This window comes from Arthrobacter sp. Soil_C_60, assembly GCF_057656375.1.
Genome location: NZ_JBDGKM010000013.1, coordinates 1 through 55,436 on the forward strand (window position 1 = coordinate 1; position 55,436 = coordinate 55,436).

Sequence of the window (55,436 nt, forward strand, 5' to 3'; positions counted from 1 at the left end):
AGCGGTTGGTCCAAACCATGACGGGCGGTAAAGTCCGCCCGCATCTGGTCCGTGGCATTCAGCGGCAAATACAGGTTCGCCGGATTACCGGTCAGTCGGGCAAGCGCGAACACTCCCACGATCACTGCGACCAACGGCAACGCGCTGGAGAGAATTCGCTTTCTCAGATAGGCCAGCATGGTTTCGTTCCTCGTTTCCCTGCTGTCGTTTTCAGCTGGCCGGGGTCATCTCGGTCAGGCGCAACTCGTCGCCCGAGGATGAGTTTGGCGTGTAGTTGATAGCTGCAGACTTGCCCAAGATGCCCGTCTGGTGTGCGATGGTCGCGAACTGCACGACGTTCTCGTTCTGATAGTTGAAGATGTCTTCGTAGGCCTGCTGCCGGTCCGCGCCGGAAGTCTTGCCCGCTTCAAGCAGCCGCTTGTCGAATTCTTCCGTTCCGAAGGAGCTTTGGGCGCCGTCGCTGAGCATGTACTGCTCAACGGTAAAGGCGGCGTCCCCAGCCTGGTTGCCATGCTGGATCAGGAGCGCGATGGGACCTTGGTCCTCAACGAACGGCCGGATCTGGTACTGCAGGTGCTGCGACGTTTCGGTCATCTTGAGTTCAACGTTGAGACCTGCCTGGGCCAGCTGTTCCTGCAATACCTGCGACAGCTCCGTGACCTTGGGGAACTGTGCGTTGCGGGCTACCAAAGTGATCTTGGTGTCAACCGGCACGCCATCCGCCTTGGCCTCTGCGACAAGCGCCTTAGCCTTCTCAAGATCGAAGGGCCAGGCCTCCAGCGAGGCGTTGTGTCCCACTACCCCTTCCGGGATCAGCTGTGCTGCTACCTTGTCCTTGTTCTGGTACAGGCTGGCGACGATGCCTTCCTTGTCGATGGCGTAGTTGATGGCCTGGCGGACACGGATATCGTCCAGCGGCGCAGTATCGCCACTGAGTCGCAGGCCGATCGTCTCGTTATTCGGGTAATTCACGCCAAGATCTCCGGCGCCGTCATCCGGCCCCAGACCCATCGCGATATCGGCTTCGCCGCTCGTCACCATGGCTGCGCGAACAGTGCCCTCGCCACGCCACTGGTACTCAGCCTTAGGGAAGGCCGGCGCATCGCCCCAGTAGCCGTCCCAGGTGCTCAGCGTAATTTTCTGGCCGGCATCCCACTGCTCGATCTTGTAGGGTCCGGTGCCGATCGGTTCCCGGACCTTCTCAGTGTCGCTGGTGGAGGTCGGTACCACTTCGAGGAAGGACAACCGCAACGGAAGAATGGGATCCGGTTCCGGCGTCGTGACCTTCAGAGTTGTTGCATCCACAGCCTCGACCTCAAGATCGGTGTCGCCGAAGACATACCCTTCGACGTTGCAGCCGAGATCGGAGTTAACAGCGCGGTTGATAGTGTAGGCCGCCGCTTCCGCATTGAAGTCGGTCCCGTCCTGGAACTTCACATCATCGCGAAGCTTCAGGGTCCACTCGGTGTCGGAGGTCGCTTCCCATTCGGTCGCCAGCAGCGGCTCGAGTTCGCCTGTAGTCGGGTTGCGCTCGATAAGGGGCTGGGTGACGTTGGACCGAACAACCACGCCGGTCGAAGTCAGATTTGCTTCGCAAGCCTCCAAAGTGGGCGGCTCCTGCTGGAGGACCACCCGGAGGGTGTCGGACGCGGCACCGGCGGTAGCACCGGCGGCATTCTCTGAGTTGGCTACGGAGCAACCGCTTAGGAGCAAAGCGGACCCGGCAACGACGACGGGTATCTGCAGCCTGAGCTGTCGTTTGACGGATGGTGAAGAAGACATCATTGGGTTCCTTCGGGTCGAAAGCACTGCATTCGGTTCGTTGTCTACGTATGAAGCTCACGTCTGTGCTGGTGCTCCCCAGCTTGTGGCTCCAAGCGCCAACCGTCAATAAGCAGATTTTGTATGAACGGCCGCCAAAACATCACCAGGCCTTGACGTTCCGTGTGATTCAGCCCACCCTTCCGCGTGATTCCGCGGATTTTTGCGGCCTTTCGGGCATCAATACACCAAGCGTATTGATCTATCCAATTTCAGAGTTGGACGCGCATCGATGGACATCACTAATGTCCAGACTATGACGACAACCGAAGCAGTGCTGCAGGTAGGTCCCTTGATGCCTGCGGTTCAGGATCCGATCACTACCGAGTACGGTGCCGTGCTATTGCCGGACAACGCAGAAGAACGCGCAGCTTTCCTTGCAGCCCGAGGCGCTGAGTTCGGCGTCGCCGTGACATCCGGGCGCTTCGGTGTCGGTACCGAGCTGATGGAACAGCTCCCCAACCTGCGTGCCGTAGTTAACTTCGGCGTCGGTTATGACACCACCGATGTGGCTCAAGCCGCCGAGCGTGGCATCGCTGTCAGCAATACTCCCGACGTTCTCAATGACTGTGTCGCCGATACCGCCCTCGCCCTTTATCTGGACGCCCTCCGCCGGATCAGCACCGCGGACCGCTACGTCCGGCGAGGCGACTGGCTAAGCAAGGGCAACTTCCCGCTGGCGACCAAAGCCAGCGGGAAGCGCGTCGGCATTGTCGGACTCGGCCGCATCGGCAAAGTCATCGCACGCCGCTTGGAAGGCTTCGATTGCCTCATCTCGTACCACAACCGCCGTCCCGTTGACGGCGTTTCATACGAATACCGGGACTCGCTGATCGATCTCGCCCGGGACTGCGATGTCCTCATCGTGGCCGCCGCTGGCGGTCCCGACTCTGCAGGATTGATCGATGCGGATGTCATCGAGGCGCTGGGCCGCGACGGATACCTCATCAATATCGCCCGGGGCAGCGTCGTCGACGAGTCCGCTCTCGTGGCCGCGCTGGTCAAGGGAAGACTGGCCGGCGCCGGGCTGGATGTCTTCGCCGACGAGCCCAAGGTTCCCGTGGAACTCCTGGGGCTGGACAACGTCGTCGTCCTCCCGCATTTGGGTAGCGGCACGCATGAAACCCGCGCCGACATGGCACAGCTGACTTTGGCCAACCTCAAGCGCTTCCTGGACGACGGCACATTGGAAACTCCCGTCCATTAGTCTCCCGCATACACCAGCAAACAGGAGTAGACATGAGTGTTGCCGTTGGCTTCGTCCCCACGGATGAAGGACGCATTGCCCTGCAAAGTGCCATTGATGAGGCGGCCCTGCGCAGCACCAATCTGAGGATCCTCGGTCCCGCCTTGGCGGAAAATACTCCCGCCGCACAAGCAGAACTGGCGGAAGCCCTGAAGCGTGCCGCCGATCTCGGGGTTCCGGCCGCGGTCCGGGACATGGAGGGCGACGACGACCCGGGCGACCTGATCGTTGATGTCTCCTTCGAGAACGACGTCGAGCTCGTTGTCATCGGGGTCCGCCGCCGTTCCCGGGTGGGCAAGTTGATTCTTGGCAGCACTGCCCAACGTGTGATTCTCGAAGCCGGTTGTCCAGTTCACGCGGTCAAACCCCCGGTGGGTCCGCGCGGCTGACAGAAGCTGCGGGGCGTGCCGCCAGCGCTTTGTCCATTTTAGCCGTGTTTGCATATGAAGACGGCTGCGCGACGGCCATGGGTTTCCGCTACAGTGTCGTCAACGGTTTGTCTTCCCTGGAAGGAGGCCCCCATGAGCGCACCTTCTGCCGTGCCCGCCCCGGCGGGCACGGCCGCCCTCAGCGGTATTCGTGAAGTGAAGTCAGCGGCCCGGACCGTTGAAGTTCTTGAATTTCTCGCTGCACGGCGCAACCGGCCAGTGACGATCCGGGAACTCTGTTCGGAACTGTCCGCCCCGCGCAGCAGCATCTATGCGCTGCTGCGCACTCTCACGGACTTGGGGTGGGTCCGCACGGATCCTACCCGCTCCATGTACAGCATCGGAATCAGGGCACTCCTCGCCGGCACCACGTATCTGGACACGGATCCGCTGTTGCGAATCGTCCAGCCACACCTCGAAGAGCTGGGCAAACGCCTCGGCGAGACCGTGCACTACGGCAGACTGGATGGCTCCGACATCGTCTATCTCGCAACACAGGAATCTCCCGCCTACGAGCGGAAATCCAATCGCGTCGGTCGTCGACTTCCCGCTTATGCAACATCACTCGGCAAAGCGGTTCTGGCAAATTTGGCCACCGATTTGGAAGCGCACTTGCCGGAGAAGCTGCTGCCCTTAACCCAGCACACGATCACCTCGCGCCGAAAGCTCAAGGCTGATCTGGAGGCCAGCAGGAAGCGGGGCTACGCTCTCGACAACGAAGAGAACACCTTGGGCTTGCGTTGCTTTGGAGTGGGCCTCGACCTGGATGACAGCGGCGGCGACGCCTTGAGCTGTTCGGTACCCCTGGATCGTTTGAGCCCGCCCCGGGAGCAGGAGATCGTGAACGAACTCCTCGCAACTGCAACACTGATGCGAAAAATCGTTCGCAGTCTCGACGGCCTGCTGGGCTAACCCGCCGAGCGCCGTTCCGCAGGCACCGTGACCGGTTTCACAAAATCGGTCTTTCGCGACATGATTGCAACATAGCCGGAAATAATGTGGTTTCCGGCGTGCCGTTGATCAGATAGGAGCACTGGCCGTGACCGCTACGACCAACACCGCCTCATCCACGAAGACCGCTTACCGGGTGCTGAATCCCGCTACCGGCGAGGTGGTTGAAGAATTCCCCACCGCCACGGACGCGGATATCCAGGACGCCCTCGCGGCCGCCCAGGAAGCCTTCCAATCCTGGAAGGACGTGCCGATCACCGAGCGCGCCAAGGTGGTTTCCCGCATCGCGGAGCTGTTCACTGAGCGGGCTGATGAGCTCGCTGCCATCATTACCCAGGAGATGGGCAAGCCCATCAGCGAGTCCAAGGACGAGGCCGAGTTCTGCACGGACATTTTCAACTACTTCGCCACCGAGGGCCCGAGCCTCGCGGCGGACCAGGAGATCAAGGCTATCGGCGGCGGCCGCGCCATGATCCAGAAGCTGCCGGTCGGGCCGCTGCTGGGCATCATGCCGTGGAACTACCCGTACTACCAGGTGGCCCGCTTCGCCGCGCCGAACCTGATGCTCGGCAACACCATCGTCCTCAAGCATGCGGAGAACTGCCCGAAGTCCGCCCTGGCCATCCAGAAGATCATGGACGACGCCGGCCTGCCCAAGGGCGCCTACGTCAACGTCTTCGCCTCGCACGACCAGGTTGCCGAAATCATTGCCGACCCGCGCATCCAGGGCGTCTCCCTCACCGGTTCGGAGCGCGCAGGTGCTGCCATCGGCGAGATCGCCGGGCGCAACCTCAAGAAGGCCGTCCTCGAACTCGGCGGCTCTGACCCGTACGTGGTTCTGGACTCGGCCGACATCAAGGCGGCCGCGGACCAGGCCTGGGAAACCCGGATGGAAAACACCGGCCAGGCCTGCAACTCCAACAAGCGCATGATCGTCATGGAAGACATCTATGACGACTTCGTCGCCGAACTGACCGAGCGCGCCAAGAACATGAAGCCCGGCAACCCGGCCGAGGGCGCCGAAAACACCTTCGGCCCACTTTCCTCCCGCGCCGCGGCGGAAGGCCTCGCCGAGCAGCTGAAGGACGCCGTGAACAAGGGCGCCACCGTCCACGCCGGCGGCAAGCTGGTCGACGGCCCCGGCTCCTACCTTGAGCCGACGGTCCTGACCGGCGTGACCAAGGAAATGCGCGCCTACAAGGAAGAGCTCTTCGGTCCGGTCGCCGTGGTCTACAAGGTCACCAGCGACGAGGAGGCCATCGCCCTGGCCAACGACACCGACTACGGCCTCGGCGGAGCCGTCTTCTCCACCGATGAGGAACGCGCCCGCAAGATAGCCCAGCGCCTGGAGGTCGGCATGGCCAACGTCAACGGCGTCGGCGAAGGTGCGGACATTCCGTTTGGCGGCGTCAAGCGCTCCGGCTTCGGCCGCGAACTCGGCCCGCTCGGCATGGACGAATTCGTCAACAAGCGCCTCTTCTACATCGCCGACTGACAGCGGCAGCAAGCAAATAGAGTACGACGTCGGCACAAGGGTGAGCCGAAAAACTCACCCAAGTGCCGGCGTCGTACATTGCTGCTCCCGGCGTTTTCTGCGTCCGATAAACTGAGTGACCATCATGAGCATCCCGACAAACAGTCCGAAGTCAGTACGCATCGACGCCTGGCTGTGGGCCATCCGTGCCTACAAAACCCGCTCCGCCGCTACAGCGGCTTGCCGGGCCGGACATGTGCGGTTGAACGGGAATCCGGCCAAAGCGTCGCAGGCCGTGGTGCCCGGCGACACCCTGCGGGTGCGCCAACCGGGCTATGAACGCATCCTCGAAGTCCGGCAGCTGATCGCCAAGCGGGTCGGGGCCGAGGCCGCCTCGCACTGCTACACCGACCACACGCCGGAACGGCCGCCAACGCCCTCGCTCGGCATCCCACAGCGGGACCGCGGCACCGGCCGGCCCACCAAGAAGGACCGCCGCGAGCTGGAGCGGCTCCGCGGCCACAGCGGCTAAGCAACGTGACAATTCTCCGCGACCCGCTGCCATCCGCTACGCCCACTTCAGCCACCGCCACCCATCTCAAGCGGTCTTGCGCCGCAGGAAGTCCACACTCCTGGAGAGGACGAGCTGCGCGGCTCTGCTGTCCAGCTTGAACTGGTATTCATGGCCGAGCGCCGGCGCGTACCCGACCGGGAAAAACAAGGTCTCGACGTCGGCCCCTTGGTCGCTGAGCGCTTCGGCAAGTGCGAGGGAATGCGGCAGCAGCGGATCCGCGTTGCCGGCAGTCACGAACGCGGGCGGGAAGTCCGCTCCCACGCGGCCGGTGATGGACGCGAGGTCCACCTGCGGCATGGCCAGGTAGTTCCTGGAACCGGTGTAAGCCCACATCACCGTCCGCAGGAAGCCGTTGCCCATGCCGCCCTTGGCGCTTTTGATGGACAGATCGTATCCGCCGCAATGCAGCAGCACCGCACGAAGTTCCGCCAGCCGGATGGGAGCTGGGATGCCCAGCCTGGTCGCATAGTCGGCATCGGTGATCAGCAGCGCAAGTTGGGCGGCAATCTGGGCTCCCGCGGAGTCGCCAGCCAGCACCAGCCGTTCCGCGTCCACCCGCAGCCGTTCTGCATGTTGCTGCAGATAGGTCAGGGCGGCAGCTGCTTGGCGGACGGGTTCGGGGTATTTCTGCGCCTGCGCCAGAGAATACCCGACCCCCACGGCGGTAAAACCGTAGGAAGCGAGAATCCGCAGGTAGTTGGCCACGTCCTCTTTGCTCCCGGAAACCCATGCCCCGCCATGAAGCCAGACGATGGTCGGCAGACCCCGGGCTGTGTCGGCACGATCCGGATAGTAAACGTCCAGGTAGGCGCTGTCGCTGCTGTCCAGATACTGCTCGTGCAGGACTTCCGAAATGCCTTCCGGCACATGCTTGGCCATCTCACGCGAGACCCGGCGCCAGTTCCGGTCGAACATGGTCCGGATTAGCAGCACCGCCGGTTTGGGGCTGACCAGGCTCCAAGAAAACACCGACACCACCAGTGCGCCCAGAACACCGGCGACGACGGCTAGAACCCGTAAACTTGGCGGCATCCGCCGGGCTACGGCCGCCTCGAGGGAGTGTCCGTCGGCGCTCATGCTTCATTATGAACGAGGCCCGGGCCGCCGGATAGCTCTTGTAACGAGCGGATAATGCTCCGGCTACTCCACCACAAAAAGATGCAGTCGGACGGCCTCCGGATGCCGCTCCCCCGTGCCGATGATGATCTTCGATCCTAGCCACGACCATCGTTCGCCTGCCGAGCTCAGCTGCGGGCTGCAGCGGAAATAGATCCGTTCCGGCGGCACGGACTCGCCTCGGACCAGCGCGCCAATGTCTTCGGCCGAGCCCGAGCGCAAGCCGAAGTTGGAGACATAGATGCGGTCGCCGTCGTCGGTCTCGATGGCGTATTGCGCTTGCAGCTCGGTGAGCGTCTCGGACTTAAGGATCTGGAAGTCCGCGCCGGCCGGAAGCACCTTGCCGTTCAGCGCCGGGCCCTGGACCGTGCCGCCGATGATGGGAATGATCCGTCGGTGCCCCTCCGCAGTTTCGCCGACTTCGATCGGCTGGCCGACGGCGACGTCGATAGTGGCAAGGAAGGTCAGTCCGGGGTTCTGGGGAGTGGTCATGGAAGAGACGATACCAATGGCACCGAGCGATACTCAGGCAATACACAGGTTGCTCCCGGTCAATGAACAACTTGGGCCCTTAGTGTGAAAACACCTCATAAAGGTGCGAGTGATGCGGCGTCGGCCGGTCGGAGTTTTCCCCCAACCTCCAGACCGGCCGGCGCCTTTCTCTTTAACCGCGCCCTCAGCGGCGGCGCCGAAGCCCAAGGTGAGACGCCGCCGTCGTTGTTGGCAGCTGGGGACTCAGGCCTCCTTCGCGTATTCGGCCGCGCTCAGGAATTCGTAGCCGACGAACGGCTCGTTGCCCTCAACCCAGGCATCGTGGCCCGGAGGTATGGCATAGGAGTCACCGGCCTTCACCGTGGCACGAGTTCCGTCGCTGAGTTCAACAGTTATGGACCCGCCGGTGCACAAGCCTACGTGGCTGACCTGGCAGGAATCGGTTTTCACGACGGGTTTGATGCACTCGGACCAGCGCCACCCTGCTTCGAACCGGAACCGGGCCATCGTGTAGTCGCTGACCGTGACCACGTCTACCTGCGTCTTATCGGGACGGCGTTTCTCATCCGGATCATCAAAGGACCGTGAGGCGAGCTGGGATACAACATTTGCAGCCATTTTCTGCTCCTGCGGAATAGGCGAGCCGTACGACGTTCCCTCCGGGCAACCCGGCTCAAGCCACTCCGGAAGCGGTCTACCCTGACGCCATTGATGGATGTCTCGGCGAAAGGGGTCTTGGCACAAAATTCGCACCTCCCACCTTCCTCCGATCGGCGCAGCTTGTCGAGGGCCGGACGTGGCCCACGATTATGGAACTGCGCGTCCCCGGGCAGCCACCCACAGTGAATACCACTCGTCCCGCGTCATGGCCGCGGCTATCCGTTCGGCTTCCGCGGAGGCCCGGATCCGCTTCGGGTTGCTGGTGCCGACCACCGGTCGGATGCGGGCCGGATGCCGCATCAGCCAGCCCAGCACCACGGCTTCGGGTGAACAGTCCTTGTTCTCGGCGAGCTCGGTGACCAAGGCTGCCGTTGCCACGTCCGGGCCGGTTTCCGCCGTCCCGGCAGCCCCACTGTAGCGGCCTTGGGCCAGCGCGCCCCAGGCTTGCAGTTCGACGTCGTTCGCTTGGCAGTACTCAAGGGTGCCGTGCGGGAATCCGATCTCGGCGGCTTCGGTGTGGTTGACCAGTACGCCGGATTCGAGCCACCCGCTGCGGTGCAGGCTCATCTCCAACTGGTTGGCCGCAAGCGGGTCCGGCAGGGCTGACTGGAGCCAGCGCATCTGGTCCGCTGACATATTGGAAACGCCCAGCCGCAGCACCTTGCCGTCGTCCTTGAGCTGCTGGAAAGCGGAGGCGATTTCCTCCGGATGCGCGAGCGGGTCAGGACGGTGGATCAGCAGCACCTCGATACGATCCGTTCCCAGCCGCTCCAGACTCTCTTCAACCCGGGCGATGACCGTTTCCCGGGAGGAGTCGTACTGCCCGATGCGGCCGGCGGCCGGGAGCCGAATACCGCATTTGGTCTGCAGCTGGATCCTGTCGCGCAGCTCCGGCCTGGCCGTGAGGACGCGACCGAACGCTTCTTCCGCCTTGCCGTGGGCGTAAATGTCGGCATGGTCAAAAACCGTGATGCCAGCTTCCAGCGCCGCATCAACGGCCGTGTTGGCCGCCGCTATATCGGCAGCTTCCAACGGTCCGGAACCCCAGCCGCCACCCAAACCCATGCAGCCGAAAATCAGGCGGGAACCGGCGTAGTTCATTGGAAATCCTTCCCTCGGCGAGGCAATACGGCGTACGACGGCGGGCTGCCGCGACACTCCCGTACGGGAACGCCCCTAGCGGGGTGTGCGGTAAACCGGCAATAGTAGAAACGGGACTGCTGCTGCGAGGTCTGCCACGAACAGAGGAGCGAACAATGGAAATTGCCAAGGACGATGCCGGCGATATGGTCATCGGCGACGTGAGCAGAATCGGCGGCCGGGCGCTGACTGTCGGGATCACCGGCATCTCCGGTGACGAAGTGCTCAGCATCGGCTGGGTTGAGACCGGTGACAGCCTCAAGCTCAATCTGGAGGATGCCATCACCCTGCGCGATGAGATCGACCGGATCATCAAGGACCGGCACACCGGCGAAGATATCTAGCCCTGGACTGCGGGCGGCGCCACGATCACCCGGTGCTGCCCTTCGCACAGGTAGACGGCCAGAGTCCCCTCGGGGACCGGGCCTTCCGCCGGCCACTGGCTCTCGTCGAGGCCGCGCAGCCCCGCGCCGCAGAAAGGACAGGGCTGCGGCCCGGTCTCTGGAACACTATCCCGCTGTTCGTCTGCCACAGTCACGTCCCTCCGAGTGCCGCCGAACCGTTTCTTCAACCTACGTCGTTTTGCCTCCCAGCGGAACCTCCCGCACCGGGCCGCAGCTCAGACCTGGGTTTCGGGAAGGCGGACGGTGATGTCCTCCGAAACCTGCAGCTGGCAGGAAAGCCGGCTATTGGCGCAGCGGTCGGAGGCGGTGCAGTCCAGCATGCGGAGCACACGGAGGAACAAGCTCGAACTCATTGTGTTCGAAATTCGCTCTTTTTCCTTCTTCCATAATCCGAGAAACAAATCTCCCCTTGTGAAATAGAAGGATGCGGCCTAAATTAGTCAGAGCCTCTCCGTGAGGTAGACCACAATCCCCTAATTGAACGGTTTGGACCGATGAAGATCCCCGACAATGCCGCGTTGAAGGCGAGTTCGACGCCGGCCAAGAAGAAACGGCTGTACCAGTCGCTCTTCTTTCAGATCCTGATCGCCGTAGTGGCGGGTGTACTGATCGGCCACTTCTGGCCAAACATCGGTGCGGAACTCCGTCCCTTGGGCGACGGCTTCATACGACTTATCAAAATGATCATCGCCCCTCTGATCTTCCTGGTCATCGTCACCGGCATTGCCGCGGTGGGCGATGTGAAGTCGGTAGGACGCGTAGGCGTCAAGGCGCTGGTCTATTTCACGGCCGCGACGGGGTTTGCGCTGATCTTCGGGCTGGTCGTGGCCAATCTTGTCCAGCCCGGCAAGGGCCTGAATATCGATCCAGCCACCATGTCCGAGGATGCCCTGGCCGAGAAGACCGGTGGCGCGCAGCCGGAGGGCGCTTCCAACTTCCTGCTCAGCGTGATCCCGGACAGCCTGGTCGGCGCGTTCGCCACAAACTCCCTGCTCCAGGTGCTCTTCTTCTCCGTATTCTTCGGATCCGCCGTCATTGTGATCGGCCAGGACCGCTGCAAACCGCTGCTAAGCCTGTTCGAGACCATCCTGGAGATCGTCTTCAAGATCATGTCCTGGATCATGCGGGTAGCCCCCATCGGTGCCTTCGGTGCCATGGCGTTCATCATCGGCCAGTACGGCATCGAGACCCTGGGAACCTACGCCAAGCTGATCGCGGCGTGCTACGCGGCGGCGGTGATCTTCATCGGCTTGCTGTTCGCGGTGGCATGGTTCATCGCCGGCGTTCCGCTGTGGAGCTTCCTGAAGTACACCCGGGAAGAATTCCTGCTGGCGCTGGGTACCGCCTCAACGGAAGCAGTGATGCCGCGCATCATGACCAAGTTGACGAATGCCGGTTGCTCCCGCGCCACCACGGGCCTGGTAGTTCCTACCGGCTACTCGTTCAACCTCGACGGCGCCGCAATGTACCTGTCCATCTCGCTGCTCTTCCTGGCGCAGGCCTTCGGACATGATCTGAGCCTGGGGCAGCAGTTGGCCGCGCTCGGTGTGCTGTTGCTGACCTCGAAGGGCATGGCCGGCGTGCCAGGCTCCTCGTTCCTGGCCCTCTCCGCGACCGCCGCAGCCCTGGGCATCTTCCCCGTGGCAGGCGTGGCCCTGATGCTCGGCGCAGACCGGTTGATGGACTCCATGCGTGTTGCCGTGAACCTGCTGGGCAACTGCGTGGCCACTTTCGTAGTGGCGAAGTGGGAGAAGCAGTTCGACCGCGAGGCAATGAAGCGGGCCTTCGCCGGCGAAATCACCAACGAGGCATCCTCGCTGTTCCTCGACAAGGAAGATGAGTTCGAAGAGGACGAGCGGGAGCGCGCAGCCCAGGGCCTCGGCCCGGCCCCGCGTTACGCCGGGGGCCCCTCGAGGGACGAGTATGAAGCCATCCACATGGTGCCGCTGCGCAAGCACGGTCCGGACCCGGATCCGGCATCGGCTTCTGCGTTGGACACCGAGAAACAGCAGGCGTCCGCTCAGGACGAACTAGCCCGAACTCGGGACTGACAACCGCTGATTCCCTCAAGAGGACGACGTCGGCACTTTCGTAAGTGCCGACGTCGTCCTCTATCTGCTGGTTGGGTTAATCCGTGTTTGAGATTCAGGCGAGGACCGCGACTTTCGATTCCTTCCGACCGAAGATGTAGCGGTCCACGGAGTCGGGGCCAGGACCGATCAGTGCAATGGCGAGGGCCGCGGTGCCCAGAATCAGCACCTGGGAAAAGCCTCCTTGCTCCACGTAAAAACCGGAGGGCAGGTGGGCGAAAATGAGGGCTCCAGCCATGTCGGCCACGAACAAGAGGGCGATCGGCCGGGTCAGTACGCCCAGGATCAGGGCCATGCCGCCGAGGAGTTCCAGGTAGGAAATGAAGGGACCGAACAGTTCGGGCAGCGGCACACCCAACTGCGTGAAGTAACCAGTGACGCCGGCTACTGTATTCTGGCTGACTTTCTGCCACCCGTAGGCGACAAATATCAGCCCCAAGATGACACGCAAGGCAGTAATTCCAATGTGCTGCAGCTGTATGCGGGAGGAATCGGACATCGGGTTCTCCTTCGGACGGGACGGTCCTTGGACTGCGATTAGTTGACATGTCCAGCATCTGCCGAAGCGCTTGAAAAATTCTTGGGCCTGAGGAACAGGCTTACGGCGGCTGAGCGGCGAGCCGGGTAACCGGCAAGCCCGCTAGGCTGGAAGGTGTCCCGAAATCCCGTCCACATCCACCGGATCGCACGCGTCATCACCGAGATTTTCGCGCCCGCCGTCCTGGTGACGCTGGTGTTGGTGACCTCGCCGTTCACCCTGCCAGAGGTGACAGTTGCGCAGGCTGCCGTGGCCGCATTCTTTGTCACGCTCCTCCCTTTCAGCGTTGTGGTCCTGCTGACCCGTCGAGGCAAACTCAGCGACATCCACATCGGGACACGGACGCAACGGGCTCCCATTCTGGCGGGCACCGCCGTCTCGATCGGGGTTGGTCTCTGGCTGCTCACGCTGATGCAGGCACCGTCGGCATTGCATTCGCTGATCTACACCGTGCTGCTGGGTCTGGTCGCTTCCCTGCTGATAAATCTGGTCTGGAAAGTATCCGTACATGCCGCGGTCGCTGCGCTTTTGGGAGCGATGCTGGTCTCGGCCACACTGCCGCTGGGAATCCTCTGGGCAGCTATCCCTTGGGCGGTTGGGTGGTCGCGAGTCCAGTTACTGGCCCACACCTGGCCGCAGGTGATTGTTGGCTGGGTGCTCGGTCTGGGCATCTTCGCCGCGTACATCGCTTTCCTGCGCTGACCACGCCGGTACCGTGGAACCGGCGAGTCCCGATGTCGGGTGTACCGGTAACAGTGCGCTGACTGTCCGACGGCGGCGATACGCTGGATAAAACCTTTCAGCACTACCTCCGGGGGTCAGCATGTCCAATCCGTACCAGCCGTCGAATCTGCCCGTGCCGCAGCATCCCGCGCCGGTCTACCAGCAGGTCTACGTCCAGCCCCAGCCGAAGGGCGCCAGCGTCACGGCCATGGTGCTGGGGCTGGTTTCGCTGTTTCTCGGGTTCACTTTCGTGGTGCCCATTGTGGGATTCATCTTCGGTCTGGTTGGCCTGAACAAAGAACCCGCGGGCAGGGGAATGGCGATCGCCGGCCTGGTGCTCAACGGCCTCATGCTGCTGGGCTGGGTACTGCTGTTCATCTTCGTCTTCGGCATTTTCGGCGCGGTAGCCACATCCGGCGCCATGGTCTGACTGCCTAGTGCGCTGGCCCAAACCCCGTCTTAAAATGGTGGCGTGACCTGTCGGCGTCCTTGCAGGCGGGCACTGCCAGCCATAGGAGAAACACCATGGGTATAGGTAACAGGATCAAGCGGGCCGCCGAGCGGTTGGGCGGCAAGGGCAGGATGGGCACCGGGCATACTCCCGGCACCACGCGGGGCAGAACGCGCGGTACTTACGGATCCGCCGGAGCAGCCGGCACGGAACACGGCGGCATCGGCGGAAAAATCATGGGCGCCCTGAGGAGAAAGCACTGAACGAACGGATCCACGGGATTCTTGACCGGGCGCAGGAAGAAATGCTCTGGGTCGGCCCCGACCACCCCTCGTATCAACTGCTGGCGGAGCTGACCCACGCTGTCCGGGATGCCTGGCAGGAAGGCTTCGAACACGCCCGCCACGGCGCTGCCGAAGACAACCCGTACCGCTACTGATTACGACGGCGATGCCTCCTTCACCCCGCCCGGCACTTTACCGGGGAGGGAACGAAAGGCAGGCACCGCCGTCGTTGGTCTTGCGGTCAGCGCAGCGTGTGCTGCGTCAGCGCGAGTAAGTGTTCCTCATCAGCGCGAGCGGACCCGCGCCAACACGTGCTCTTCCGCCAGCGGCCCGGCCTTGATGCCGGCGGGCACCCGGAAGAAGAAGACAAGCCCGATGACCCACCACAGGCCAAAGAGGATCCACGGCTCGATGCCCAGCTGAGCCGGCATCCCCGGCATGTACAGGCTGAACAGGGCAACACCCAGCACCGCCGCGGCGATGCCGATCGCGATGCCGCCCTTGCCCTTGCCACCGATCCGCAGCGGCCGGTCCATCTCCGGTTCGCGGCGGCGCAGGATCAGGAAGGAAATCGCCACCATGGTGTAGGCCAGCACAATGCTCGGCGCGCCGGAGTCCACCAGCCAGACCAGCATCTCCACGCCGAAGAACGGCGCCAGGACGCTCAGCCCGCCGACGAACAGCAGGGCGTTGTGCGGGGTGCCGTACTTGGGGTGCAGCTTCCCGAACCAGGCCGGCAGCATCCCGGAGCGCGCCAGCGAGAACATCAGCCGGGATGCGCCGAGCAGCAGCGAGTTCCACGAGGTGAGGATGCCCGCGATACCGCCGGCGATCAGCACCTTGGCCATGATGTCCGAACCGAACATCGCACCCACGGCGTCCGCCGTCGCAATGTCCGTCCCGGCCAGCTCACTGGCCGGCATGGCCGAAGACGTGGTCAGCACCACCATCACGTACCAAATGGTGGCCAGGATGACCGAGACCACCACGAGCCGGCCAATCTGGCGGGCCGGGATGTTCACTTCCTCCGCGGACTGCGGAATGACGTCGAACCCGATGAAGAGGAACGGCACGACCACCAGCACCGCGAAGAAGCCCGTCATGCCGCCGTTGAAGAACGGCTCCATGTTGGAGACCTCGCCGCCGGTGAAGGCGCCGGCGATCATGACCAGGCCGATGGCCAGCAGGAACAGCACCACGAAGGTCTGCACAATGCCGGCTTCCTTCACACCACGGATGTTGATCCAGGTAATAACGACGGCGGCAACGGCACCAACCAGCGCCCACGTCAGGTGGACGTCGAAACCGGCGACGTTCCAGAGCTTGATCTGGCTGAGGTTGGGAAAGATATATTGGACGGTCCGCGGGAGCGCCACCGCTTCGAAGGCCACGATGGTCACGTAGCCGCCGATGATGGCCCAGGAACCGATGAAGGACGGGCGCGGACCCATCGCCCGCATGATGTAGTTATGCTCGCCGCCGGCCTTGGGCATCGCCGCACACAGCTCGGCATAAGTTAGTCCGACCACCCCCATGATGATGCCGCCCGCAAGCATGGCCGTCACCGAGCCCATGGTTCCGGCGGACTCCAGCCAGCCGCCGGTCAGGACCACCCAGCCGAAGCCGATCATGGCCCCGAAGCCCAGGGCGAGGACGTCGAAACGTCCCAGTACTTTCTTCAATGAGGGTTCGGATTCGTGTTGTGATACTGCCACGCCGATGCCCCTTTCTCGTTCAGATGCCGTTCGGGCATGGGAGATTGCCGGCGGCACGAGGGTGGCGCCAATCGCGGCAAGAGTAACTGCACGACATTACTACGATGTTTCGGCCTGAACGCCATGTTGCGGCGGCATGTGCGTGGCTGGCGCTGGACAGCGCTGAGGGCGGCAGCATGAGCATGCTGCCGCCCTCAGTCAACTATCGGCTGGTGTGCGGGCTGTGCCGCCCGCGGCTAGGGGTTGTGCTGGACTACGAAATCCCCACCGGGGAAGACCACCGACTCGTGGCCGTCGTCGAACCGCACGAAGTACGGAGGAGCGCCGTCGTCTCCCCTGACTTCGACGATTTCCCCGTGCCGGTCGGACGATTCAACGGTCCTGCCGCGGACAATGATCCTGTTGCCTGGCGATGCCTTCATCGTGAATTACCTCCTGGCCCTAGAGTACGAGGGACCGCGCCGAAGGGGAATAGCACCCTTGGCTACTTCTTGAAGACCTCGGCGCTGACCGGGGTGGGATTGGCGAAGAGGTCCAGCACCGGGCAGTGCGCGTCCACTGTCCGGCGCAGCTCCTCGTAGCGTTCCTGCGATTCGGGGCCGCTGATATTCACGGTCAACCGCACGGCGCTGAACCCGGGGCGCACGCTCTCATCGGCGCCGAACAGGCCCTGCACATCCAGATCGCCCTCGGCGTCGATGCTGATCTCGTCGAACCGGATACCCAACTGGTGTGCGTACAGCCGGTAGACCACCACCTGGCAGGAAGCCAGCGCGCCCAAGGCATACTCCACCGGGCTCGCGGCCGTATCTTCGCCTGCAAGGCCCGCCGGTTCGTCAACGGAGAACTCGTGTTTGCCGGCGGTGACACGTGTGGCCACCGGGCCGGTTCCCTCGCCTGCCACCTTGAACGTTAGCTTGGCGTTGGCGGTGTCTTCGGCGATCTTGCCGGCCCAGAAAGCGCCTGCCTCATCCAAACGGTTGGCACGGTCTTCGGCCAGATCACGGAGAGCTGTTTCAGTCATGGTGGAATCCTTCCTGTCGGCGCACGCCGGAGCAGGGCGCCATACTTACGCCTCCCGTTTGGGCCGGCGTCGAATCTTCACCTGGGGCACCCCGCTACAGCTACGAGGGTTGCCGTCCAACCGGCCAGGGCCGAAGGTTGGAACTCTTGATTCTGCGTCCGATTCTGCCCGGTGCAGCACGGTACATTCAACCGTTTTGTAACACGAGGACTTCTGCCATGAAGTACGACGCCGGCACCTGGGTTCCGTAAAAACGGAACCCAGGTGCCGGCGTCGTACGCGGTTTGTGCCGTTGTTTTAGCGGCTCAGCTCGCCCTCCGGCCGGCCAACCTGGCCTTCAGGCTGGTGCTTGTCACCTGGAATGCGGGCCCTGTCATACTCCGGACTGCCTGGCACGGGCTCCGCCTTGTGCTCGTCCTCGGCGGGCTTCTTGGGCGGTTCGCGGAAATAGTCCGCGTTGGCCAGATTCCAGTCTTCGCTCCAGCCTCGGGGCGGATCCTTGAGCAGTTCGCCCGGCTCCATCCAGTTGTAGATGCTCTCGTAGGAGCGCGTGGTCAGATGGTCTACGCGGCGCCGAAGCATCCGCGGCGAGACTTCGTCCGGGGATTTGCAGCCCATCGAGGCCATGATCTGCACGCTCTCGTCCACGGTGAGCTTCTGGTAGTTGAAAACGCGCTGGCCCTTGTCCTCGACGTTGAGCGCCCGCACCAGCCGCGGGTTTTGCGTGGCAACGCCAACCGGGCATTCGTTGGTGTGGCATTTCTGCGCCTGGATGCAGCCGGTGGCCATCATCATGGTCCGCGCACTCATCGTGAAGTCCGCGCCTTCGATCAGGCGTTTGACGATGTCCGAGCCGGATGCGACCTTCCCTGCGGCGGCAATGCGGACGCGGTCCCGCAGTCCCACGCCGACCAGGGCGTTATGCACCAGCATCAAGCCCTCGGTCAGCGGCGTGCCCACGTTGTCCTGGTACTCCAGCGGCGCCGCGCCGGTACCGCCTTCGGACCCATCGACCACGATGAAATCCGGAGTCACTTTCTCCTCCAGCATCGCCTTGCAAATGGCGAGCACGTCCACCCGCGAACCCACGCACAGCTTGAAGCCGATGGGCTTGCCGTCGGAGAGATCGCGCAGCTGTTTGACGAAACGGATCAGTTCCCGCGGCGTGCCGAAGGCGCTGTGGCTGGCAGGCGACACACAGTCGACGCCCATCTCCACCCCGCGTGCTTCGGCGATCTCTGGGGTGACTTTCGCGCCTGGCAGTACCCCGCCCAGACCGGGCTTGGCGCCCTGCGAGAGCTTGATGCTGATGCCCTTGACCTCGGGGCGCGCCGCCTTCGGAATGAAGGCCTCGGGGCTGAAATGGCCGTCCTTGTCGCGCGCGCCGAAGTAGCCGGAGCCTATTTCCCAGATCAGGTCGGCCCCATATTCGAGGTGGTACTTAGTCAGGCCGCCTTCACCGGTTTCCTGCACGAAGCCGCCCAGCGCCGCACCCTTGTTCATGGCGAGCACGGCATTCTTCGACAGCGAGCCGAAGCTCATGGACGAGACGTTGAACAGCGAAATGTCGTAGGGCTGCCTGCAATCAGGCCCGCCCAGCGGTATCCGGGGATGCTGCTTGGGCGGCGCGACCGGAGCGGTGGAATGGATCAGGTATTCGTAGCCGATCTGGTTCACTTCGCGTTCCGTACCGAAGGCCTTGTGGCTGTTCTCGCCCTTGGCCCGCGCATACACCAGCGACCGCACATCCCGGTTGAACGGCTTCCCGTCCACGTTCCGCTCGACAAAGTACTGCTGGATTTCCGGCCGGATGGATTCCAGTACGTAGCGCATATGTCCCAAGATTGGATAGTTCCGCAGGATCGAGTGCCTGGTCTGGACCACATCCCAGATCCCGATCACCAAGAGCGCAACAACGACGGCGGCCAGCACCCACCAGCCAACGGAACCGAACGACGCGGCCACGATGGTAATAAAGCCCAGCACCGCAAGAACAACAAAAACCAAAAAGCGTGCCATGACCCGAGTCTACGACCGACGCCGGAGGAACCGGACGGGTCCGGCGGATTCGTCCGGTTCCCGAGCACACCCGGGGCGTCTGGAGTCAGGCGCAGCAGTCGGCTGGCTGCCGCCCAGCCGGTGCCGGCGCCGGAGCCGCTAGTCCTCCGCGCCTCAGCCGGGGCATTAAGCCGTGGAACCATGCCAGCGCCCGATTGTCATGCGGCTTGGCCGGATCTGACTGCCGGGTGGGCACCAGCGCCTTGGCCCGGTTCCTCGGCGACCGCAAGGCAGTCCCATTCCCTTGGTACCGCGAGCGCTGGCGGGTCCGCTCTGCCTGCGCCATCAGCTGCTGCAGTTCGACGTTGTGGATCTTCAGCCAGTATTCCGGAGGTTGGAGGCTCATGGCTGGTCCTGCTTTCTTCACGGATTGCGATTGGTCTTAGCATCAACGCCGTGAATACCGGATTCCATGGCCGGGAAAACTGCCAGTTTCCGTCGATTTCCTGCCATCGCTCCCCTACCGCCGCTAAATAACGACGTCGAACTCCGCCGCCGCCGATAGTTGGCCGTTCACCTGCACTTGGAGCAGGTGGCGGCCGGCGTAATGCACCCGGGTGGTCATCGGCCGGAGGGCATGGATCTTCCTGAACCGGCGGGTCTCGCCCGGTTCCAGTTCCGCGACTGCGAGTTTGAAGACCTTCGGGGCCAGCGTTCCGTTGGCCTTCACGTAATGGACCACATAGTCCACGGCCAGACGCGCCGGGTGCAGCGAGTCGTTGGTGACCGCAACCGTGAACGCGATTTCGCCCGGCAAATGCACCTCGATACGGTCCAGTTCCGGCACGGCGATGCTCACCGCATTCGGAGTGAAGCCCAGCAAAGCAAGCGCGCCGGGGTGCGCCTTCTTGACCAGTGTCCGCAGCCCGTGCCGCACCACCCACGGCGCTCCGTCGCCGGGATCCCCCTGCCATTTCTCGGCCAGGGCGACCACGATTTCCGGGTCGTGGCGGGCGATGTCGTTGAGGTGGTTCGCCACGGACCGGCGGACGAGTTGGCTTGGGTCGGCGTGCAGGGCATTCAGTAGCGGCAGCGTGGCCTCCGGCCGGGCGATGATTTCCGGAACCCGGACCGCCCAGGGCAAATACGGCCGGGGCCCCTCGCTGGCGAGCCGGCGGACCTGCTCGTCCGGGTGGAGCGTCCAGTCCTGCATCTGTGCCAGCGCCCGATCAAGGTCCTGCAGGAGCAGGCGGCGGATCGCGAACTCCCCGGTGAGCCGGGGAGTCAGCTCGAAGAGCAAGGCTAGGGCATCGTCGAAGGCGCGCGTGGCGCCGTCCTGCAACGCGAGCGTGACGGCAGCCTCCGAGACAGGCCAGATCATCCAGCCGCTGAAGGACCCATCATTCAGCGCAGTGCGGATAATGTCGGCTGCCTGATCGTAGCCGACGTCCAGATCGGACAGCAGCGCAGCCGCCAGCAGATCGCAGCGCGCGCGGAGCGAGAGCGGCTCCAGCTTCGCCTCGGCGGCGGCGAGCGCCAGCCAGGCGGAACGAGCTGAACCTTGGCCGAGCGTCGTCCGCAGTCCCTCCACAGCCGCCGGGCCCAGCAGGTCGTTCATCGCACCCATGTGATCCTCCCTGTATCCGAACGGCTCTAGCGAATATCCCCTCTTCGGCATCTTATGGCGCGCAAGGACTTCAGTGCTGCTAGCAGCCGAGGACAGCATGATAAGAGAACCAGCTTTTTCTCCGCCGCTTTCTATTCACCATTTCAAGTGTTGCCATTATCGCCAATTCTTTTTTGCTTTATTGGGCCCTTTGGTTACCATTGCTAGAGGGGGCTTTAGAAAAACGATAAAGAAACTTTAAAGAACGCTTAAGGTCGACTGGTTGATTTATCCGAAATAAATTCACGTTCAAAGGAATAGTGAACAACAAGAACATGGAGAAACTGTTCCGGACGCCGTTTGAAGCCTCGCTTCCGGCTCAGCTGTCGGCAAGGAATTGCCGCCGACATGCCAGAGTCCCATGGGCCGATGCGTCCAGGAATTGAATCACTGAGAGGAGTTTGCTTGATGTCCGGCAAGGAAATGTCTTTGTCTTACAACGAACGAATGCAGCTGGAGGAGTTGGAAAGGCAGATCGATTCGGAAGATCCGGCATTTGCCCAAAAGCTTCGGACCGCAAAGCCGGGACAGTCGGAGCTGGGTCTGAGCTGGCCGGGACTGTTCGTGCTGTTGACCGGAGTGCTGGTACTCCTGTTCGGCGTCGCCACACAATTACCCCTCATCGGGATTATTGGCTTCCTGCTACTGGTTATCGGTGGTTATAAGCAGGTTCGCGTGCCGCTCGCTCATGAGGATTCGGACGGGCCGTCCAGGTAATTAAGCCCCTGGCAACAATCAGCGATGAAAGGAGGTAGAAACCTCATGTTGGACACGATCCATTTCACTATGGCAGCCGAATACCGCCAGGGGGATGAGCAAGCCTTCCGCGACGTTATTGACTGGATATTAGCTAACGGTGTGGGAGGAGCGTCCTTCGAAGCTGCTGAGGTAACCGGCAGCGTAGCGTACGTTCCGGGGTCCATCGTCGGCGACCGCCGGTTGGTCACGGAATCCGGACTTGCCGAGTATCTCGCCGACGTGCTCGCCCGCAAGGAAGGCATCCACTTGAATATCGGCATCCACCTTGCCTCGCCTGACAGGCAGTTGCCGGCTGAACACGCGGCGGTTGCCGCATAACGGTCCGGCACGTGTAACGAAGAAACCAGAACCACGGCAGCACCGAGGTCCGGTTTCATGGGCACCTGCACAATCCAGCCGCTTGGCAGCGGCAGCCTGGTTGCGTTCCGTCCGGCACCGGCGGCAAACCATTGACCCCGGCTGCACCCGGGGGTACGAATGAGGGACGCGAACTAGTTGGAGGTATGGCCATGTCGTCCGAGTCGACCAACACAGAGATTCCCGGCTACAACTATGGAACCGCCGAGCATTCGCCCGTCACCCTGGCCGAGTTGGAGGAACTCAAGGCCAGTGTGATGCTCGATGAACGCGACGCGGCGCTGCTGCAGCGGGCGGGCGAGCTGCTCGATGACCAGGTCGATGACATTCTCGATGTCTGGTACGGCTTCGTTGCCAGCCAGCCGCAACTCGTGGCCCACTTTTCCCAGCCCGGCGGCCCACCCATCGATGAGTACCTCGCGGCGGTCCGTCCCAGATTCGGGCAATGGATCCGTGACACGTGTTCCCGCTCCTACGACCAGGAGTGGCTGGATTACCAGAACGAGATCGCGCTCCGGCACACCCCCGCCCACAAGAACGAGACGGACCATGTCGGCTCCACCTCGGTAGTGCCGCTGCGGCATCTCATCGCGTTGACCGGGCCGGTCACGATCACCGTCCGTCCCTTCCTGGCACGCAAAGAGAACGACGGCGAACAAGTTGATGCCATGATGCAGGCCTGGCTCAAAGCGGTGCTGCTGCAGATTGCCTTGTGGTCGCGGCCGTATACGCGGGAAGGGCAATGGTAGAGATGGTCAACGAAGCCAAAGATGTGAACAGCGACCAGCAGGCCATCGCCGCCGTCGAACACCATCACGGGCAGATGCTGACCCGGCTGAACCATTTGACCCGCGCGTTGGTTGATGCCGTGGAGAGCGGGAAGAAGCCGGCGGAACATGACGCGCACGCACTGCTGGTGGAGTGGTGTGAAATCGAGCTGATTCCGCATGCCATGGCAGAGGAATCAGCCCTTTACGAACGAGCCCGTTCCCGGCCGGAGGCAACGCTTCTTGTCGAGGGTCTGCTCGCCGAGCACCGGGTGATCACCAATTCGTTGGAGGAACTGCGCGGTGCCCAGGGAATCCGGGCCGCAGCCCTGGCCACCGCGATCGAGCGCCTCTTCGCCCAGCACCTAGACAAGGAAAACACCCTGTTGTTGCCTTTCATCGTTTCCCAGCCGGACCTGTCCCTGGTCGAGGCGGTTGAAGGGCTGCATGAAATCGTCGGCGAGGCCCATCCGCACGGCGGCGAGCACCTGCATACGACGACGGAAACCCGGCTGGCCTGAGAGGACGCACCGCAGTTCGAATCAGGAGCGATAAGACGGATCACGTAGCGGTCCACAAGGGATCGGCATTCACCAGATCGGCTGAGCCGGCTTGCTATTCAACCGGCTGTGACTAGCCCGCTACTCCCCCGGCTGCTTCATCCATGACATGCAGTAGTTGAGATTGGCGTTGACTGTCGCCACGGCCGCTTCCTCGTCGCCGGCGGCTATGGCCGCCACGAGCGCCTCATGCCCGGCTTCCAGGCAGCCGTCGAATCCGTTGCGCAGCCGCTGGGCCATTTTCGTGCCGTGGAAGACATCTCCGAAACTGCCGTAGAGCTCGTGCAGCAGCCTGTTGCCCGAGGATTCCGCCACCTTCAGGTGGAACTCCCAGTCGGCCGCAACCCACTGTTCCAGATCCTCCGCCGCCCAGGCCTCGCGGCGCTTGGCGAGCATCGTACGCATAGCCGCGATGTCGCCGTCGTTGGCCAATCGGGCGGCCAGACGCGCGGCCTTCGTATCCAGAGCGAAGCGGACCTGCAGTACGTCCTCGTCCTCGTGCTCCCGGTAGGCCTTGCGGGCGGCACCATGGATCTCGCTGGCTGCCCGGACGTAGGTACCGTCCCCGCGCCGGACCTCCAGCATCCCGGCGTGGGCCAGCGCCTTGATTCCCTCGCGCAGGGTCCCCCGCGAAACGCCGAGCTGCGCCATGAGCTCGGGCTCGGGCGGGATCCGTTCCTGCAGCGGCCACTGGCCGGAAACGATTGCCTCGCGCAGCCGGTCCGTGACTTCGTCGGCAAGCTGCGGGCGGTGGACTGAACCGAGCGTCATGCCTGGCTCCCCTCGCCGCGACGCCCAAGCAAACGCCCCCGGCCGCCCGAACGAACCCGGCCCTGGCCCCGGCCTCGTCCTTGTCCGCCGCTACGGTCGCCACCGCCGCTGAGCCAGTAGGCCAGGAACAGCTGCAGCACGGCCACGGCCACCATCAGCTCCAGCGACAGCGTCCACCCGCCGGTAGCCGCGTGCAGCAAACCCAGGCCGAACGGACCCAGGGTCGCCACGAGATAGCCCACCGACTGGGCAAGAGTGGACATCGCCGTGGTTTCCGCCGCGTTGCTACCGCTGCGGCTGATCACCACCATGACGATCGGAAACACCGAGAACCCGATGCCGATCAGCAGCACTGGCAGAAGGACCAGATGGTTGGGCATGACCAGCAGACAAACGTAGCCCAGGAAGCTGGCGCCGGTGGACACCATGAACGCTGGGCGCAGCAGCCGTGGCCTGCTGGCCATCGCCAGCACGAGGACGACGGCGGGAATGCTGATCAATTGCACGGCCCCGAGCATCAGTCCCGCGGACGCCGGATCCAGGCCGCGGGCGATAAGAATGGAGGGCAGCCAGCTGATGATCGTGTAAACCAGCAGCGCCTGCACGGTGAAGAGACCGGTGATCAGCAGGCCTTTGCGGGTGAGCAGCAATGGCCACGGCGAAACGCTCGCGCCGGTTTCGGCTACCGGGCGCGGCTTGCCGGCCACAGCCACCGGAATGAACGCGAGCAGGGCGACGACGGCCAGAAGCGACCACGACGCAAGGCCCATAACCGGCGAGTTCAGCTGCATCGCCACCGGCACACTCAGCGCAGCGGCAGTGGTCGCGCCGATCGACATCGTGATGGTGTAAACGCCCGTCATCGTCGAAGTCCGGTGCGCAAAGTGTTTACGGATGAAGGAGGGCATCGCCACGTTGCAGATGGCCAGCCCGGACATGCTGACAACGGTGCCCAGCAGCAGCATGCCGACCGAATCGACCACGCGCAGCGCCAGTCCTGCCGTGAGCAGCGTCAATGCAACAACGATCGCGCGTTCCAGCCCGACGAGTCTGGTCAGCCAGGATGTGGCGGCGCCGGCAACGGCGAAGCAGATGACGGGAATCGACGGCAGCGTGGCCGCCACCAGCGGTCCGTACCCCAGCAGCAGCTGCAGATCGTGGAACAGGGCGGCGGCGCTGGCTACCCCCACGCGCAAATTCAGACCAATAAGTACGACGGCGGCAATCGCCAAGAAGGCCGCAAGCCTTTTCGGCGGGGCCGGCTTCGGCGCCATCTGACGCTCGTCCAGCTCCGGAGCAAGAGTTTCATCCAGGACTTCGCCCAAATTCTCATTGGCAGGTTCATGAGGAGGAGCTTGAGTAATCCGGGACGACATACGTAAACATTAGACGTTTGATGTCTGTTCGCGCAAAGTGCCTGGGCAAAAACGACCAGTGCACTCTTAACGAACTGACGGCTGCTGTAGACAGAGCACGTCTGCTTCTGAGTCCTATGAGGGGCTGAGAGACTTGAAATGATCAGAACACTGTCCTCTGACCGCATTCTTTGCCTGGGACAAACTGGAAGGAAGTACCGATGCGCATATTGATTGTTGGCGCGGGAGCTACCGGAGGTGCGTTTGGAACGCGGCTCCAGGAAGCGGGCAGAGACGTCACGTACCATGTTCGCCCTGAACGCCAGAGACTCCTGCAAAGGGATGGCCTGCGCTTCCTCGCCCCAGACGGGGATCGGACGCATGCCGTTACAGCCGTCACCACCATCTCCGAAGGTGATCATTACGATTTGGTGGTGATTGCGGTGAAAGCACCCGCACTTGAGGGGATCCTCGACACCGCCGCCCCAGCGATCAGCAACAAGACACTGATTCTGCCGTTCCTCAACGGTCTTGACCATATCGACGTGCTCGAAGACGCCTATCCAGGGCAGGTAATTGGTGGCCTAGTGAAAATCGTCGCTATGGTCGACGAGTTCGGCACCATCCGGCAGATGACACCACTGTCCACCATGACCGTCGGGCCGTTGACGGCCGCTCCTCTTCCTCCCTCTCTTGTGGAAACCCTGGATGTGCCCGGCGTCGACTTGACCATCACGACCACGATGATGCAGCAGCTCTGGGAAAAGTGGGCGTTCATCAGCGCAGCCGGAGCTCTCACCTGCCTACTACGCAACAATGTGGGCGCGATCCTCGAAGCAGGAGGCCGGCCTCAAATCCTGCAAGCCATCGCCGAAACCGAAAACGTTGCCGCAGCTGCTGGCTACCCGGTGAGCGAGTCAGGACATCAGCAGAGCCTGCACATGCTGTCAGCTCCGGGGTCCTCGTTCACTTCTTCGCTTTACCGGGATCTTCAAAGGGGGCAGGCAGTCGAAGCCGAGCACCTTCTCGGGTCCCTCGCGGCCCGGGCACGAACCCTGAACGTCGATACGCCGCTCTTGGATCTAGCCGTGACACAGGTGCGGGCCCACCACATCAACCCGACCGGTGGAGGAATCTTCGACTCGGCCTCCGCCTGAAACGATGACGAACACCGGAAACGACTCCACATGGAGCTCCGCCAACACAAATCGCTCAGGCGGGTAGTCGCTGGACGAGCCAAGCCGCAACAACGAACGCACCCAGGGTCCCGCCCCAAAGGAACCTTGGGCGGCGCCGTCGTAATTCTGCTACTTGGCCAGCGGATTGGGGATGGTGACAGACCGTACGACGCTGTTGACGTCGTTGGTGCCCCCGGCACCCGTCACACCGAAGTCCCGGGCGTCGATGACCATCCGGTCCTTGTATACGTCGACAGTCAACCCGCGGTTAATGTCCCGGGTGACGATCTCGTTAAATGCCAGCGGTATCCTCGCCACGGGCATCCCATTCAACTTGGATGGCGCCGGTGTTCACGGCCCAGAAACCGTCCGCGTGGCCGCCGTCAGTCCGGCGCTGGGTTGCCCAGTCGCCCAATTCGAATGGGTAGTGCGTGTGCCCGTTGAGCATGACGGCGTTGGGGTAGTCGCCCAAGATTCCGGTCAGCAAATCATTGTGCTCGTAATGATTGTGGTACCAGGGGATCCAGGATGCCGAAGCTGTGTCCCCCAGCGGGAAGTGGGAGATGTTGAGGACCTGTTTGTCCTGCTTTGTCCAGTAGGCCAGACGCTCCTTGAGCCATTCAATCTGCTCGGCGGACATAGGGACCTCCGGCGGCCGCTGGCCCTCCTGACCGAGGACCAGTACCGGCACTTCACCGCCTGCACCTTCAAGCACATATTCGTCCCACACGCGATCGCGTTCGGCGAAGGACAGGAAGCGGTCGCGCAGCACTTCCCACGGCTCGCTGGTGTAGCTTTCATGATTGCCGATGGCGGCCGCGACGGTCTCAGGCAGGATGGCATCGGCGTTCTCCATCACGTTGTAGATTTCGTCCCACTGCGCCTTACTGCCCGAGGCCACGATGTCGCCCACCATTAGCAGGCCGGAAGCGTCCGGGCGCGCCGCATCCAGATCGGTCAAAGCGTGGGCCAAATCCTGCGGGTGGCCCTGGATGTCGCTCACCACCCAGGCACTGGTCGGTTCCTCGGCGGCAGCGGGCAGTGCCTGCCGGACGGACACCGAATCGATGGCCCAGTACCAACTGTTGGCCTCGGCCTCGAAGTTCCAGCGGAAGACTGCCTTCTTGGCGCCCTTGGGCACGTCAATGTTGATGGTCTCGTTCGCGTTGATGACCGAGCCGTCGTAGTTGTCTTTCACGGAGGCGCTGTCGTAGCGGCGGACCTCGGTTTGCTCGCCTGAGCCATCGAATTCGACGGTCACGGAGGCCGATTGGCCTGCCCAGCCGCGGTAGTGGGAGTCGAAGTTAAGCTCGATCGCGGACTCCCCTGCAACCTTGATGTCCTCCGAGGACAACGTGGTCCGGAAGTCATGCGGAGCGTTGTTATAGTCGGCGAACTCATCCGAATCGGCCACGGCCATGATGTTGTGTGCCCTGGCGAAACGGTTGCGCATCTGGTCCTCGGCGTCGACCCAGAAATCGCGCGTGGTGAAAGACCAACCCCGCCATTCGTCAACGCCGATATTTGCCATCGACTGGTCGTTTTCCACGGTCCACCCCTTGGGTGGAGTGTGCGAAAAGCCCACGGTCCCGTCCGTGATGTCAGGATCGCCGGAACCGGCAGTGAGCGCTTCGGCCAGGTGGTTGAAGCTCTGGCGGTAGAGGACTTCGTCGGTCGGCCGGGTGTTGACCGGATTTGCCTTGTGGATGCCGGCATCAGGCGCAGCGGATGCCACGGACGCGGCGCCGACAGCCAGGGGCATGACGACGGCGAGAGCCAACGTGCCGCCCAGGACACGGCGGCGTTGTTTTTCGGACAGCATGGGAGTGCCTTTCTTGCGAGTGAAGAGGATACTCCCGAAGTTATGCACCGGTGCCGAACCGTAGACAGCAGAATGAGGAAATTCGGGTGAACGGCAGCCAAAGGTACAACGAGCTTCAGAGATTAGTCGCGCGCTGGTGGACTTTCAGGAATCCCGGCCATTCATCGATCGGATATCGCGCTGACGTTCGCTCTCAATAATCTTCAGCATCTGCCTTTGGATCTTCTCCACTGCGTGCCTGTCGAGTTCCTTGCGGAGCAGGGCAAGTTCCTCGGCAGCGATCTGCCGGCGGATCCCGTCGCGCTCGGCAACAGTAGAAGCCTGTGCCAGCGCCTTGAGGTAGCGCTCATCCACAACAAGATTCTAGGTCCCACGGCTCTGCACGGGCCAGAGCCGGAAGAACGACGGCGGTGCGCCCCCGCCGTCGTTCTTCTCGCCTATTTGGGGGCGAGGCTAGATGTCCGCATTGCTCGGCCGGCTCCACGGGCCGGTGACTGCAAGAGTGAATCCCGGGGACTGGATGTTGACGAACAGCGTCTTGCCATCCGCGCTGAAGGCCGGTCCGCAGAACTCGCTGTTGTTGTAGTCGTTGCGTGCCAGTGGGTAGGACTTGCCCGCGGTGGTAACGCCGACCAGATGGGAGATGCCGCTGCCGTCCTCGGCGAGGATGAAGCCGCCCTGCGGGGCAACCGTGATGTTGTCCGGTCCGTCGAAGTTGGTCCCGTCCTTCGACGGGTCTTCGTTCACGCCGAAGATGGTCTTCAAGGTGATGGACTCAGTGGCAGGATCGTAGAACCAGACCTGGCCGTCATGGGCGTTGACGCTGCCGTCCGACAACCGGGCGAAGCTGGAGACGAAGTAGGCGCCGCCATCGCCCCACCACTGGCCTTCTAGCTTGCGCGCCCGGGTGACCTGAGCGTCGGTGAACTGCCGGCGTACCGACGTGGTGCGGGCATCACGGTCCGGCACGTCAATCCAGCGCACCTTGTAGCGGGTGCCGGGCTGGGTGGCCTGCGACAGTTCGGGAATGTGCTGATCGCCCAAGTAACAGGACATGGCCTGCAGCGAACCGGCTGTTGCACCGCCATCGGACAGCGCGAGTTCCCGCAGCGCGTCCTTGCCCGGCCGGAAACCGGCTGGCGGGGTCCAACGGAAGTAGAGGCCGTTAGGGTTGCCAGCGTCCTCGGTCAGGTAGACGCTGCTGGTGTCCGGATCCACGGCCACCGCCTCATGTGAGTAGCGGCCCATGAACTTCAGCGGCACCGGGCTCTTGCTCAGGTTGGATGCACGGCTCACAGGGTCCACCTCGAAGACATATCCATGGTCCAGGGTGTTACCGCCACTGCCGGCGCGGCTTTCGGTTTCCTCGCACGTCAGCCAGGTGCCCCACGGGGTGATGCCGCCGGCACAGTTGTTGTCCGTACCTGCCAGACTCGTGTACTGGGAAATGCGGTTTCCGTTGGCATCGATCAGCAGTGTGGACGTTCCGCCGATTGCCCCTGGATCGTAGGTCAGGCCCTCAAGCGCCGGCACGGGATGCGGCTCGCTGCCACTGTTTTCGTGGTTGCTGATCAGGACCGAGCCACCGTTGCCGGCAGGAAAGACACCCATACCGTCCGGATCGCTCGGATGGGCTACCCCGTCGTCGGTCATGGTGACGCCTGACTGGGCGATGAGCTTGTAGGAAAAACCTTCGGGCAGGGCCAAAATGCCCTTTGGATCCGCGACCAGCGGACCGTAACCGAAGGCCGGGCGGGTGGCCGCTACGGCCGGACGGGAAAAGGGCGCGAGGCTGCCCGCTCCGGCAAAGGCGAAACCAAGCCCCGTGGCAGCGGAGCCGCCCAGGAAATTCCGGCGGGAAAAGGGCACAGACATGCTTTAGTCTCCTGATGATTTGGGCGTCCGCGACATCCGCGGCACTTTCAGGTGTACTCCCGCCGAATGAAATCCCGGCAAACATCACCGAACGGGAGATGGACGAGTGTATGCCGGCCCGCTAAGCGACTGTTCACCGCGTTGTTGGCTGCTGTCGTCTGCACGGTCATCTGTCCCCATTAGCATCGTCCGCGGCGGCCGCCCCATGCCGCCGAATTCCTCAAAGGAGCAGAGCATGCGCAGAATACTGACCGCGATGGCAACCATTACCCTTGCGGCCTTGCCGGCAGCGCCGGCCACCGCGACGGGTATTCAGGAAGCGGTGGAAGGACCCGCGCCCGAGGTCGCTCTGGGGGAGCCTCGGGACGAAGCCCACGCGCACAACGACTACGAACACGACCGCCCGCTCTACGATGCTTTAGAGCACGGCTTCACCTCGGTGGAGGCCGATGTCTGGCTTGTGGACGGTGAACTACTGGTGGCGCATGACCGCGAAGATGTGCAGTCTGGCGTCACCTTGGAAAGCCTGTACCTTGACCCGCTCACCGATCTGGTCAAGGGCAATGGGCGCAGCGTCTATCCCGGCTGGGACGGCGAATTCCAGCTCCTGATCGATATCAAGAGCGACGGCGAGGCGACTTACGCGGCCATCGAGGAGGAACTCGCCGAGCACCGCTCCATTCTGACCCGCTATACGCATGGCAAAACAAAGGCTGGCCCGGTTGCCGCCGTGATCAGCGGCAACCGCCCGCTGGAAGCCATGGAAAGCCTGGACCAGCGCTTCGGTTTCCATGATGGCCGTGCCTCGGATCTGACGTTGGGCATGTCCGACGATCTGATGCCGCTGATCAGCAACAACTGGACGCAACTGTTCACTTGGCAGGGCGTGGGATCCATGCCCGCCGCCGAGCGGGCTAAGCTCCACGAGTATGTCCGCACCGCCCATAAGCAAGGCTTCCGCGTTCGTTTCTGGGCTACGCCGGACCAGCCCGGCGCAGCCCGCGAGGCAGTCTGGACTGAACTGCATGACGCCGGAGTAGACCACATCAATACCGATGACCTGGACGCGCTGGATTCTTTCTTGGCCGCCCGGAACTAAGAGCAGAAGACCGTTGTTGCATGGCCTCGACTCCTCGTTCAACTAGGACAGCACGTCTTTGGTGGCGAAGCGGCTGTAGGCGAGCGCGCAGAAGACGACGATGTAGCCGCCTTGCAGCAGGCCGTTGGCGGCGAAGGAGTCCCAGGAGATCGGCTGGCGCAGCAGGTCCGCGAAGCCGAGCCAGTGGTGGCTGAACAGCCACGGGTGCAGCCATTCGAGCTGTGGAAGGTTGTCGAGGATCTGGGACACGACGGCGAGCACCGCGGTCGCGGCCATGGCGCCGACGGGGACCTCGGTCAGGGTGGAAATGAACAGGCCGATGGCCGCGAGCCCGAGCAGGGACAGACCTACGTAGCAGGCCACCAGGAATAGCCGTAGCAATGACTCCCCTACGCTGATCGTATCTCCGGAGAGCAGCGTGATCGGCCCTACCTCGAAGAGCGCTGAGCCGATCAGCACTCCCGCCGTGGCCACGGAGAGTGCGGCGGCAAGGCAGAAGACCACGGCAGCGGCATACTTCACCGCCAGCAGCCTGACCCTGCCTGCCGGCGCTGCCAAGAGATACCTGAGGGTTCCGTGGCCTGCCTCCCCCGCGATGGTGTCCCCGGCGGCCACGCTGACAGTCAGCGGGAGGAACAGCGGGATGGAAACGACCATCCCGGTCAGCGCGATAAACAGTCCGTTCTGGGATACGCGGTCCAGGAACGGCGGGCCTTGGCCAGGACCCGGATCGCGCGAGGAAAGCCGGACGGCCAGCGCTATCAGGACCGGGACAGCAGCGAGCGCCGCCAACATGGCCCAGGTCCGCCAGCGCCCGAACAGCACCTTCAGCTCGGACCCCAGCAGTGCCCAGCCAGCGGAGGCCCGGGATGAGTCTGCTCGTGACCGGGCGTTGCCAGAGTATGGACCGATTGATGCAGATGCGGGCGATTTATTGGACAACGTCGAACCCCTCCCCCGTCAAAGCCACGAACCGCTCCTCAAGGCTGCTGCTTTCCACGGTGAACCCGCGGACACGGACGCCTTCGGCTACGAGGGCGGCGACGATCGATTCCGGTTCCACGGTATGGTCGGCGAGCGGAGCGCGGACGGTACTGCCGCCGTCGTTGTTTGAATGTGGTGGTTCGGGTGCGAGACCCAGCCGCTGGAGGACGCGGCGGGCATCCTCGGCGTCGGGAGTTTGGACTTTGACGTGGGCGAGACCGACGCGCCGGAGCTCGTCGACGGTCCCCTGCGCCACCAGTTTGCCGGCGCTCATGACGGCAGCGTGCGTGCAGATTTGCTCGACCTCCGCGAGCAGATGGCTGGACACAAAAACCGTGGTGCCCTCAGCAGCCAGCGAGCGCACCAGGCTGCGGACCTCGCGCGTTCCCTGCGGGTCCAGTCCATTGGTCGGCTCGTCCAGCACCAGCAGTTCGCGCGGCATCAGCAAGGCGTTGGCGATGCCCAGACGCTGCTTCATGCCCAGTGAATAGGCGCGGACTTTCTTGCCGGCAGCGTGGGACAGTCCCACGCGGTCAAGTGCCTGGTTCACGCGAGCCCGCCGTGTGGCCGATGAGGCGTGGCGGTCGGCGGTGTCGAAGCGGTGCAGGTTGGCGGCGCCGGAGAGAAACGGGTAAAAGGCCGGCCCTTCGATCAGGGCTCCGACGCGGGGAAGCACCTCGCGCAGACTCGCCGGCATGTCCTGCCCCAGTACCCGGACATGCCCACTCGTGGCGGCTGCGAGGCCGAGCATGACCCGGATTGTGGTGGTCTTCCCCGAGCCGTTCGGGCCGAGGAAGCCGAAGACGGAGCCGTGCGGAACCGCCAGATCAATGCCATCGACAGCTGTCTGGTGGCCAAAGCGTTTGGTCAGCCCGGTGGTTTCAATCGCGAGTTCGGTAGACGGGAGGGCGCCGCTCACCGGCCCTCCGCTGCCGCCTGCAGCTGCTCCAACGAAACCGATCCGGCGAACACCCGGCCATCGTCGGTCACGAGGACGTTCACCAGCGCCGAGGAAAGCAACCGGCCGCCGTCGACCTCTTGGGCGGTTTCGGCGATAACCGGCGAGTCCATCAATTCCGCAGGCACTTCATCTGCGGGCAGGCCGATCACCGTTTCCCAGCCGGATCCGTACTTGGTGTAGTCCTTATCGTGCTTGCCGTCACCCTGGTGTCGGTCGCCGTAGTCACCCTTGGCATGCTTGCCATAATGGTCCTCGACAACGCGCTCCGTGACGGTGGCGCCGGGCGGTGGCGTGAAGTTGAAGAGATCGTCCGACGGCGCTTCAAGGCTCAGCTCCGTGAAACCAACCTCGAAAGCAGGAGCATCCTGGCCGCGGGCCTGGACGTCCACGCTGAGCGGCAACCCTGTTTCCGAATCCACCGCAATCGAGACTGACCCGACCAGAGTCTCCGAGCTGTCGGGGGTCAGCACCAGCTTGTAGGCAGTCCGGCCGGCAACCTCCGAGTCCGAGCCCACTGTCACCTCCGTGCTGGGCTCGACCGAGGTCAGGAAGTGCTCGGCCAGATCCTCCGGGGTCCACGCTTTCTCGCCGTGATGCCCCGCGGACTCCGAGCCTTCCGGAAGGATCAGATGGGTGGCGGCATTCTGCTTGGAGCTGTAGAACCATACGTCCCGGCCGTTGCGGATGAGATCGCGCTCGGCCAGCCGGTCCATGATTTGCACGCGTGCTTGGGAATGACCGTCCAGATAAACACGAGCTGTGTGGGATCCGCTAAGGAGTTCAAGTGCGGAGGCGACACCGGAAGGAACACCGGACGAAGCATCGGACTCACCGGACGGTGAGTCCGTGGGCAACTGCGGCAAACCCAGTTCGGACGACTGCTCAACAGTTCCGGACAATGAACGGACGGACCTGTCCGCCACCATTTCCAGGACTTCCTGCGGTGTTTTGTCCGGCAAGTCCGTGGCCGCGCCCGCCTGAACGGTGCCCAGCACCGCTCCGCCCGCAATGACCGCAGGAACGACGGCGGCGGGGAGCCAGCGCTTCCATACAGGTGTCATGACAACCTCCGACGTTGCAAGTCTTCTTTCCAGACTACGCTCAATCGATCAGGTGTTCACCGGTGCAGTTTCTTCTGCTCCGAGGTCAGGCCGCAGTCTTGAGAACGCGGGACTCCGTATCGAGTTCAAGCAGCCGACGTGCCTCTTCAAGCGCGGTCTTTGAATCCTTCTTGTCCATCTGGGCCAGCGTCAGCAAATTCGCGATCCGCTGCTCGCGCCGCATGCCCGAGACTTCGTCAGCGAATTCGATCATGGCAATGACACGCGCATGGGCGCGGCGTCCGCGGGCATCGTTGCTCGCGTCGTCGGCCTCGATGTCGCCCAGGATGGCGATAGCTTCCGCCAGTCGCTCGTTCATGTATTTCTCCCCTATATACGTCTTTGTACAACAGAAAAGCCGTTTCCCCTCGACGATTCTGTTTGATTGCTTTATCGAACCATAGGCGGTTCAGGCCAAAGTTGGAACAATGCATTGTAATTTACGTCATAGTGACCTTAATTACAAAGCGGATTGTCCTTGCAGGTCACATAGCTATGACCGCTTCCGGCGACCAGTACCAAGTGAAGCAGCACCCTCTTGGCAGAAGCACTGAATTGTGCCACGTTGGAAATTGGATCTACCAACAATTCGAGGAGGGTGATCCAGATGCCCAAGACAGACAAGAGCGGGAAGCCGAAGAAGAGCGAACTGCCCAGCACTCTCAAACGTTCCGGCAAGAAGGCGCAGGAAACCTTCGCCGAGGCGCATGACTCGGCCGCCGAGAGTTACGGGGACGAGGAACGCGCACACCGTGTGGCCTACAGCGCCCTGAAGCACACCCATGAAAAGGTAGGCGACCGCTGGGAGCCCAAGGAGAAGGCTGGCCCCTCGGACAAGCAGGCCAAGGGCGGCAAGGACACCTCCCGCAAGACTGCCGGCGGAGTGGATGCCAACGCTTCCAAGGAACACCTGTACGACCTGGCCAAGAAGCTCGACGTGCCCGGACGCTCCAAGATGAACAAGTCCGAATTGGTCGACGCCGTACAGAAGGCCAACGACAGGGAGACCCGGAAGTCCCGGTAGCTACCCAGGGCTCGGCATCACCTGACGCCGTGCGTCCCCTTGTCGGTTGCGACATGATCATCGATTCCGCTTCCCCAGCGGTAGAGGCGCATCGCCCAGTAACCCGCCGCGCCCATTACCAGGAAGCCGCCGACCCCCACCACGGTCAACTGCGTGGCGACGCCGATGATCAACAAGACCAAACCGACAATCCAGGCAAGCACCGCGAGAACAAGCTGCCCGTGGTCGGGGCCCAAAAGATCGGACCGCATTATCTGGGCCAGTTCCGGGTCCTCGGCGGCCAACTGCAACTCCAGCGCATGAAGCTGCTCCCGCTCCTCATCCGACAGCGGCATAACGCACCCCCTTGATCAGAAGTCCGGAGAAACAAAAGCGCCGGCCATGAAGGCCGGGCTTTCGCCGGTATAGCTATCATCCGCTTCTAAATCGGAAATTGCTAGTTTTAGAGCGCTCTTTCCCTACCGGCTGATTTCAGGCAGACGTAGGAACACAAAACCGCTGCACACAGGAGTGGGAAGTCCTCACGACCGGCAAGCGGTCAGGCCGCTGCCGTTGGTGCCGTTCCGGTATCCGCTAATGCTGCCATCCCCTCCATCATCGCCAGTGCCAGAACATCCTCAAGGTCCTTAAATTTGGCCTCTCCGGCAACGTTGTGGAGCTCTTCGCGGTCCAACAGGTGGTCGTAGAGTTCGGTGATGTCGGTGCCGAAGTACCGCGTCAGGCGTCCTGCTTTGGTCAGCACCGAGCGGGTGCGAACGGGGCCCGGCAGCCCGGGAAGTCCAAACGGCTGGTCCTCCTCAATGATCAGGGCGTCCCGAACTGAGACGGCACTCCGCTCCAGCAACGGTACTAGGGATGTGCCTTGGATTCCCCTGTACAGGTGCGTTCCAGTGAGCTCCATCAATGTAGGTGCCAGATCCGCGGTGGAGACCAAGGCATCGGTGCTGCCCGGATTCATGCCGGGGACCTTGATCGTCAGGGGCACGTTGGTGACGGCCCGGTAGTGGCTGAAGTGCTTCAGCATCAAACCGTGGTCCCCGAAAAGGTCGCCGTGGTCGCTGGTGAAGACAACAATCGTGTCCTCGGCCAGTCCGTTGTCATCGAGTGCCGCCAGGATCCGGCCGATCTGCTCATCCATCAGCGTGATCAAACCGTACTGGGCAGCGGCGGCCTGGCGGTACTGCGCCTCATCGGCAGCGAAAGTCATCGTGGGGTCTTCATTCGGTTCGCCGCGGCGGTCGAACATCCGGTGGATGTGCGACGGGGACTTGGCATGGTCCTGGTAGAACCCGATCGGCAGCTCCACCTCATCCGGTGAGTACATGTCCGCGTACCCTTCCGGCGGTGAAAACGGATGGTGCGGGTCCGGGAAGGAGACGAACATGAAGAAAGGTTCCGCAGATTCGGCGAATTCGGCCAAGTGCGCCTCGGCGCGTTCGCCCACATAGGAGCTTGGATGCAGCTCTGCCGGGATGCCGGTTTGGTACACCTGATCCCAGGTATCCAGACGCTTGGGAGCGTTCTCGGCACCGCCGACCGCCACAGGGTCGATCCCACGTTCACGTGCCCAGTGCACATAGTGCCCACCCGGACGGTCGCCGTGCCCGATGACCAGGTCCACCTGCTGGTAGCCGTAGTACCCCTCGGGGAGCGGAAGGAAGCCCGCCGCATGCGCCGCCGCATTTTCCCACTGGTCCCAGCCTTCCGGGCGGGACTGCGTGCGGGCATTGGAGGACCGCGGATCCAGCAGCAGCGGGTCTGTGGCTTCGATCTCGGCTCGCTGGATGGGCTCAAAGTCCCAACCCATGTTCTGGTGGTGAAGTTTGCCTACGGCCCGGGTCAGGTACCCGCCGCAGGACAACTGCTTAACCAAATTATTTGCGTCCGGGTCCATCGTGATCCCGTTGCAACGGGTGCCGTGTGTTGACGGCCACCGGCCGGTCAGCAGACTGGCGCGGTTGGGCATGCACGTGGGATTGGTGACGGTTGCCTCGGTGAAGACCATGCTTTGGGCGGCAAGCCTGTCCAGGTGCGGAGTCCGGACCACTTGGTTGCCCGCGAATCCCAGATGGTCGGCTCGCAACTGATCGGCGATGATGACCAGGACGTTGGGCCGCCGCGTCTCCCCGCCGTTCATGCGGGCTTCCGGATCATCGACAGGACGTTGGTGCGCTGGTCCGCGAATTCCTTCAGTGCACGCGAGGAAATCTGGTCCCGCGGCGCCGGCAGGTCGATGTCAACCACGTCCAGCACCCGGGCGGGCTTGGCGCCAAGCACCACCACACGGTCGGAGAGGTACACCGCCTCGTCGATGTCGTGCGTGACCACCAGGATCGTCATACCGAAGTCATCGCGGATTTTCAGACACAGGTCTTCCAGCTCGAAGCGGGTCTGGGCATCCACCGACGCGAACGGTTCGTCCATAATCAGGATTTCGGGCCGGTACGCCAGGGCCCGGGCGATGGCCACCCGCTGCTGCATGCCGCCGGAAAGCTGCCACGGATACTGGCTAGCGGCATGCGTCAGCCCCACAGCGTCGAGCGCGGTGTCGATGCGCTGGGTCAGCTCGGCTGCCGGCAGTCGCAGGTGGCGCAGCGGCAGCCGGATGTTCTTGCGGACGGTCAGCCAGGGCATCAGGGAACGGCTGTAATCCTGAAAGACCAGGGCCATCTCGGCTGGCGGACCGTCGATTTGCCGCCCGTCGATCGCGGCGGCTCCGGAGGTGACCGGCTGGAGCCCAGCCAGGCACTTCAGCAGCGTGGTTTTGCCGACGCCGGACGGGCCTACGATGCACACCACTTCGCCGGTGTTCACCGTGAAGGTCAGGTCCTCGATCACGCACTTGGCGGACGCGCCGCTGCCGTAGGTCTTGGACAGTGCTGTAACTTCGAGCCGGGGCAGCGCGGAAGCTGCGTTGCGGACGGTCATCGGGTCCTCCTGGACGGTGTGCCGGCCTGCGGCGCGCCGGAAGCTGTTAGGGGCAGTCGCGGTCATGAGTTAGCCAATCGTCGGGAGCCTGCGTGCCAGGCCAGAATGCGGTTCTTGAGCAGTTCGAAGACCAGGTTCGCGCCGAACCCGATCACGCCGAGCAGCAGGATGCCGGCCCACATGTCCGGAATCATGAAGCTTTGCTGCGCCAGCAGAGTCATCGCGCCGATGCCCTCGGACGAGCCCAGCATCTCGGAGGCAATCATGACGATGAACGCCACCTGCAGGCTGACCTGCATACCGGAGGCGATCTGGGGCCCGGCCGCCGGCAGATAAACCTGCGCGAGCCTTTCGCCGCGCGACAGCCGGTAGACCGAGCTGACGTCCTTCAGCGTGGTGTCCACGCTGCGGATCCCATCCACCGTGGCGATCAGGGTCGGGAACAGAGCCGCCAGCGCGATGCTGGCCACCCGCATCTCGATCCCAAAACCGATCAGCGAGATGAAGATCGGAACCAAGGCCACCGGCGGAATTCCGCGCAGGAAATGGATCACAGGATCCAGCGCCCACCGGGCAACCGGCACCAGTGCGGTGACAAAGCCAATAACGACGCCGGCAACGGTCGCCACAGCGTAGCCCAGCAGCAGGTTGCGCAGGCTGAGCAGGATGTCGGAGCTGAAGTGGTCGAACAACCAGAGCTGGCGGAAACGGACCATGATGGCGCTCAGTGGCGGGAAGAAAGTGTTCATCGAGTTGGCCGAGGCCGCCCACCACGCGGCCACCAGCAGCACCGGGGTCGCTACGCCCAGGGACCAATTCAAAGCCTTGCGTTTCATCACAGGACCACCTCCCGGTAGGACTCGTGCCAATGGAGCAGCCGGCGTTCGGCCAGCCGCGTGGCGCCTTGGAACACCAGGCCCAATAAACCCAGGACCAATACCAGTGCGTACAGCACCGGGAAATCGCCGGCGGCCTGCGCCTGATAGATGCTTTGGCCGAGCCCCGGCCCGCCGCCCAGCAGGCCGGCGACGACCGCCACGACCAGTGCGGCTGGGGCAGCCACGCGCATGGCGGTACCGATGAAGGGCATGGCACCGGGCAGCGTGACGCGCAGCAGGATTTCGGCGTGGCCCATGCCGTAGGAACGGGCGGTGTCCCGGGCTACCGGGTCGGTGTCGTGTACTCCGGCGACGGTCTGCATCACGATCGGCAGGGCACACCCGATGACCACCAGGACCCAGGACATCTGCGCCGTCGGCCCCAGCACCAGCACCACCAGGGGCAGCACCACAATCGGCGGAATGGGCTTCAGGAACTCCAGCACTGCCATGGTCGCGTAGCGCACGGGTGCGAAACTGCCGATCAGCAGCCCGGCGGCAACACCGGCGACGGCGGAAATTGCGAGTCCGCCGAGGGCAATCAGGATCGTGTCGGACAGATCCGCCCAGAAAGTCCCGGTGGCCAGCAGCGCGGCCAGCTCGGCGATGGCGTGCCCCGGGGTGGGCAGGGCGCTGCCGTTCATCGGCCCCGTGGCCAGGTACTGCCACAGGAACAGCGCCCCGGCAATCCCCAGCGCACCCACCGCGGCCGGTTTGATTTGTGTTTTCACGGTTACTCCAGAATTTCCGCCGGGTCTACTCGGACAGGAACAGGCTTTGGTCCAGCTTCGGCTCCTCGGTCAGGAATCCGAGTGCGGCCATCCGGGCAGCGGTCCGCTGGACGTCCTCCAGCCGCACTTCCACGGGCCAGAACGGCGTGGCGCCGGCTTTGACGACTTCGAGTTCCAGCCCGGTGATTTCGGCCGCCTGCTTCTGGGACTCGTCCAGGTTGTCGTTGGCGTACGCGTTGGCCTTATAGATGGCGCGCTGGAAGCCCAGCAGCTGGTCCTGCTTGGACTCTGCCTGCGCGGATCCCGCTACCCAGAGGCCAATGGCACCTTTTTCAAAGAACTCGACCCCGGGCGAGGCCAGGAGGGTGTTGCCGGCCGAGGCGGCCTGGCCGGTGAACGGCGTGACCAACGAGGCTGCGTCGATTCGGTCGTCTTTGAGCGACTGCAGAGCGGAGGCCGGATCCAGCACCATCCAGTTCACCTTGGCGGGGTCGCCGCCGTCGTCCTTCACCAATTGGCTGACCGTCACTTCGAGCTGTGCCTTGCGGGCTGGCACGGATACCCGCTTGCCCTCCAGATCCTTGGGCGAATCGATACCGCTGTCCACTGCGACGTAGAGCCCTGTGTCATCTACTTGGCTCAGGTCTTCCTGCTCAAGCGCATCGTCCGGGTAGCCATCGGCGGCGGCCACCACAGTCAGCGGCACGCCTTGGCTCTTGGCATTGAGCATGGGAATCGACGGGGTGTAGGTCAGGTCCAGCTGGCCGCTTTGGGCTGCGGCAATGCCTGCCGGAGGATTGGCGACGACGGAAACTTCGACGTCGAGGCCTTCCTCGGCGAAATAGCCCTTGTCAATGGCGGACTGAAGGGCCGCATCGGCCGCGATGCCGATGGTGCCGACTTTCAGCGTGGTTTCGTTGGCGCCGTCGGCCGCCGGTGGCGATGACTCGGAGCCGCAGGCAGTCAGGCCCAGTGCCACCGTAGCGGCGAGGGCAAGGGGAAGCTTGATACGCATGAGTTCTCCTTGGTTGAGGATGGTTCTTCGAAGTTGCAGTTGCAGTGGCAGTTAGTCCGGCTACAGGGCGGGCCCGGCCGCCGGTGCCATGGAAGGTTCGTGCACAATCTGTCCGCCGCTGATGGTCCAAGCGACATGGCGTTCGAGCAGGGCATCCGGTTCGGAATCGGCAGGCCAGGGCGCGTCGAGAATGCAGAGGTCCGCCACCAGCCCAGGGCGCAGAGATCCCTTGAGCTGTTCCGCGTGGTCCTGCCAGGCCGGCTGCGAGGTCATCGCCGCCAGTGCCTGGACCAGACCAAGGCCTTCGCCGTCGTCAACGGGTTCCGGGTGGTCGACGGTTGAGCGGGTCACCGCAGCCAATATGGTCCGCCGCCAGTCCGTTGTGGTCACCGGCGAATCCGAGGCAATGTTGAACCGGACTCCTTGGCGTGCGGCCGAGCGCAGCGGCTGGTGGCGGCGGAAACGTTCTGGGCCCAGGATGCCCTCGAGCAAGCTGCCTCCGCCGGACCGGATCATCGGGTTGGTGCTGTAGCCGATGCCGTGTTCCGCCAGGCCGGCCAACGACTGATTGGACGGAAAGGAGCCGTGGATGACGTAATGCCGGTTGTCCCCCGGCTGGGTTGCCTGCGCCCGGATGGCGGCGTTCATGGCTGCCTCCGTGGCGGCGTCCCCGGTGGCATGGATCCCCGCCTGCAGACCTGCGGAGTGGATAAGCCGGACAATCTCGTCCAGCTCGGCGGAACGCTCGGCGTCGGTGTTACCGGCTACCACCATCGAGCCATGGGTACAGGCGTGGCCATAGGGCTCGGTCATCCAGGCCGTTCCGCTGCGTGGGGTACCGTCCGCGAAGACCTTCACGCCGGCGATCCGCAGCTGCCTGCTGTCAATGCCACGCTCGGTGTAGGTCCGGTGCAGCCCGGATTCCAGGCCCTCGCGGACCATGCCTGCGCTGATCCCGCCGGTGCCTGCGAAGAGGAGCAGCATGTTGATGCGCTGGGTGAGTTCCCCGGAGAGCGCCAGATCCCCCAGCAGGTCCAGTGCTGCCGTGGTGCAGGAGCCGTCCAACAGCCCGCCCGCGCCGGGCCCCAGTCCCGGCTCAGTCAGCGAAGTGATGCCCTGGGCATGGAGGACCCGCTGGAACCTCAGGGCGGCAGCGCGCATGACCGGGACCGGCAGGGCTGGCAGCGCCCGGGTCATCAGTTCCATTGCCGCATCGACCAGGCGGCCGGTGGGCGAACCGTCCGCGGCCCGTTCGATGACACCTCCTGTGGGAGCTGGCGTGGAGACCGTGATGCCGGCAAGTTCCAGGGCCACGCGGTTCGCCAGGAGCTGGTGGCCGGTCTGGTCGAAAACCACCACCGGTGTTCCGGGCTTGCAATCAAGGACCAGTTCCGGGCCGCCGGGGCCCAACACCAGTTCATCCCAGCCATGCGCCCTGATCCAGCCGTCGGCCTCCGGCCGGGCCTGCTCGATGATGCGGCAGACCTCCTCCCACCGGCTCGCAGCATCGCTGCCGACACGTACATACCCGAAGCGCACCATGGAGGAGGCGATGAAGTGCAGGTGCGCATCGTTGATCCCCGGGAGTACCGCGCCGCCGTCGGCGTCGATTATCCGCGTACCCGGGCCGACCATCCCCAGCACGTCCTGCCCACCGATCGACTGGATCCGACCGCCGGAAACGGCCACATTGGCAGCATCGGAGGAACCCTTGCAAAGTGCTCCTTCCGGCACAGTTGCGTTGATGACCACCAGGTCCGCGGCTGTTGCCCGCTGCTCCATTCGACGCTCCTAATGTGATGTGCGTTACCGACTGGAATAGTATGTCGTATGACTTGGTCACTTGACCACCTTTTTTCTAAAATTATTCCTAATTCGTTCGGGAAGCCTGCCCGAACACTGCAAATCCAAGGCCAGCCCGGTTCCCGCCTAGGATGGTTCTACCTAACTGGAGGTGAATGCATTGGCCCGAGTACCCACTGCTGAACGGCGGTTGCAGTTTGTCCGGTCAGCGGCGAGAGTGATCGCCCACGATGGATTGGCTGCAGCGACAACCCGCCGGATTGCGGCAGAAGCGGAGGCTCCGCTGGCCTCGCTGCACTACTGCTTCAGGAGCAAGGACGAACTGCTGCAGGAGGTCTACTACTACCTCAGCCGCGACTACGCCCAGGCGCTCCCGCCGGTGGCGGTCGCAGGTGCGGGGTTGAAAGCTGTGGTGCGGGCTCATGCCCGGCGTGTGTGGGAACGCATGCTCGCCGAACCGCACGAACAGGTGACAACGTTCGAACTGCTGCTGCGCCGCTTCCGGGTCGATGCTGAGGAAGAACCCCGGGCGCTGGCCATGAACCGGTCTATGTATGAGGGCTGGATTAAATCCACCTGTGAGCTGTTCGAAAACGCGGCAGTCGACGCGGATGAGGAAGTTCCGGCCAATCTGGGACTGTCCGCGCGGCTGTTCATTTCCGGCATCGATGGCATCAGCATGCAGCATCTGGCGGACCCGGACACCGAACGATCCGCAGCGCTGGTTGACATGCTTGCCGAGAGCGTAGCCGGTTCTTTCGCCTACTCCCCGGACGCCAGGAAACAGTAGGTCCGGTCCGAGACCACTGGCAATCCTGACGCGGCGACCGGGATTAAGCCTCCTTGAGGCGTGAGTTCAGGCTGCCGTCCGGAAACCGCAGTTGCTGCTGGCTGAATCGGGGCTGTTGGAACTCCGGGCGGCGACCCGATAGCGGTGGCAGTACGAGTCGTGGCAGAGGAAGGACCCGCCGCGCATCACTCGGCCGCGCCCGATGGTCGGGCCCTGCGGATTCGCCGCCGGTGCATTGCGGTAATACTTCGGGAGAAACCAGTCGCTGCACCACTCCCAGACGTTGCCGCTGACCTCGTACAAGCCGAAACCGTTAGGCGGGAAACTTCGCACCGGAGCCGTGCCTAGGTAGCCGTCATCAAGCGAGTTGACGCGCGGGAACTCGCCCTGCCAGATATTGCAGAAGTGTTCTCCGGCCGGCCCAACCAGCTCATCCCCCCAGGCGTAGCGCTTCCCCTCCAGCCCGCCGCGGGCGGCGTACTCCCACTCGGCTTCGGTAGGCAGCCGCCGGCCGGTCCACTTGCAGTAGGCCTCGGCGTCGTTCCACGAAACCTGCACTACGGGATGGTCCGGCAAGTCCTCCCAACTGGAGAGCGGGCCAGTGGGATGTGCCCAATCCGCCCCGCGGACGTTCAGCCACCACTGTGCCCCTGCCACGTCGCCCAGTACGTCCTCCGGCTTGGCTTGGACCTGGAGATGGAAGACAGCGGAGGTGCCGAAGCGCTCCGACTCCGTTCGGTAGCCTGTGGCCTGGACAAACCCGGCGAACTCCGCGTTGGTCACCGCAGTCGCATCGATCCTGAAGGCGTCCAGCGCGACGTCGTGAACTGGAGTTTCTCCGTCGGCGGGGTACCCCTCGCCGAAGTTGTCCCCCATCCGAAAGCTTCCCGCTGGCAGCAGCACCTCGCGGCGCCCCGCACTCGCTGGCCGTCCGGCACTCTCGATGCCTTCCTCGGCCGCGCCGGACGCCGCGTCGTGCACACGGTTACTGAGGGCTGGCCGCGATGGGCTGCCGCAACAAGACACAGAAGCTCCTTCCCCATTGCCAGGTTTGTTTTAAAAGGTACCGTGCCGGCGCTCCTAGCGGGCAGGGTCCGTGGCCGGTTCGGGGGTCTCGGCAGGTTGCGCGACATCCTCGATGTACCGAGGGCGGTTGATCATCACGGCTCCGGCCATCATGACCAGCAGGCAGACGCCGAGCATGGCGAAGGAGGCGTTCCAGCTGCCGGTGGCCTCCTGGACGACACCGAACAGCAGCGGGGCTATGCCGGCGCCAGCATAGCCGATGCCCTGGCTGAAGCCGGCGAGCACGGAGGCGCCGTGGGTGGTCCGCGAGCGCAGGTTCATCATCAGCAGCGCGGTGGCGAAGGTGCCCTGGCCCAGGCCGGCGAGGGTGATCCACCACCAGGTCCCGTCCATCGGCGCGAGGAACAGGCCCAGGTGTCCGCCGGCCCAGCACGCCGCGAAGATGCTGATGGCGATGATCGGGTTGCGCATGCGGGGCACGATCAGCGGTACCAGCAGGCTGACCGGCAGCCCGAGGATCGCGAAGTATGCCAGAGCCGACCCGGCTACTGCCGCGTCCACGTTCTGCCCGGTCAGGTAGGGCGGCAACCAAGTGAAGTAGACGTAGGTTTGCGCAGAATTGCCGGCGAGGAAGATCGCCAGGCCCCAGGCGACCGGCGAGCGCCAGGGATTCAGATGCTCCAGGGTGGGCTTGGCCGGCGGCATCTTCACCGAGCTCGAAGCGGACGTCGAGGCGGGACTTGTGTCGGCGGCCGCGGCGGCGGCGTCGTTCTTCTCGCGTTTTGCCCGCCGGTCATGCAGCAACTGGGCTGCCCACGGGACCAGGACCAGCGCGCTGATCGAGGCCCAGACGCCGATCGAGACGCGCCAACCGGCAAGGTCCGCTACGGGCACGGCCAGCTGCGGACTGGCCGCGGTGCCCACCGCGAGCAGCGTGACATAGCCGGCCGTGACCGCACCCATTCTGTCCGGGAAGTACTTCTTCACCAGCGGCGGCAGCACAACATTGCCCATGCCGTAGCCGGCCATGACGACGGCGGAGAGGCCCAGGAACGGCCACACCTCACCCATGAAGGCGCGCCCCACCTGTCCCGCGACGGCCAGCAGCACCGCGAGGGCGAGGACCTTTTCCAGGCCCAGCCACCGGATCAGGATGGGCGTCCCCAGGCCGCCGGCGGCGAAGATCAGCGGCGGCAGCATCGCCAGCAGGCCGATGGTGGCGGCATCGAAACCGAGCTCCGGGCTGACCGAACCGAGCAGCGGCGGCACCACGGAGACGGCAGCGCGCAGGCTCAGGGCCATGATCAGGATGCCCAGCAGAGCCCCGATCCGGCCGCGCCAGGGCTTGCGCTGGAAGTAGTTAGTCACCAGCTAACCCTAGCCAACGCCGTAGCCCGGGCGAGTCATAAAACTCACCCGGGCTCCGCCGTCGTTGTTTGGGGTTAGCGGGATTTGGCTCCGGCTTGAATCGGCAGAACCGGTTCGGGCCGAACCATACTCTCGCGGAACTTGAACCGGCTTTCGCCGTTCTGCCGGTAGGCGGCGACGATGTACAGCGCCACGATCCAGTCGAAGCTCACGCAGGCGATGGCCCAGCTCTCGGGCGCAAACTCGTGCCCGCCGCCGAAGTAGTGGAGCGGGACGTCCCAGATTGGATGCAGCGCCCAGCCCGCGGCGAGCCAGTAGGGCGAGCGGCGCAGGCCGATGATGCCCAGCGCGCCGAGCCCGAGGGCCTGCAGGAGTTCCGCGAGGGCCCACGGCCCGCTGGCCTGGCCCACGATGGCGAATCCGAGGTAGGCTCCGCCCGCGATAATCAGGAAGATGGCGAGCAGGGACCGCCCGGCGGCGTCCTTCACGAACCGCGACAGCAGGAACGCGATGGCCACCAGGAGCACGGCGTTGATGGCGCCGCCCAACAGATAATTGCCGATGAGGGTTGAAGTAGTCATGGCAGGAAAACTACCGGTGCGCGGGTTTGCTCGGACCGGTGAAATTGCCGGGTTTGGCACCGGTAACTGCGACTAACTACCAACTGCTAACTACCAACGACGGCGGGGGTGCGGCCGAGGTGCTGGCGCATCAGTTCGGCGCGGGTACTGATACCGAGCTTGGCGTACACGTTGCGGAGGTGGAAGTCGATGGTGCGCGGGCTGAGAAAGAGCCGGGCGGCGACGTCGCGGTTGGTCATGCCCTGCTGGACCAGGCCGGCGACCTGAAGTTCCTGCGGGGTCAGCGTTGCCGCCGTGGACGGATCGCGCTTGCGGGCCGTCTTGCCGGAAGCGCGCAGTTCCTGTCCGGCGAGCTCCTCCCAGCGGTCGGCGCCGAGGTCCGCGAAAGATTCCAGGGCGGCCTGCAGCTGGGCGCGGGCATCGACCCGGCGGCGCTCGCGGCGCAGGAACCGGCCGTAAGCGAGGTGGGTCCGGGCACGGTCGAACACCCGCGGCGACGAGGCATGGTGTTCCAGGGCCAGCTGGTAGAGCTTTTCGGCGTCGGCCGGGTTGTCGGCCAGCAGCGCGCGGCCGTGCGCGGTGCTGGCTGCTGCCCAGGCGTTGCCCGTAGCTGCGGCAAACTCCTCGAGATCAGCCAGCCGGCTGGCGGCCTCGTCCTGATGTCCGGCCGCGACGGCGGACTCGAAGAAGTCGATGGCGGCCAGCCTGCGCGTCAGCGGCAGCTCCAGCTGGGCCAGATGGTGGTAGGCGGCGTCGGGCTGGCCGCTGTGGACGGCTTTGGCCCACAGCCGTAAGTCGTGGGTCAGGCCGGCGACGATGCCCAGCGGATGGTTCGCCGCAACGTCCTCGGCCGCTGCCAGATCACGCGCGTAGCCGTCGTCGTTCTGGAAGGCATCGAGCAGGGCGAGCAGCGTCAGCGGTGAGGCGGTCAGGCCTGGCTGCCCGATGCCGTTGGCCAGTTGCAGGGCTTCGGCCGCGCCAGCCCGGGCCCCGTCCCAGTTACCGGTAGCCACATCCGTGATGCTGCGCCGGGTCAGCGAGTAGAGCACCATGATCAGCGCGCCGGTGCCGCGTGCCCGGGCCAGCAGCAGGTTGTGGTACTTCAGCGAGGCCTCGTCATCGCCCAAATGCAGGGCGGCGATGCCGAGGTTGGGCAGCAGGTCCTGGTCCGCGTTCTCCAGCGACGCATCGTCGGCGAAGGCCGCCCTGAGCACCGGCGTGCCTTGCTCCATCTCGCCGCGGGAAACGTGGTGCAGGCCCACCAGCAGGTGCCAGAAGCTGTGCTCCCGGGCCGGTGCGCCGGGGTCCGGAGGGACCGCGACATCGACGGGAGTGATCCCGATGCCGGAGTCACCGCCGAAGGAGGCGAGCGCGGCGGCGAACATGGCCATTTCGCGCGCCCGCACCGGGTCCGCTTGGGCGACATCGCGGGCGCCCTGCAGGATCATGTGGTGGCCCAGCTCGAGGGATCCGGTGTTCCACTCGATCCGGGCCCGGCGGCGGACGGCGTCTGCGCGGAGGCCAGGGCTTCCGGCCAGGGCGACGGCGGCGTCGCTGAGGGTCCGGGCGCGGGCGGCCTGGCCTGCGAGCCACGCGCTCCCGGCTGCCTCATACAAACGCCGGGCCTTGGCTTCGGGGTCAAGGGTCAGTTCCGCGGCGCGTTCCCAGGCAGCGCTGGCGGCCTCGTGCCCGCCGCGGCTGCGCGCCCTTTCCGCCACTTGGTCCAGTTCGGCGGCCACCGCTTCGTCGTCGTCCTCCGCCGCCGCTGCCAAGTGCCAGACCCTGCGGTCAGGACTGCGCTCTTCGGCAAGCACCTGCGCCAGGGCAGCATGAGCCTGCCTGCGCCGATAAGCCGTGGCGGCGCCGTACACGGCCGAGCGCACCAGCGGATGGCGCAGCTTCAGCTTGCCGTCCTCGACCTTCAGCAGCCCGGATTGTTCCACCGCATCCAGCGCATCATCGCCGGCGCCGAGGGATTTCGCAGCCTGCCGCACAGTGGCGAGCTGCCCGGCGTCGTCCGCCGCTGCCACGAGGAGCCAGGTTTGCGCGTGCTCGGGCAGGCGTCGGCAGCGGTCCAGAAAAGCGCGCTCCACGCCGGCTGTGAGCGGCAGATGGTGCGGCAGCCCCGAGGTCCCGGCCAGCTGTTCGGGCGACAAGGACCCGGCCAGCTCCACCAGTGCCAGCGGGTTGCCGGCAGTGCTTCGCACCAGTTCGCCGGTGACTTCGGCCGGAACAACGACGCCGGAATGCTCGGCCAGCAGTTCGGAGGCGGTCTGTTCGTCAACGCCCGCGAGCGCCAGGGCCGGTAGGTCGCCGTAGTCGAACTGGCGCTCGTCGCCGTCGCGGGCGGCAAACAGGACGGCAACCCGTTCCGCGTCGAGCCGGCGCGCCACAAACAGCAGCGCCGCGGCGGAGACGTCGTCCAGCCACTGCGCGTCGTCGACAACGGCCAGCACAGGCTGGTGCTCGGCGGCCTCGGCCAGCAGGCTCAGTGCGGCGAGGAAGATCAGGAACCGGTCCACGCTCTCCGTGGCGATTTCGCCGAAGGCGGCCTTGAGCGCGTGGGCCTGCGGTTCGGGGAGCCGGTCTGTGTAGGACATGACCGGGCGCAGCAGCCGGTGCAGCGCCGCGAAGGCCAGCGGGGATTCGGACTCGATGCCCCGGGTCCGCAGCACGCGCAGGCCTTCGGCCCCGGCCACGGCGTCGGTGAGCAGCGTCGATTTGCCCACGCCCGGCAGGCCGTGGATGACGAGGGCGTTGCCCCGTGAAGTGCGGGCTTCTTCGATCAGCCCCGCAATGACCGCGCGCTCCCGCGCCCTCCCCTGGATCACCGCACGATTCTACCAACGGCAGTTGGGAAAACCCGGTGGTTTCACCGGTCCGAAGTACCTGCCCCGAGCCGGAAACTCGAGATACCGAAAACCGGAAATCCACAAGTCAAACCTCACTTCGACAAGGAGCAACCATGTCCCTCCGATTCCGCCGCAGCCAGTCAGACGAAGGCCAGCTGATCCGCACCACGTACCAGGTAGCGGGCATGTCCTGCGGGCATTGCGAGACCGCGGTCAAGACGGAGATCGGCAGCCTGGCGTCGGTGACCGGCGTCGACGTTGACCTCTCCTCGGGGGCCGTCACCGTAGCAAGCCAGCGTCCGCTGGCCCGCAACGACGTCGCAGCCGCCGTGACCGAGGCCGGCTACACGCTCATCTGACCCACCCGCCCCTCTTGCTAGTCCCCTCTTCCCTCCTCAACCTCCACACACTTTCCGAAAGCAGAACAATGAACAACACCGAACTCCACGCTTCCACCACCGGCACCTCCACAGTCAGCCGCGGCAGGCGTGTCTGGCTTTTCACCCGGCACTATCTGGAAATGGTGGTCGCGATGATCCTCGGCATGGTCATCCTGGGCCCCGTCTGGAACTGGCTGACCGGCGCCGCCGGCGTCTCCGCCGTGTTCGACCGGCCGGACGCCGCCTCCCTGGTCATGGCGACGAACATGACCGTCGCCATGGGCGCGTGGATGAAGTTCCGCGGGCACGGCTGGGCACCGATTGTCGAGATGGGCGCGGCCATGTACCTGCCGTTCATCGTGCTCTTTGTCCCGCTTTGGATGGGCATGATCGACGGCCACACCGTGATGGCCGCCGGACACCTGCTGATGCTGCCGGCCATGGCCCTCGCGATGCTGCTGCGGCTGGACGAATACACCCAGGACCATGCGCACCACCGCCGGCACTCCTCCGACCAGACCCACGAGCACCACGCCCACGAACACGCCTGAGCCGGCTTACCGCTTCCTCGCCGGGTTGCCGCTGCTTACCGAAGTAGCCGCGGCCCGGCGCAACCCCTTGAAAAACAGACCGAAAGGAAAGACCGTGAGCACCTCGGTTCTGGCCGAATGCACGCTCGATATCGGCGGCATGACCTGCGCCTCCTGTGTAGGCCGGGTGGAAAAAGCCCTGACAAAGCTCGACGGCGTGGCCTCCGCCCACGTCAACCTCGCCACCGAAGCGGCCCGGGTTTCGTACGATCCGGACGCGGTCCGGCTCGAGGACCTCACCGCCGCGGTCACCGCCGCCGGCTACACCGGCAGCCTCCGGCAACCCCCGCATACGCCGGCCCCCGACGTACGGAAGGTGCCTGAGCCGCCGTCGTCCGTTGATGATGACCGGGAGGCCCGCCGTGACTCAGAACTAGCCGGGCTCAAACGGAAGTGGCAGGTCGCGCTGGCGGCCGGGCTGTCCCTGATGGCCGTGATGTATGTGCCGCTGCCGATCGACGCGATGGACTGGCTGATGCCGCTGCTGCTGGTGGTGGCCACCGCGGTGCAGTTCTGGGCCGGCCGCGGGATCTACGCCGCCGCCTGGGCCGTCGCCCGGCACGGAAGCACCAACATGAACACGCTTGTGGCCCTCGGAACCGGGGTGGCGTACGGCTACAGCGCCTTTGTCACCCTCTGGCCGGGCGTGGCCGAGGGCTGGGGCCTGCCGCTGCATGTCTACTTCGAGACGTCGCTGGTCATTATCGCGCTGGTGCTGATGGGCAAGTGGCTGGAGGGCCGGGCGAAGAAGCAGACGGCCGCGGCGATCAAGTCGCTGGCAGGGCTGTCGCCCAAAACGGCTCGCGTGATCCGCGGCGGCGTAGAGCTGGACATGCCCGTTGACGACGTCGTCGTTGGTGACTTGGTGCGGGTCCGCCCGGGCGAAAAAGTCCCCGTCGACGGCGTGGTCACCGAGGGCGCGTCCGCGGTGGACGAGAGCATGCTGACCGGCGAGAGCATGCCGGTGGACAAGCGGCCCGGCGACACCGCCATCGGCGCAACCATCAACCGGACCGGCTCCCTGGTGCTGCGCGCCACCGCAGTGGGCGCCGACACCGCACTGGCGCAGATCATCCGCCTGGTCGAGGATGCGCAGGGCTCGCGGGCGCCGATGCAGCGGCTCGCTGACAAGGTGTCCGCGTGGTTTGTCCCCGCGGTGCTGCTCATCGCCGCCGGCACGTTCGCCGGCCGGGCGCTGTTCGGTCCGGACACCGGCCGGCTGACGCTGGCCATCGGCACCGCGATCGCCGTCCTCATCATCGCCTGCCCGTGCGCGCTGGGCCTCGCCACCCCGACTGCCGTCATGGTGGGCACCGGCAAGGCGGCCGAGCTAGGCATCCTGATCGGCAACGGCGAAGCGCTCGAACAGGCCCGCCGCCTGACCGCCGTCGTCCTGGATAAAACCGGCACGATTACCACCGGCCGTCCCCGCCTGACCGGAATTACGACGGCGGGGGCTTGGGACCGCGACGAGATTCTCGCCTTGGTGGGGGCGGCCGAGCGAGGCAGCGAGCACCCGCTCGGTGAAGCCATTGTTGCCGCCGCCCGCGAGCGCGCGGCGGAGCGCGGTCAGGAGTTGCCGGACGCGGACCGGTTCGAGGCGCTGCCGGGCCACGGGATCGACGCGGTGGTGGCCGGGCGGCGCATCCTGATCGGCAACCGGGCGCTGGTGGTTTCGGACCACCACGTCGGCACTACGAATGTCCGGCACGATGGTGCTGCCACCGCGATTGCCCGTCTCGATGCCGCTGCCGCCGCGGCCGCGCAGCACGGCCAAACCCCGGTGTACGTCGCGGTCGATGGGGAGCCCGCTGCGGTGCTCACGGTCGCGGACAGCATCCGGCCCGAATCCGCCGAGGCGGTCGCCCAGCTCAAGGCGCTCGGCGTCGAGGTCTGGATGCTGACCGGCGACAACACGGCCACCGCCGCCGCGGTAGCCCGGTCAGTCGGCATCGAACAGGTGATGGCCGAGGTCCTGCCGGGCGAAAAGGCAGACCGGATCAGCGCCCTGCAGCGCGAGGGCCACGTCGTCGCCATGGCCGGTGACGGCATCAACGACGCTCCCGCGCTGGCGCAGTCCGATCTGGGCATCGCCATCGGCACCGGAACCGACGTCGCCATCGCCGCCTCGGACATCACGCTGGTCGGCGGGGACCTGCGCGGCATCGTGTCCGCGATCGCCCTCTCCCGGCGCACCGTCGCCACCATCAAGCAGGGCCTGTTCTGGGCCTTCGCCTACAACGCGCTGCTCATCCCCGTGGCGGCCGGGGCGCTGTACTTCGCCGGCGGCATCCTGCTGGACCCGATCCTCGCCTCGGCGGCGATGGCGATGAGTTCGGTCAGCGTGGTCACCAACGCCCTGCGCCTGCGCGGCTTCCGCCGTCCGGCCGGCGTGCAGGAGATCCTGCATCCGCCGCTGCGAGCCCGGGTCGGCCAGTACGCCTACCTCACCGGGGTGGCCGCCGTCGCCGTCGCGCTGGGAACCGCCTTCACCCTGCTCAGCCACACCGACGCGGCCCAGCGCGGCATGAACGGCGTGCTCGCCTGGACCCAATCCACCGGCATGCCGATGCGCCCGGCCATGAGCACCATGATGACCACCGACGTCGGCCCGCTACCCGCGGAGGAAGCAAACGTCAACGTCCGGCTCGACCTGCCCGCCGCGACCCGGCCCGGCGAGCCCACTCGGGTACTGGTGGAGCTCACCGATGCCGGAAACGGCGAGCCGATCGAGGACCTGGGCCTGAGCCACGAAGTGTGGATGCACCTGATTGTCACCCGCGACGATCTGGGCAGCTTCGCCCACGTCCACCCCGAGCCGACCGGCCAGCCGGGGCAGCTCGCCGTCGAGCTCACCTTCCCCACCGCCGGCAACTACCTGGTCAACACCGAGTTCCGCAGGCAGGGGCAGATGCAGGACATCCACGCCGTCCAACAGCTGCGCATCGGCGCCACCGCCACCCCGAATCCGGAAACGCTCGCCGAAAGCCCGCGCACCCAGATTACCGATGGCGTCCGCGTCACCTTGGACGGCGAAGCTACGGCCGGGAAGACCAGCGAGCTCTCCTTCGCCTTCGCCGATGCGGCCACGGGTCAGCCGATCAGCAACCTGAAGCCGTACCTGGCGGCCGCCGGGCACGTGGTGATTATGGACGCGGCCGGCAAGGAGTTCGCGCACGAGCACGCCGACGTCGAAGACGCCAACGGCAACCCCGTCTTCGCGCTCCCCGGGCAGCAGTTCGGCCCCGAACTCACGGTCCACGCCCACTTCGACGAGCCGGGCCTGTACCGGCTGTGGGGCCAGTTCCGGCTGGCGGATGACCACGTGCTCACGGCGCCCTTCACGGTCCAGGTCACCGAGAGCGGACTTTCTTAAGGCGCGGTTAAGAATTCCTCCGAAAGCTGGCCGCACCCTGTGACGGGAGACACAGTTGATGGAAACACCAATCAACTGCCCGTCCAGGGCACGAGGAGGAACTCGGATGTCAACGCACACCGCAGCGCCAAACCCACCCAAATCCCGTGTGGTCAGCAATGTCGTCAAGGGCTGCCTGGGTAACCTGATCGAATGGTTTGACTGGTTCGTCTACGCTTCCTTCAGCATCTACTTTGCCAAGTCGTTCTTTCCGGCGGACGACCTGACGGCGCAGCTGCTGGCGGCGGCATCGATCTTCGCGGTCGGCTTCCTGATGCGCCCGCTCGGCGGCTGGCTGCTGGGCATGTATGCGGACCGGTTCGGCCGCCGTAACGCTCTGGCGGTCTCGGTCCTGCTGATGGGGGCCGGCTCACTGATGATCGCGCTGTCGCCGTCCTACCAGACCATCGGCATCGCAGCCCCGATCATCCTGCTGCTGGCCCGGTTGCTGCAGGGCCTGAGCGTCGGCGGGGAGTTCGGCTCCAGCGCCACCTACCTGTCCGAGATCTCCACCCCGGGACGCCGCGGTTTCTACTCCAGCTTCCAGTACGTCTCCATCATCATGGGCCAGCTGTCGGCCCTGCTGCTGATGATCCTGCTGCAGAACATCCTCACCGAAGAGCAGATGTACGCCTACGGCTGGCGCATTCCGTTCGTCGTCGGCGCCGTCGCCGGCCTGGCCGTGATGTTGCTGCGCCGCGGCATGGACGAGTCCGAGCACTACAAGGAGGAACAGACCCGTGCCAAGGCTGATGGCCAAAAGCAGGTCGGCGGCCTGCGCGCCCTGGCCAAGTACCCCAAGCAGCTCGCCGCCGTCTTCGGTCTGGCGCTGGGTGGCACCGTAGCGTTCTACGTCTACACCAGCTACATGCAGAAGTACATGGTCAACACCTCCGGGATCTCCAAGGAAGATGCGGCCATGATCAGCTTCATCGCCCTGTTCATCTTCATGCTGCTCCAGCCGATCGCCGGCGCCCTGTCGGACAAGATCGGCCGCCGCAAGATCATGCTCTTCTTCTCCATCGGCGGCACCATCGCCACCGTCCCGCTGCTGACGATGCTCTCCCACACCTCGAACGTGTTCGCGGCCTTCGGCCTTATGATGGTCGGCCTGGTCTTCGTCACCGGCTACACCTCGCTCAGCGCGATCATCAAGGCGGAAATGTTCCCGACCAAGGTACGGGCCCTCGGTGTCGGGCTCCCCCACGCGATCGTCGCAGCCTTGTTCGGCGGCACCGCGGAACCGGTCGCCCTGGCACTGAAGCAGGCCGGCGTCGAGTCGATGTTCTTCTGGTACGTCACCGGCTGCATCGCCCTGACCATGCTGGCCGCCTTCATGGTCAAGGAACCCTCGAAGAACTCCCAGCTGGATCTGCACAAGCCCTCGGATGCCACCGGCACCACGTCGGACACCGTTGCAGACTCAACCACGGACACCGCTCAGGCCGCTGCTTCCCAGCAGCCGGAGCTGGTCCCAACGAAGTAGACTCAAACAAATATTCCAGCATCGTCGGCGGAGCCCTTGTGGCCCCGCCGACGTTGCCGTGAGCAGCGAAGGAGCAGCATGCGGGTCGGCATTGTCGAGGACGACGACGGCGTGGCGGAAGCCATTGTCGATGGTCTGGCCATGCACCGCATCCCATCCGTACGGATGAGCCGAGGGCTGGACCTG

General features: G+C 64.4%; 59 protein-coding genes and 1 riboswitch (1 of these 60 running past the window's edge). Of the genes, 24 read left to right on the top strand and 35 right to left on the bottom strand.

Going from position 1 to position 55,436, the window contains the following annotated elements; genetic code table 11:
• Positions 1-210: 210 nt before the first annotated feature.
• Positions 211-1,782 carry an ABC transporter substrate-binding protein gene (locus AC3A4M_RS20010; RefSeq protein WP_498738019.1) on the bottom strand — a complete coding sequence of 524 codons (1,572 nt, stop codon included), beginning with the start codon at positions 1,780-1,782 and terminating at the stop codon, positions 211-213.
• A 295-nt stretch (positions 1,783-2,077) separates the two neighbouring features.
• Between AC3A4M_RS20010 and AC3A4M_RS20015 the strand changes: the two genes are divergently transcribed.
• The 5 genes from AC3A4M_RS20015 (at position 2,078) to AC3A4M_RS20035 (ending at position 6,452) form a co-directional block, all read left to right on the top strand.
• The gene (locus AC3A4M_RS20015) at positions 2,078-3,028 is read left to right on the top strand and encodes a 2-hydroxyacid dehydrogenase (protein WP_498738021.1); all 951 of its coding nucleotides are present in this window, start codon (positions 2,078-2,080) and stop codon (positions 3,026-3,028) included.
• A gap of 32 nt (positions 3,029-3,060) precedes the next feature.
• Positions 3,061-3,456: a universal stress protein gene (locus AC3A4M_RS20020; RefSeq protein ID WP_498634280.1), complete on the top strand. Its 396-nt coding sequence runs from the start codon at positions 3,061-3,063 to the stop codon at positions 3,454-3,456.
• 132 nt (positions 3,457-3,588) lie between these two features.
• Positions 3,589-4,407, top strand: a complete 819-nt coding sequence (locus AC3A4M_RS20025; protein ID WP_498732934.1) for an IclR family transcriptional regulator — start codon at positions 3,589-3,591, stop codon at positions 4,405-4,407.
• A 127-nt stretch (positions 4,408-4,534) separates the two neighbouring features.
• Entirely contained in the window at positions 4,535-5,941 is a 1,407-nt protein-coding gene (locus tag AC3A4M_RS20030; protein WP_498738023.1) for an NAD-dependent succinate-semialdehyde dehydrogenase, read from the top strand.
• 124 nt (positions 5,942-6,065) lie between these two features.
• A complete protein-coding gene (locus AC3A4M_RS20035; protein WP_498738024.1) occupies positions 6,066-6,452 on the top strand; it encodes an RNA-binding S4 domain-containing protein in 387 nt (128 codons plus the stop codon).
• 66 nt (positions 6,453-6,518) lie between these two features.
• Here AC3A4M_RS20035 and AC3A4M_RS20040 read toward each other — a convergent pair whose 3' ends face one another.
• The 4 genes from AC3A4M_RS20040 to AC3A4M_RS20055 form a co-directional block, all read right to left on the bottom strand.
• The gene (locus AC3A4M_RS20040; protein WP_498738026.1) at positions 6,519-7,571 is read right to left on the bottom strand and encodes an alpha/beta hydrolase; all 1,053 of its coding nucleotides are present in this window, start codon (positions 7,569-7,571) and stop codon (positions 6,519-6,521) included.
• A gap of 63 nt (positions 7,572-7,634) precedes the next feature.
• Positions 7,635-8,102 (bottom strand): DUF3237 domain-containing protein, encoded by a 468-nt coding sequence (locus tag AC3A4M_RS20045; protein WP_498738027.1) that lies wholly within the window; start codon positions 8,100-8,102, stop codon positions 7,635-7,637.
• Between the two features lie 243 nt (positions 8,103-8,345).
• Positions 8,346-8,720 (bottom strand): cupin domain-containing protein, encoded by a 375-nt coding sequence (locus AC3A4M_RS20050; RefSeq protein ID WP_498732939.1) that lies wholly within the window; start codon positions 8,718-8,720, stop codon positions 8,346-8,348.
• A 189-nt stretch (positions 8,721-8,909) separates the two neighbouring features.
• On the bottom strand, positions 8,910-9,863 hold the full coding sequence (locus AC3A4M_RS20055; protein WP_498738028.1) for an aldo/keto reductase: 954 nt from the start codon (positions 9,861-9,863) through the stop codon (positions 8,910-8,912).
• Positions 9,864-10,018: 155 nt separating this feature from the next.
• Here AC3A4M_RS20055 and AC3A4M_RS20060 point away from each other — a divergent pair, with 155 nt between their 5' ends.
• Complete coding sequence (locus tag AC3A4M_RS20060) at positions 10,019-10,246, top strand: hypothetical protein (protein ID WP_498738030.1); 228 nt, start codon at positions 10,019-10,021, stop codon at positions 10,244-10,246.
• Here the strand turns inward: AC3A4M_RS20060 and AC3A4M_RS20065 are convergent.
• Positions 10,243-10,440 carry a hypothetical protein gene (locus AC3A4M_RS20065; RefSeq protein ID WP_498738031.1) on the bottom strand — a complete coding sequence of 66 codons (198 nt, stop codon included), beginning with the start codon at positions 10,438-10,440 and terminating at the stop codon, positions 10,243-10,245. The genes AC3A4M_RS20060 and AC3A4M_RS20065 overlap by 4 nt on opposite strands.
• Before the next feature lie 81 nt (positions 10,441-10,521).
• Positions 10,522-10,659 (bottom strand): hypothetical protein, encoded by a 138-nt coding sequence (locus AC3A4M_RS20070; RefSeq protein ID WP_498738034.1) that lies wholly within the window; start codon positions 10,657-10,659, stop codon positions 10,522-10,524.
• Between the two features lie 141 nt (positions 10,660-10,800).
• Here AC3A4M_RS20070 and dctA point away from each other — a divergent pair, with 141 nt between their 5' ends.
• Positions 10,801-12,357, top strand: a complete 1,557-nt coding sequence (gene dctA / locus AC3A4M_RS20075) for a C4-dicarboxylate transporter DctA (RefSeq protein WP_498738036.1) — start codon at positions 10,801-10,803, stop codon at positions 12,355-12,357.
• 94 nt (positions 12,358-12,451) lie between these two features.
• On the opposite strand, the gene AC3A4M_RS20080 is transcribed toward dctA, so the two are convergent.
• Positions 12,452-12,895, bottom strand: a complete 444-nt coding sequence (locus tag AC3A4M_RS20080) for a DoxX family protein (protein ID WP_498738038.1) — start codon at positions 12,893-12,895, stop codon at positions 12,452-12,454.
• A gap of 153 nt (positions 12,896-13,048) precedes the next feature.
• Between AC3A4M_RS20080 and AC3A4M_RS20085 the strand changes: the two genes are divergently transcribed.
• The 4 genes from AC3A4M_RS20085 (at position 13,049) to AC3A4M_RS20100 (ending at position 14,547) form a co-directional block, all read left to right on the top strand.
• Positions 13,049-13,636 (top strand): phosphatase PAP2 family protein, encoded by a 588-nt coding sequence (locus tag AC3A4M_RS20085; RefSeq protein ID WP_498738039.1) that lies wholly within the window; start codon positions 13,049-13,051, stop codon positions 13,634-13,636.
• Between the two features lie 154 nt (positions 13,637-13,790).
• Positions 13,791-14,087: a DUF4190 domain-containing protein gene (locus AC3A4M_RS20090; RefSeq protein WP_498738041.1), complete on the top strand. Its 297-nt coding sequence runs from the start codon at positions 13,791-13,793 to the stop codon at positions 14,085-14,087.
• A 95-nt stretch (positions 14,088-14,182) separates the two neighbouring features.
• Positions 14,183-14,371: a hypothetical protein gene (locus tag AC3A4M_RS20095; RefSeq protein ID WP_498732961.1), complete on the top strand. Its 189-nt coding sequence runs from the start codon at positions 14,183-14,185 to the stop codon at positions 14,369-14,371.
• A 41-nt stretch (positions 14,372-14,412) separates the two neighbouring features.
• A complete protein-coding gene (locus AC3A4M_RS20100) occupies positions 14,413-14,547 on the top strand; it encodes a hypothetical protein (protein WP_498738043.1) in 135 nt (44 codons plus the stop codon).
• A 129-nt stretch (positions 14,548-14,676) separates the two neighbouring features.
• On the opposite strand, the gene AC3A4M_RS20105 is transcribed toward AC3A4M_RS20100, so the two are convergent.
• The 6 genes from AC3A4M_RS20105 to AC3A4M_RS20130 form a co-directional block, all read right to left on the bottom strand.
• Positions 14,677-16,107: an APC family permease gene (locus tag AC3A4M_RS20105; protein WP_498738044.1), complete on the bottom strand. Its 1,431-nt coding sequence runs from the start codon at positions 16,105-16,107 to the stop codon at positions 14,677-14,679.
• 236 nt (positions 16,108-16,343) lie between these two features.
• On the bottom strand, positions 16,344-16,529 hold the full coding sequence (locus AC3A4M_RS20110) for a DUF1918 domain-containing protein (protein ID WP_074700899.1): 186 nt from the start codon (positions 16,527-16,529) through the stop codon (positions 16,344-16,346).
• 62 nt (positions 16,530-16,591) lie between these two features.
• Positions 16,592-17,131, bottom strand: coding sequence for an OsmC family protein (locus AC3A4M_RS20115; protein ID WP_498738045.1), 540 nt, complete (start codon positions 17,129-17,131; stop codon positions 16,592-16,594).
• Between the two features lie 36 nt (positions 17,132-17,167).
• A riboswitch (SAM riboswitch) is annotated at positions 17,168-17,283 on the bottom strand.
• A gap of 145 nt (positions 17,284-17,428) precedes the next feature.
• Positions 17,429-19,150 carry an FMN-binding glutamate synthase family protein gene (locus AC3A4M_RS20120; RefSeq protein ID WP_498738047.1) on the bottom strand — a complete coding sequence of 574 codons (1,722 nt, stop codon included), beginning with the start codon at positions 19,148-19,150 and terminating at the stop codon, positions 17,429-17,431.
• Between the two features lie 85 nt (positions 19,151-19,235).
• Positions 19,236-19,535, bottom strand: coding sequence for a hypothetical protein (locus AC3A4M_RS20125; RefSeq protein WP_498738049.1), 300 nt, complete (start codon positions 19,533-19,535; stop codon positions 19,236-19,238).
• Positions 19,536-19,658: 123 nt separating this feature from the next.
• Positions 19,659-20,756 (bottom strand): DNA alkylation repair protein, encoded by a 1,098-nt coding sequence (locus AC3A4M_RS20130; RefSeq protein ID WP_498738050.1) that lies wholly within the window; start codon positions 20,754-20,756, stop codon positions 19,659-19,661.
• A gap of 447 nt (positions 20,757-21,203) precedes the next feature.
• On the opposite strand from AC3A4M_RS20130, the gene AC3A4M_RS20135 reads away from it, so the two are divergent.
• From AC3A4M_RS20135 to AC3A4M_RS20150, 4 genes are all read left to right on the top strand, one after another.
• Positions 21,204-21,512, top strand: coding sequence for a DUF3040 domain-containing protein (locus AC3A4M_RS20135; protein WP_498738052.1), 309 nt, complete (start codon positions 21,204-21,206; stop codon positions 21,510-21,512).
• A gap of 45 nt (positions 21,513-21,557) precedes the next feature.
• Positions 21,558-21,872: a hypothetical protein gene (locus AC3A4M_RS20140; protein ID WP_498738053.1), complete on the top strand. Its 315-nt coding sequence runs from the start codon at positions 21,558-21,560 to the stop codon at positions 21,870-21,872.
• Between the two features lie 191 nt (positions 21,873-22,063).
• The gene (locus tag AC3A4M_RS20145; protein WP_498738055.1) at positions 22,064-22,660 is read left to right on the top strand and encodes a protoglobin domain-containing protein; all 597 of its coding nucleotides are present in this window, start codon (positions 22,064-22,066) and stop codon (positions 22,658-22,660) included.
• Entirely contained in the window at positions 22,654-23,199 is a 546-nt protein-coding gene (locus AC3A4M_RS20150; protein WP_498738056.1) for a hemerythrin domain-containing protein, read from the top strand. The genes AC3A4M_RS20145 and AC3A4M_RS20150 overlap by 7 nt, the downstream gene beginning before the upstream one ends.
• Before the next feature lie 120 nt (positions 23,200-23,319).
• On the opposite strand, the gene AC3A4M_RS20155 is transcribed toward AC3A4M_RS20150, so the two are convergent.
• Both AC3A4M_RS20155 and AC3A4M_RS20160 read right to left on the bottom strand, forming a co-directional pair.
• The gene (locus AC3A4M_RS20155) at positions 23,320-24,009 is read right to left on the bottom strand and encodes a FadR/GntR family transcriptional regulator (protein ID WP_498738058.1); all 690 of its coding nucleotides are present in this window, start codon (positions 24,007-24,009) and stop codon (positions 23,320-23,322) included.
• Positions 24,006-25,334: an MFS transporter gene (locus tag AC3A4M_RS20160; RefSeq protein ID WP_498738060.1), complete on the bottom strand. Its 1,329-nt coding sequence runs from the start codon at positions 25,332-25,334 to the stop codon at positions 24,006-24,008. The genes AC3A4M_RS20155 and AC3A4M_RS20160 overlap by 4 nt, the downstream gene beginning before the upstream one ends.
• 251 nt (positions 25,335-25,585) lie before the next feature.
• On the opposite strand from AC3A4M_RS20160, the gene AC3A4M_RS20165 reads away from it, so the two are divergent.
• Positions 25,586-26,521 (top strand): ketopantoate reductase family protein, encoded by a 936-nt coding sequence (locus tag AC3A4M_RS20165; protein WP_498738062.1) that lies wholly within the window; start codon positions 25,586-25,588, stop codon positions 26,519-26,521.
• A 150-nt stretch (positions 26,522-26,671) separates the two neighbouring features.
• Here AC3A4M_RS20165 and AC3A4M_RS20170 read toward each other — a convergent pair whose 3' ends face one another.
• From AC3A4M_RS20170 to AC3A4M_RS20185, 4 genes are all read right to left on the bottom strand, one after another.
• Positions 26,672-26,860 carry a hypothetical protein gene (locus tag AC3A4M_RS20170; RefSeq protein WP_498738064.1) on the bottom strand — a complete coding sequence of 63 codons (189 nt, stop codon included), beginning with the start codon at positions 26,858-26,860 and terminating at the stop codon, positions 26,672-26,674.
• Positions 26,835-28,364: a metallophosphoesterase family protein gene (locus AC3A4M_RS20175; protein WP_498738066.1), complete on the bottom strand. Its 1,530-nt coding sequence runs from the start codon at positions 28,362-28,364 to the stop codon at positions 26,835-26,837. The genes AC3A4M_RS20170 and AC3A4M_RS20175 overlap by 26 nt, the downstream gene beginning before the upstream one ends.
• Before the next feature lie 144 nt (positions 28,365-28,508).
• Positions 28,509-28,718 (bottom strand): hypothetical protein, encoded by a 210-nt coding sequence (locus tag AC3A4M_RS20180; RefSeq protein WP_498738067.1) that lies wholly within the window; start codon positions 28,716-28,718, stop codon positions 28,509-28,511.
• A gap of 99 nt (positions 28,719-28,817) precedes the next feature.
• Positions 28,818-30,239 carry an alkaline phosphatase PhoX gene (locus AC3A4M_RS20185; protein ID WP_498738068.1) on the bottom strand — a complete coding sequence of 474 codons (1,422 nt, stop codon included), beginning with the start codon at positions 30,237-30,239 and terminating at the stop codon, positions 28,818-28,820.
• Between the two features lie 235 nt (positions 30,240-30,474).
• Here AC3A4M_RS20185 and AC3A4M_RS20190 point away from each other — a divergent pair, with 235 nt between their 5' ends.
• Complete coding sequence (locus AC3A4M_RS20190) at positions 30,475-31,338, top strand: phosphatidylinositol-specific phospholipase C/glycerophosphodiester phosphodiesterase family protein (RefSeq protein WP_498738070.1); 864 nt, start codon at positions 30,475-30,477, stop codon at positions 31,336-31,338.
• 42 nt (positions 31,339-31,380) lie between these two features.
• Here the strand turns inward: AC3A4M_RS20190 and AC3A4M_RS20195 are convergent, their stop codons facing one another.
• The 4 genes from AC3A4M_RS20195 to AC3A4M_RS20210 all read right to left on the bottom strand — a co-directional run bounded on the left by AC3A4M_RS20195 (position 31,381) and on the right by AC3A4M_RS20210 (position 34,702).
• Positions 31,381-32,250: an ABC transporter permease gene (locus AC3A4M_RS20195; protein ID WP_498738194.1), complete on the bottom strand. Its 870-nt coding sequence runs from the start codon at positions 32,248-32,250 to the stop codon at positions 31,381-31,383.
• Positions 32,251-32,269: 19 nt separating this feature from the next.
• Positions 32,270-33,241: an ABC transporter ATP-binding protein gene (locus AC3A4M_RS20200; protein WP_498738071.1), complete on the bottom strand. Its 972-nt coding sequence runs from the start codon at positions 33,239-33,241 to the stop codon at positions 32,270-32,272.
• Positions 33,238-34,344, bottom strand: a complete 1,107-nt coding sequence (locus AC3A4M_RS20205) for a LolA family protein (RefSeq protein ID WP_498738073.1) — start codon at positions 34,342-34,344, stop codon at positions 33,238-33,240. Before AC3A4M_RS20205 ends, AC3A4M_RS20200 begins: the two co-directional genes overlap by 4 nt.
• A gap of 85 nt (positions 34,345-34,429) precedes the next feature.
• Positions 34,430-34,702, bottom strand: a complete 273-nt coding sequence (locus AC3A4M_RS20210; protein WP_498732996.1) for a hypothetical protein — start codon at positions 34,700-34,702, stop codon at positions 34,430-34,432.
• A gap of 288 nt (positions 34,703-34,990) precedes the next feature.
• Between AC3A4M_RS20210 and AC3A4M_RS20215 the strand changes: the two genes are divergently transcribed.
• Positions 34,991-35,407, top strand: a complete 417-nt coding sequence (locus AC3A4M_RS20215; protein WP_498738075.1) for a ChaB family protein — start codon at positions 34,991-34,993, stop codon at positions 35,405-35,407.
• Between the two features lie 17 nt (positions 35,408-35,424).
• Here the strand turns inward: AC3A4M_RS20215 and AC3A4M_RS20220 are convergent, their stop codons facing one another.
• The 7 genes from AC3A4M_RS20220 to AC3A4M_RS20250 all read right to left on the bottom strand — a co-directional run bounded on the left by AC3A4M_RS20220 (position 35,425) and on the right by AC3A4M_RS20250 (position 42,741).
• On the bottom strand, positions 35,425-35,742 hold the full coding sequence (locus AC3A4M_RS20220) for a DUF3040 domain-containing protein (RefSeq protein WP_498738077.1): 318 nt from the start codon (positions 35,740-35,742) through the stop codon (positions 35,425-35,427).
• Positions 35,743-35,945: 203 nt separating this feature from the next.
• Positions 35,946-37,544, bottom strand: a complete 1,599-nt coding sequence (locus AC3A4M_RS20225; protein WP_498738078.1) for a sulfatase family protein — start codon at positions 37,542-37,544, stop codon at positions 35,946-35,948.
• Positions 37,541-38,335 (bottom strand): ABC transporter ATP-binding protein, encoded by a 795-nt coding sequence (locus tag AC3A4M_RS20230; RefSeq protein WP_498738080.1) that lies wholly within the window; start codon positions 38,333-38,335, stop codon positions 37,541-37,543. The genes AC3A4M_RS20225 and AC3A4M_RS20230 overlap by 4 nt, the downstream gene beginning before the upstream one ends.
• Positions 38,336-38,397: 62 nt before the next feature.
• The gene (locus AC3A4M_RS20235; protein ID WP_498738082.1) at positions 38,398-39,171 is read right to left on the bottom strand and encodes an ABC transporter permease; all 774 of its coding nucleotides are present in this window, start codon (positions 39,169-39,171) and stop codon (positions 38,398-38,400) included.
• Positions 39,171-39,944, bottom strand: a complete 774-nt coding sequence (locus AC3A4M_RS20240) for an ABC transporter permease (protein WP_498738083.1) — start codon at positions 39,942-39,944, stop codon at positions 39,171-39,173. Before AC3A4M_RS20240 ends, AC3A4M_RS20235 begins: the two co-directional genes overlap by 1 nt.
• Before the next feature lie 25 nt (positions 39,945-39,969).
• Positions 39,970-40,959 (bottom strand): ABC transporter substrate-binding protein, encoded by a 990-nt coding sequence (locus tag AC3A4M_RS20245; RefSeq protein WP_498738085.1) that lies wholly within the window; start codon positions 40,957-40,959, stop codon positions 39,970-39,972.
• 60 nt (positions 40,960-41,019) lie between these two features.
• Positions 41,020-42,741, bottom strand: coding sequence for an amidohydrolase (locus tag AC3A4M_RS20250; RefSeq protein ID WP_498738087.1), 1,722 nt, complete (start codon positions 42,739-42,741; stop codon positions 41,020-41,022).
• A gap of 181 nt (positions 42,742-42,922) precedes the next feature.
• Between AC3A4M_RS20250 and AC3A4M_RS20255 the strand changes: the two genes are divergently transcribed.
• Positions 42,923-43,552 carry a TetR/AcrR family transcriptional regulator gene (locus tag AC3A4M_RS20255; RefSeq protein WP_498738089.1) on the top strand — a complete coding sequence of 210 codons (630 nt, stop codon included), beginning with the start codon at positions 42,923-42,925 and terminating at the stop codon, positions 43,550-43,552.
• Between the two features lie 66 nt (positions 43,553-43,618).
• On the opposite strand, the gene AC3A4M_RS20260 is transcribed toward AC3A4M_RS20255, so the two are convergent.
• The 4 genes from AC3A4M_RS20260 to AC3A4M_RS20275 all read right to left on the bottom strand — a co-directional run bounded on the left by AC3A4M_RS20260 (position 43,619) and on the right by AC3A4M_RS20275 (position 49,358).
• On the bottom strand, positions 43,619-44,578 hold the full coding sequence (locus AC3A4M_RS20260; protein WP_498738091.1) for a formylglycine-generating enzyme family protein: 960 nt from the start codon (positions 44,576-44,578) through the stop codon (positions 43,619-43,621).
• A gap of 54 nt (positions 44,579-44,632) precedes the next feature.
• Positions 44,633-45,946, bottom strand: a complete 1,314-nt coding sequence (locus tag AC3A4M_RS20265) for an MFS transporter (protein WP_498738092.1) — start codon at positions 45,944-45,946, stop codon at positions 44,633-44,635.
• A 74-nt stretch (positions 45,947-46,020) separates the two neighbouring features.
• On the bottom strand, positions 46,021-46,527 hold the full coding sequence (locus AC3A4M_RS20270; RefSeq protein ID WP_498738094.1) for a DUF6010 family protein: 507 nt from the start codon (positions 46,525-46,527) through the stop codon (positions 46,021-46,023).
• Between the two features lie 86 nt (positions 46,528-46,613).
• Positions 46,614-49,358, bottom strand: a complete 2,745-nt coding sequence (locus AC3A4M_RS20275) for an AAA family ATPase (RefSeq protein WP_498738096.1) — start codon at positions 49,356-49,358, stop codon at positions 46,614-46,616.
• Between the two features lie 134 nt (positions 49,359-49,492).
• Here AC3A4M_RS20275 and AC3A4M_RS20280 point away from each other — a divergent pair, with 134 nt between their 5' ends.
• The 5 genes from AC3A4M_RS20280 to AC3A4M_RS20300 all read left to right on the top strand — a co-directional run.
• Positions 49,493-49,738, top strand: coding sequence for a heavy-metal-associated domain-containing protein (locus AC3A4M_RS20280; RefSeq protein WP_498738097.1), 246 nt, complete (start codon positions 49,493-49,495; stop codon positions 49,736-49,738).
• 68 nt (positions 49,739-49,806) lie between these two features.
• Positions 49,807-50,310, top strand: coding sequence for a hypothetical protein (locus AC3A4M_RS20285; protein ID WP_498738099.1), 504 nt, complete (start codon positions 49,807-49,809; stop codon positions 50,308-50,310).
• Between the two features lie 94 nt (positions 50,311-50,404).
• Complete coding sequence (locus tag AC3A4M_RS20290) at positions 50,405-53,725, top strand: heavy metal translocating P-type ATPase (protein ID WP_498738101.1); 3,321 nt, start codon at positions 50,405-50,407, stop codon at positions 53,723-53,725.
• 106 nt (positions 53,726-53,831) lie between these two features.
• Positions 53,832-55,250 carry an MFS transporter gene (locus AC3A4M_RS20295; protein WP_498738103.1) on the top strand — a complete coding sequence of 473 codons (1,419 nt, stop codon included), beginning with the start codon at positions 53,832-53,834 and terminating at the stop codon, positions 55,248-55,250.
• Between the two features lie 78 nt (positions 55,251-55,328).
• A protein-coding gene (locus AC3A4M_RS20300) for a response regulator transcription factor (protein ID WP_498738104.1) crosses the window boundary here: on the top strand, positions 55,329-55,436 show its 5' end (the start). The gene runs 555 nt beyond the window's last position; only the first 108 of its 663 coding nucleotides appear in the window; its start codon is at positions 55,329-55,331; its stop codon lies off the right edge, out of view.

Coding starts and splice junctions, on each gene's coding strand:
- AC3A4M_RS20010 (WP_498738019.1), bottom strand. CDS start 1,782: ATGTCTTCTTCACCATCCGTCAAACGACAGCTCAGGCTGCAGATACCC.
- AC3A4M_RS20015 (WP_498738021.1), top strand. CDS start 2,078: ATGACGACAACCGAAGCAGTGCTGCAGGTAGGTCCCTTGATGCCTGCG.
- AC3A4M_RS20020 (WP_498634280.1), top strand. CDS start 3,061: ATGAGTGTTGCCGTTGGCTTCGTCCCCACGGATGAAGGACGCATTGCC.
- AC3A4M_RS20025 (WP_498732934.1), top strand. CDS start 3,589: ATGAGCGCACCTTCTGCCGTGCCCGCCCCGGCGGGCACGGCCGCCCTC.
- AC3A4M_RS20035 (WP_498738024.1), top strand. CDS start 6,066: ATGAGCATCCCGACAAACAGTCCGAAGTCAGTACGCATCGACGCCTGG.
- AC3A4M_RS20040 (WP_498738026.1), bottom strand. CDS start 7,571: ATGAGCGCCGACGGACACTCCCTCGAGGCGGCCGTAGCCCGGCGGATG.
- AC3A4M_RS20045 (WP_498738027.1), bottom strand. CDS start 8,102: ATGACCACTCCCCAGAACCCCGGACTGACCTTCCTTGCCACTATCGAC.
- AC3A4M_RS20050 (WP_498732939.1), bottom strand. CDS start 8,720: ATGGCTGCAAATGTTGTATCCCAGCTCGCCTCACGGTCCTTTGATGAT.
- AC3A4M_RS20055 (WP_498738028.1), bottom strand. CDS start 9,863: ATGAACTACGCCGGTTCCCGCCTGATTTTCGGCTGCATGGGTTTGGGT.
- AC3A4M_RS20060 (WP_498738030.1), top strand. CDS start 10,019: ATGGAAATTGCCAAGGACGATGCCGGCGATATGGTCATCGGCGACGTG.
- AC3A4M_RS20070 (WP_498738034.1), bottom strand. CDS start 10,659: ATGAGTTCGAGCTTGTTCCTCCGTGTGCTCCGCATGCTGGACTGCACC.
- dctA (WP_498738036.1), top strand. CDS start 10,801: ATGAAGATCCCCGACAATGCCGCGTTGAAGGCGAGTTCGACGCCGGCC.
- AC3A4M_RS20080 (WP_498738038.1), bottom strand. CDS start 12,895: ATGTCCGATTCCTCCCGCATACAGCTGCAGCACATTGGAATTACTGCC.
- AC3A4M_RS20095 (WP_498732961.1), top strand. CDS start 14,183: ATGGGTATAGGTAACAGGATCAAGCGGGCCGCCGAGCGGTTGGGCGGC.
- AC3A4M_RS20100 (WP_498738043.1), top strand. CDS start 14,413: ATGCTCTGGGTCGGCCCCGACCACCCCTCGTATCAACTGCTGGCGGAG.
- AC3A4M_RS20110 (WP_074700899.1), bottom strand. CDS start 16,529: ATGAAGGCATCGCCAGGCAACAGGATCATTGTCCGCGGCAGGACCGTT.
- AC3A4M_RS20115 (WP_498738045.1), bottom strand. CDS start 17,131: ATGACTGAAACAGCTCTCCGTGATCTGGCCGAAGACCGTGCCAACCGT.
- AC3A4M_RS20120 (WP_498738047.1), bottom strand. CDS start 19,150: ATGGCACGCTTTTTGGTTTTTGTTGTTCTTGCGGTGCTGGGCTTTATT.
- AC3A4M_RS20125 (WP_498738049.1), bottom strand. CDS start 19,535: ATGAGCCTCCAACCTCCGGAATACTGGCTGAAGATCCACAACGTCGAA.
- AC3A4M_RS20130 (WP_498738050.1), bottom strand. CDS start 20,756: ATGGGTGCGATGAACGACCTGCTGGGCCCGGCGGCTGTGGAGGGACTG.
- AC3A4M_RS20135 (WP_498738052.1), top strand. CDS start 21,204: ATGTCCGGCAAGGAAATGTCTTTGTCTTACAACGAACGAATGCAGCTG.
- AC3A4M_RS20140 (WP_498738053.1), top strand. CDS start 21,558: ATGTTGGACACGATCCATTTCACTATGGCAGCCGAATACCGCCAGGGG.
- AC3A4M_RS20145 (WP_498738055.1), top strand. CDS start 22,064: ATGTCGTCCGAGTCGACCAACACAGAGATTCCCGGCTACAACTATGGA.
- AC3A4M_RS20150 (WP_498738056.1), top strand. CDS start 22,654: ATGGTAGAGATGGTCAACGAAGCCAAAGATGTGAACAGCGACCAGCAG.
- AC3A4M_RS20155 (WP_498738058.1), bottom strand. CDS start 24,009: ATGACGCTCGGTTCAGTCCACCGCCCGCAGCTTGCCGACGAAGTCACG.
- AC3A4M_RS20165 (WP_498738062.1), top strand. CDS start 25,586: ATGCGCATATTGATTGTTGGCGCGGGAGCTACCGGAGGTGCGTTTGGA.
- AC3A4M_RS20175 (WP_498738066.1), bottom strand. CDS start 28,364: ATGCTGTCCGAAAAACAACGCCGCCGTGTCCTGGGCGGCACGTTGGCT.
- AC3A4M_RS20185 (WP_498738068.1), bottom strand. CDS start 30,239: ATGTCTGTGCCCTTTTCCCGCCGGAATTTCCTGGGCGGCTCCGCTGCC.
- AC3A4M_RS20190 (WP_498738070.1), top strand. CDS start 30,475: ATGCGCAGAATACTGACCGCGATGGCAACCATTACCCTTGCGGCCTTG.
- AC3A4M_RS20205 (WP_498738073.1), bottom strand. CDS start 34,344: ATGACACCTGTATGGAAGCGCTGGCTCCCCGCCGCCGTCGTTCCTGCG.
- AC3A4M_RS20210 (WP_498732996.1), bottom strand. CDS start 34,702: ATGAACGAGCGACTGGCGGAAGCTATCGCCATCCTGGGCGACATCGAG.
- AC3A4M_RS20215 (WP_498738075.1), top strand. CDS start 34,991: ATGCCCAAGACAGACAAGAGCGGGAAGCCGAAGAAGAGCGAACTGCCC.
- AC3A4M_RS20220 (WP_498738077.1), bottom strand. CDS start 35,742: ATGCCGCTGTCGGATGAGGAGCGGGAGCAGCTTCATGCGCTGGAGTTG.
- AC3A4M_RS20225 (WP_498738078.1), bottom strand. CDS start 37,544: ATGAACGGCGGGGAGACGCGGCGGCCCAACGTCCTGGTCATCATCGCC.
- AC3A4M_RS20230 (WP_498738080.1), bottom strand. CDS start 38,335: ATGACCGTCCGCAACGCAGCTTCCGCGCTGCCCCGGCTCGAAGTTACA.
- AC3A4M_RS20235 (WP_498738082.1), bottom strand. CDS start 39,171: ATGAAACGCAAGGCTTTGAATTGGTCCCTGGGCGTAGCGACCCCGGTG.
- AC3A4M_RS20245 (WP_498738085.1), bottom strand. CDS start 40,959: ATGCGTATCAAGCTTCCCCTTGCCCTCGCCGCTACGGTGGCACTGGGC.
- AC3A4M_RS20250 (WP_498738087.1), bottom strand. CDS start 42,741: ATGGAGCAGCGGGCAACAGCCGCGGACCTGGTGGTCATCAACGCAACT.
- AC3A4M_RS20270 (WP_498738094.1), bottom strand. CDS start 46,527: ATGACTACTTCAACCCTCATCGGCAATTATCTGTTGGGCGGCGCCATC.
- AC3A4M_RS20280 (WP_498738097.1), top strand. CDS start 49,493: ATGTCCCTCCGATTCCGCCGCAGCCAGTCAGACGAAGGCCAGCTGATC.
- AC3A4M_RS20285 (WP_498738099.1), top strand. CDS start 49,807: ATGAACAACACCGAACTCCACGCTTCCACCACCGGCACCTCCACAGTC.
- AC3A4M_RS20295 (WP_498738103.1), top strand. CDS start 53,832: ATGTCAACGCACACCGCAGCGCCAAACCCACCCAAATCCCGTGTGGTC.